The organism is Duganella radicis (assembly GCF_009720825.1).
GTDB lineage: Bacteria > Pseudomonadota > Gammaproteobacteria > Burkholderiales > Burkholderiaceae_D > Rugamonas > Rugamonas radicis.
Genome location: NZ_WNKY01000025.1, coordinates 1 through 57,671, shown reverse-complemented (window position 1 = coordinate 57,671; position 57,671 = coordinate 1). Strand labels below are relative to the sequence as shown.

Annotated in this window: 46 protein-coding genes and 2 tRNA genes (1 of these 48 running past the window's edge); 17 read left to right on the top strand and 31 right to left on the bottom strand. The window is 62.2% G+C overall.

Features of this window, described 5'->3' with window-relative positions:
• The 17 genes from GM676_RS20355 to GM676_RS20275 form a co-directional block, all read right to left on the bottom strand.
• Positions 1–46: the start of a NuoB/complex I 20 kDa subunit family protein gene (locus tag GM676_RS20355; protein WP_008450353.1), read on the bottom strand. The gene continues 431 nt to the left of window position 1, outside the view; only the first 46 of its 477 coding nucleotides appear in the window; the start codon lies at positions 44–46; its stop codon lies beyond the left edge, outside the window.
• Between the two features lie 3 nt (positions 47–49).
• Positions 50–409: an NADH-quinone oxidoreductase subunit A gene (locus tag GM676_RS20350; protein WP_072780614.1), complete on the bottom strand. Its 360-nt coding sequence runs from the start codon at positions 407–409 to the stop codon at positions 50–52.
• A gap of 160 nt (positions 410–569) precedes the next feature.
• Positions 570–654, bottom strand: a tRNA-Leu gene (locus tag GM676_RS20345).
• 173 nt (positions 655–827) lie between these two features.
• Complete coding sequence (gene secG, locus GM676_RS20340; RefSeq protein WP_155465714.1) at positions 828–1,211, bottom strand: preprotein translocase subunit SecG; 384 nt, start codon at positions 1,209–1,211, stop codon at positions 828–830.
• A gap of 62 nt (positions 1,212–1,273) precedes the next feature.
• Positions 1,274–2,020: a triose-phosphate isomerase gene (tpiA, locus tag GM676_RS20335; protein WP_155465713.1), complete on the bottom strand. Its 747-nt coding sequence runs from the start codon at positions 2,018–2,020 to the stop codon at positions 1,274–1,276.
• Between the two features lie 126 nt (positions 2,021–2,146).
• On the bottom strand, positions 2,147–3,127 hold the full coding sequence (locus GM676_RS20330) for an NAD(P)H-quinone oxidoreductase (RefSeq protein WP_155465712.1): 981 nt from the start codon (positions 3,125–3,127) through the stop codon (positions 2,147–2,149).
• 45 nt (positions 3,128–3,172) lie between these two features.
• Positions 3,173–3,781 carry a tetratricopeptide repeat protein gene (locus tag GM676_RS20325; RefSeq protein ID WP_155465711.1) on the bottom strand — a complete coding sequence of 203 codons (609 nt, stop codon included), beginning with the start codon at positions 3,779–3,781 and terminating at the stop codon, positions 3,173–3,175.
• 5 nt (positions 3,782–3,786) lie between these two features.
• Entirely contained in the window at positions 3,787–4,551 is a 765-nt protein-coding gene (locus GM676_RS20320; protein ID WP_155465710.1) for a GIN domain-containing protein, read from the bottom strand.
• Positions 4,552–4,657: 106 nt separating this feature from the next.
• Positions 4,658–7,186, bottom strand: a complete 2,529-nt coding sequence (locus tag GM676_RS20315; protein ID WP_155465709.1) for a family 20 glycosylhydrolase — start codon at positions 7,184–7,186, stop codon at positions 4,658–4,660.
• 8 nt (positions 7,187–7,194) lie between these two features.
• Positions 7,195–8,628 carry an ATP-binding protein gene (locus tag GM676_RS20310; protein ID WP_308936694.1) on the bottom strand — a complete coding sequence of 478 codons (1,434 nt, stop codon included), beginning with the start codon at positions 8,626–8,628 and terminating at the stop codon, positions 7,195–7,197.
• Positions 8,621–9,328, bottom strand: coding sequence for a response regulator (locus tag GM676_RS20305; RefSeq protein ID WP_371866315.1), 708 nt, complete (start codon positions 9,326–9,328; stop codon positions 8,621–8,623). Before GM676_RS20305 ends, GM676_RS20310 begins: the two co-directional genes overlap by 8 nt.
• Complete coding sequence (locus tag GM676_RS20300) at positions 9,300–10,598, bottom strand: ABC transporter substrate-binding protein (protein ID WP_371866314.1); 1,299 nt, start codon at positions 10,596–10,598, stop codon at positions 9,300–9,302. The genes GM676_RS20305 and GM676_RS20300 overlap by 29 nt, the downstream gene beginning before the upstream one ends.
• Before the next feature lie 93 nt (positions 10,599–10,691).
• Positions 10,692–13,313: a TonB-dependent receptor gene (locus GM676_RS20295; RefSeq protein ID WP_155465707.1), complete on the bottom strand. Its 2,622-nt coding sequence runs from the start codon at positions 13,311–13,313 to the stop codon at positions 10,692–10,694.
• Between the two features lie 43 nt (positions 13,314–13,356).
• Positions 13,357–14,496 (bottom strand): ABC transporter ATP-binding protein, encoded by a 1,140-nt coding sequence (locus GM676_RS20290; RefSeq protein WP_155465706.1) that lies wholly within the window; start codon positions 14,494–14,496, stop codon positions 13,357–13,359.
• A 13-nt stretch (positions 14,497–14,509) separates the two neighbouring features.
• Positions 14,510–15,328: a carbohydrate ABC transporter permease gene (locus tag GM676_RS20285; RefSeq protein ID WP_155465705.1), complete on the bottom strand. Its 819-nt coding sequence runs from the start codon at positions 15,326–15,328 to the stop codon at positions 14,510–14,512.
• The gene (locus GM676_RS20280; RefSeq protein WP_155465704.1) at positions 15,325–16,242 is read right to left on the bottom strand and encodes a carbohydrate ABC transporter permease; all 918 of its coding nucleotides are present in this window, start codon (positions 16,240–16,242) and stop codon (positions 15,325–15,327) included. The genes GM676_RS20285 and GM676_RS20280 overlap by 4 nt, the downstream gene beginning before the upstream one ends.
• A gap of 96 nt (positions 16,243–16,338) precedes the next feature.
• Entirely contained in the window at positions 16,339–17,589 is a 1,251-nt protein-coding gene (locus tag GM676_RS20275) for an ABC transporter substrate-binding protein (protein WP_155465703.1), read from the bottom strand.
• A 327-nt stretch (positions 17,590–17,916) separates the two neighbouring features.
• Here GM676_RS20275 and GM676_RS20270 point away from each other — a divergent pair, with 327 nt between their 5' ends.
• Positions 17,917–20,610 carry a TonB-dependent receptor gene (locus GM676_RS20270; RefSeq protein ID WP_155465702.1) on the top strand — a complete coding sequence of 898 codons (2,694 nt, stop codon included), beginning with the start codon at positions 17,917–17,919 and terminating at the stop codon, positions 20,608–20,610.
• On the opposite strand, the gene GM676_RS20265 is transcribed toward GM676_RS20270, so the two are convergent.
• The gene (locus GM676_RS20265; protein WP_155465701.1) at positions 20,607–21,494 is read right to left on the bottom strand and encodes a LysR substrate-binding domain-containing protein; all 888 of its coding nucleotides are present in this window, start codon (positions 21,492–21,494) and stop codon (positions 20,607–20,609) included. The genes GM676_RS20270 and GM676_RS20265 overlap by 4 nt on opposite strands.
• Positions 21,495–21,571: 77 nt before the next feature.
• Between GM676_RS20265 and GM676_RS20260 the strand changes: the two genes are divergently transcribed.
• Both GM676_RS20260 and GM676_RS20255 read left to right on the top strand, forming a co-directional pair.
• The gene (locus GM676_RS20260) at positions 21,572–22,012 is read left to right on the top strand and encodes a CidA/LrgA family protein (protein WP_229262788.1); all 441 of its coding nucleotides are present in this window, start codon (positions 21,572–21,574) and stop codon (positions 22,010–22,012) included.
• Entirely contained in the window at positions 22,009–22,692 is a 684-nt protein-coding gene (locus GM676_RS20255) for an LrgB family protein (protein WP_155465700.1), read from the top strand. The genes GM676_RS20260 and GM676_RS20255 overlap by 4 nt, the downstream gene beginning before the upstream one ends.
• On the opposite strand, the gene axe2C is transcribed toward GM676_RS20255, so the two are convergent.
• Genes axe2C through GM676_RS20225 form a run of 6 tightly spaced genes read right to left on the bottom strand, consistent with a single transcriptional unit; the run spans position 22,679 to position 33,853 of the window.
• Positions 22,679–23,743: a bifunctional acetylxylan esterase/glucomannan deacetylase AxeC2 gene (axe2C, locus tag GM676_RS20250; protein ID WP_155465699.1), complete on the bottom strand. Its 1,065-nt coding sequence runs from the start codon at positions 23,741–23,743 to the stop codon at positions 22,679–22,681. The genes GM676_RS20255 and axe2C overlap by 14 nt on opposite strands.
• 3 nt (positions 23,744–23,746) lie before the next feature.
• Positions 23,747–27,865 (bottom strand): glycosyl hydrolase 2 galactose-binding domain-containing protein, encoded by a 4,119-nt coding sequence (locus GM676_RS20245; protein ID WP_155465698.1) that lies wholly within the window; start codon positions 27,863–27,865, stop codon positions 23,747–23,749.
• A gap of 2 nt (positions 27,866–27,867) precedes the next feature.
• Positions 27,868–29,070 (bottom strand): glycoside hydrolase family 27 protein, encoded by a 1,203-nt coding sequence (locus GM676_RS20240; protein WP_155465697.1) that lies wholly within the window; start codon positions 29,068–29,070, stop codon positions 27,868–27,870.
• Positions 29,067–30,389 carry a glycoside hydrolase 5 family protein gene (locus tag GM676_RS20235; protein ID WP_229262787.1) on the bottom strand — a complete coding sequence of 441 codons (1,323 nt, stop codon included), beginning with the start codon at positions 30,387–30,389 and terminating at the stop codon, positions 29,067–29,069. The genes GM676_RS20240 and GM676_RS20235 overlap by 4 nt, the downstream gene beginning before the upstream one ends.
• A gap of 15 nt (positions 30,390–30,404) precedes the next feature.
• Positions 30,405–32,597, bottom strand: coding sequence for a beta-glucosidase family protein (locus GM676_RS20230; protein WP_155465696.1), 2,193 nt, complete (start codon positions 32,595–32,597; stop codon positions 30,405–30,407).
• Positions 32,594–33,853 (bottom strand): sugar MFS transporter, encoded by a 1,260-nt coding sequence (locus GM676_RS20225; RefSeq protein ID WP_155465695.1) that lies wholly within the window; start codon positions 33,851–33,853, stop codon positions 32,594–32,596. Before GM676_RS20225 ends, GM676_RS20230 begins: the two co-directional genes overlap by 4 nt.
• A gap of 272 nt (positions 33,854–34,125) precedes the next feature.
• Here GM676_RS20225 and GM676_RS20220 point away from each other — a divergent pair, with 272 nt between their 5' ends.
• From GM676_RS20220 to GM676_RS20165, 12 genes are all read left to right on the top strand, one after another.
• Positions 34,126–35,154 carry a LacI family DNA-binding transcriptional regulator gene (locus GM676_RS20220; RefSeq protein ID WP_155465694.1) on the top strand — a complete coding sequence of 343 codons (1,029 nt, stop codon included), beginning with the start codon at positions 34,126–34,128 and terminating at the stop codon, positions 35,152–35,154.
• 2 nt (positions 35,155–35,156) lie between these two features.
• Entirely contained in the window at positions 35,157–36,368 is a 1,212-nt protein-coding gene (locus GM676_RS20215) for an AGE family epimerase/isomerase (protein WP_155465693.1), read from the top strand.
• A gap of 1 nt (position 36,369) precedes the next feature.
• A complete protein-coding gene (locus GM676_RS20210; protein ID WP_155465692.1) occupies positions 36,370–37,278 on the top strand; it encodes a carbohydrate kinase family protein in 909 nt (302 codons plus the stop codon).
• Positions 37,279–37,353: 75 nt separating this feature from the next.
• Positions 37,354–39,447, top strand: a complete 2,094-nt coding sequence (locus GM676_RS20205) for a TonB-dependent siderophore receptor (RefSeq protein WP_155465691.1) — start codon at positions 37,354–37,356, stop codon at positions 39,445–39,447.
• Entirely contained in the window at positions 39,447–40,757 is a 1,311-nt protein-coding gene (locus tag GM676_RS20200) for a histidine-type phosphatase (RefSeq protein WP_155465690.1), read from the top strand. The genes GM676_RS20205 and GM676_RS20200 overlap by 1 nt, the downstream gene beginning before the upstream one ends.
• Positions 40,758–40,892: 135 nt before the next feature.
• The gene (gene fdnG / locus GM676_RS20195; RefSeq protein WP_155465689.1) at positions 40,893–43,964 is read left to right on the top strand and encodes a formate dehydrogenase-N subunit alpha; all 3,072 of its coding nucleotides are present in this window, start codon (positions 40,893–40,895) and stop codon (positions 43,962–43,964) included.
• 18 nt (positions 43,965–43,982) lie between these two features.
• Entirely contained in the window at positions 43,983–44,897 is a 915-nt protein-coding gene (fdxH, locus tag GM676_RS20190) for a formate dehydrogenase subunit beta (protein WP_155465688.1), read from the top strand.
• Entirely contained in the window at positions 44,894–45,547 is a 654-nt protein-coding gene (locus GM676_RS20185; protein ID WP_155465687.1) for a formate dehydrogenase subunit gamma, read from the top strand. Before fdxH ends, GM676_RS20185 begins: the two co-directional genes overlap by 4 nt.
• A 57-nt stretch (positions 45,548–45,604) precedes the next feature.
• Positions 45,605–46,588 (top strand): formate dehydrogenase accessory protein FdhE, encoded by a 984-nt coding sequence (gene fdhE / locus GM676_RS20180; RefSeq protein ID WP_155465686.1) that lies wholly within the window; start codon positions 45,605–45,607, stop codon positions 46,586–46,588.
• On the top strand, positions 46,585–48,246 hold the full coding sequence (selA, locus tag GM676_RS20175; protein WP_229262786.1) for an L-seryl-tRNA(Sec) selenium transferase: 1,662 nt from the start codon (positions 46,585–46,587) through the stop codon (positions 48,244–48,246). The genes fdhE and selA overlap by 4 nt, the downstream gene beginning before the upstream one ends.
• Positions 48,243–50,201, top strand: coding sequence for a selenocysteine-specific translation elongation factor (gene selB, locus GM676_RS20170; protein ID WP_155465685.1), 1,959 nt, complete (start codon positions 48,243–48,245; stop codon positions 50,199–50,201). Before selA ends, selB begins: the two co-directional genes overlap by 4 nt.
• Before the next feature lie 4 nt (positions 50,202–50,205).
• Positions 50,206–50,301: transfer RNA gene (locus tag GM676_RS20165), tRNA-Sec, on the top strand.
• Here the strand turns inward: GM676_RS20165 and GM676_RS20160 are convergent.
• Complete coding sequence (locus tag GM676_RS20160; RefSeq protein WP_155465684.1) at positions 50,286–51,002, bottom strand: alpha/beta hydrolase; 717 nt, start codon at positions 51,000–51,002, stop codon at positions 50,286–50,288. The two genes, GM676_RS20165 and GM676_RS20160, sit on opposite strands and share 16 nt — an antisense overlap.
• Positions 51,003–51,137: 135 nt before the next feature.
• On the opposite strand from GM676_RS20160, the gene GM676_RS32810 reads away from it, so the two are divergent.
• Positions 51,138–52,802 carry a methyl-accepting chemotaxis protein gene (locus GM676_RS32810; RefSeq protein ID WP_155465683.1) on the top strand — a complete coding sequence of 555 codons (1,665 nt, stop codon included), beginning with the start codon at positions 51,138–51,140 and terminating at the stop codon, positions 52,800–52,802.
• A gap of 41 nt (positions 52,803–52,843) precedes the next feature.
• On the opposite strand, the gene bla is transcribed toward GM676_RS32810, so the two are convergent.
• Positions 52,844–53,677 carry a subclass B3 metallo-beta-lactamase gene (bla, locus tag GM676_RS20150; protein WP_170304329.1) on the bottom strand — a complete coding sequence of 278 codons (834 nt, stop codon included), beginning with the start codon at positions 53,675–53,677 and terminating at the stop codon, positions 52,844–52,846.
• A 69-nt stretch (positions 53,678–53,746) separates the two neighbouring features.
• Here bla and GM676_RS20145 point away from each other — a divergent pair, with 69 nt between their 5' ends.
• Complete coding sequence (locus GM676_RS20145) at positions 53,747–55,147, top strand: c-type cytochrome (RefSeq protein WP_155465681.1); 1,401 nt, start codon at positions 53,747–53,749, stop codon at positions 55,145–55,147.
• Here GM676_RS20145 and GM676_RS20140 read toward each other — a convergent pair.
• From GM676_RS20140 to GM676_RS20120, 5 genes are all read right to left on the bottom strand, one after another.
• Positions 55,132–55,533 carry a DUF29 family protein gene (locus GM676_RS20140; protein ID WP_155465680.1) on the bottom strand — a complete coding sequence of 134 codons (402 nt, stop codon included), beginning with the start codon at positions 55,531–55,533 and terminating at the stop codon, positions 55,132–55,134. The two genes, GM676_RS20145 and GM676_RS20140, sit on opposite strands and share 16 nt — an antisense overlap.
• Before the next feature lie 3 nt (positions 55,534–55,536).
• Positions 55,537–55,968, bottom strand: a complete 432-nt coding sequence (locus GM676_RS20135; RefSeq protein ID WP_155465679.1) for a DUF29 domain-containing protein — start codon at positions 55,966–55,968, stop codon at positions 55,537–55,539.
• Positions 55,969–56,135: 167 nt separating this feature from the next.
• Positions 56,136–56,495 carry a hypothetical protein gene (locus GM676_RS20130; RefSeq protein WP_155465678.1) on the bottom strand — a complete coding sequence of 120 codons (360 nt, stop codon included), beginning with the start codon at positions 56,493–56,495 and terminating at the stop codon, positions 56,136–56,138.
• A gap of 42 nt (positions 56,496–56,537) precedes the next feature.
• Positions 56,538–56,972, bottom strand: coding sequence for a hypothetical protein (locus GM676_RS20125; RefSeq protein WP_155465677.1), 435 nt, complete (start codon positions 56,970–56,972; stop codon positions 56,538–56,540).
• Between the two features lie 70 nt (positions 56,973–57,042).
• Entirely contained in the window at positions 57,043–57,501 is a 459-nt protein-coding gene (locus GM676_RS20120; RefSeq protein ID WP_155465676.1) for a DUF7832 domain-containing protein, read from the bottom strand.
• Positions 57,502–57,671 lie beyond the last annotated feature (170 nt).

The following is a 57,671-nucleotide window of genomic DNA, read 5'->3' as shown; positions in this document are numbered from 1 at the left end:
CCGAGGTGGTGATGAAACCTTCGTTTAATACGCCTTCAATAGCCATGGCTTATTCCCAATCAAGGGCACCTTTCTTCCAGATATACCAAAAACCGACCACGAATTCGGCGATGAACACCATCATCGTCACGAAACCCTGCCAGCCCAGTTCGCGCATGGATACGCCCCACGGGAAGAAGAATGCCGTTTCCAGATCGAACAAAATAAAGAGAATTGCGACGAGGTAGTAACGCACGTCGAATTTCATGCGCGCGTCTTCGAAGGCTTCGAAGCCGCATTCATACGGGGACAGTTTTGCCGCGTCAGGCTTTTTCGGGCCCAGGATGTGGCCCAGCACTTGGGGAGCGATGCCTACGCCGAGACCGACGAGGATAAACAGGAGAACGGGGAGATAATTTTCGAGGTTCACGATTGATGAGCTTATGTTGAACGGTCAGTTGAAAGGACACATCGCGGTGTTTTGCGGTGCGCTTAACGTTCGCCCCAATCGTATGACTGCTAAGACCAGGATCGAACGACACATCCTCGTAAAAAAGCCAGCTTGGTACCACCCTTGCTGGCCTATGTTCTGGTGCCGACGACGAGACTCGAACTCGTACAGCTTGCGCCACTACCCCCTCAAGATAGCGTGTCTACCAATTTCACCACGTCGGCATAAGGCCGTTATTTTACTTCGTTTTCACGCGGTTGTTAATCCCGTATTGCGTCAAAACAAGAAGAAACACGATAAATCTTTAACTATTTTTGCCATCGCTAAGATACTGCTAAAACAATGTGCAAACAACTTAATTATTTATCAACAACGACCAATTTACTGCAAGATTATATTACTTTGGGATCGAGTTTGCAGGAGCCGGGGTCGAAGCGGCTGGCGCTGCTGGTGCGGCCGGGGCTGCGGCGGGCGCCGCGGCTGGAGCGGCCGGCGCGGCAGGAATCGCCTTGTCCATCACGCCGCCGCTGACACTATTGGTCTGGTGGGTGGTGATGTACGACAGGGCCAGGGTGGCGCTGAAGAAGATCGCCGCCGCCACGCCGGTCGACTTGGACATGAAGTTCGACGAGCCGGTGGCGCCGAACAGGCTGCCCGAGGCGCCGGAACCGAAGGCCGCGCCCATGTCGGCGCCCTTACCGTGTTGCAGCAATACCAGACCAATAATGGCGATTGCGGAAATCACCTGCACTACGATAACCAGATTGAACAAGCTGCCCATGTTATTCCATTCCAAAATAAAAGTTTTGTATCGTTTTGTTTCTACTGCTTAAAATCAGTGCATTAAACGGCCTGAATAATCCCGAGGAAATCAGTCGCCTTTAATGCAGCCCCGCCAATCAGGCCGCCATCGATATCCGGCTGGACCATCAATTCTTTTGCATTCTCCGGCTTCATACTGCCGCCGTAGAGAATTTGCACACTCTGCGCCGCCGCCGCATCCTTCTTCGCCACGCAGTCGCGCAGGAAGCGGTGCGCGTCTTGCGCGATTTGCGGCGTCGCCGTCTTGCCGGTGCCGATCGCCCACACCGGCTCGTAAGCCAGCACCAGCTTGCCCACCTGCTCCGGCTGGATCGCATCCAGCACCGCTTGCAGCTGGGCGCAGATCACCTCCTCGGTCTGCTCCGCCTCGCGCTGCGCCAGCGTTTCGCCGAAGCACACCACCGGGGTCAGGCCGGCCGCCAGCGCCGCCACCGCCTTTTGCGCCACCAGCTCGCTGCTCTCGCCATGATAAGCGCGGCGCTCGGAGTGGCCGCACAGCACGTAGGTCGAACCGAAGTCCAGCAGCATGGCCGCCGACACTTCACCAGTATAAGCGCCGCAGGCGTGCACCGACACGTCCTGACCGCCCCACGCCACCGGCGTGCCGGCCAGTTCAGCCTGGCACTGCGCCAGGTAAGGTGCAGGCACACACACGGCGCAGTCGGCGCCGAAGTCGTTCAGGCCGGCAACGATGCCGGACAACAGAGCCGTGTTACCGGCGCGGTTGCCGTTCATTTTCCAGTTACCGATGACGAGTTTGCGACGCATAGCTAGCCTAAAAATTAATCAACCCGCCATTTTACCGCGCCAAAAAAGCGCCGGTCAAACAGGCAAAGGAAATCCCCGGCTAGCTAAAACCGTAAATTTACTACGCATTTTACAATGAAATCGCTATCAAATCACCTGTAACATGATTTTTCCGACATGGCTGCCGGACTCCATCAGCGCATGCGCGGCGGCGGCCTGATCCAGCGGGAAAACGGTGTGGATCACCGGCTTGACTTTGCGTTCGGCCATCATCGGCCAGACTTTTTCCTTCAGCTGGCGCGCGATCGCGCCCTTGAATTCGGCCGAACGCGGACGCAGCGTGGAGCCGGTGACGGTCAGGCGGCGGCGCAGCACCTGCCCCATGTCCAGCGTCGATTTGCCGCCGCCCAGGGTGGCGATGATGGCGATGCGGCCATCGTCCGCCAAGCAGGAAAGCTCGCGTGGCAGGTAGTCTCCGGCCACCATGTCCAGAATCACGTCGACGCCGCGGTCGTTGGTAAGCGACTTGACCACGGTGGCAAAATCCTCGGTTTTATAGTTGATGCCACGCTCCGCGCCGAGCGCCACGCAGGCCGCCACTTTGTCGTCCGAGCCGGCGGTGGCGAACACGCGGTGGCCCATGGCCGAGGCCAGCTGTATCGCCGTCACGCCGATCCCGGAGCTGCCGCCTTGCACTAATAATGTCTCGCCGCCAAGCAATTTGGCGCGGTCAAAAACGTTGCTCCAGACTGTGAAGTAATTTTCCGGAATTGTTGCCGCTTCCAGCATGGACCAGCCTTTGGGGACCGGTAAAACCTGCTGCACGGGCGCAACAACATACTCGGCGTAGCCACCTCCCTGCACCAAGGCGCAGACCTGGTCGCCAACATCGAGGGTGGTGTAATCGAGGTCGCCGTCGACGATTTCGCCGGCCACTTCCAGGCCGGGGATGTCGGACGCGCCCGGCGGCGGGGCGTAATTGCCCATGCGCTGGAACACGTCCGGGCGGTTGACGCCGGCGGCGTGCACTTTAATCAACACTTCGCCGGCTTTGACCGCTGGCATCGGGCGTTCGCACGGTTTCAGGACATCGGCCGGGCCGGGGTGGGTGATTTCAATCGCGCGCATGATTCGCCCTCTATAAATAAAGGGCGATTGTACGACTTCCAGCCGTCAGCCGCCGCCCGTGCGGGATTTTTGCGGCAGCGGCGTGTTCGGCCGCCACGAGGAGGACAAGGCCTGCCCCTCCTCGATCTGTTCCTGGGTCATGGTCTTGATCACGGCCGAACGCTGCTCGGCCGCGTTGACCGAGCCGTTGGCCGCCGCCAGATTCCACAGCATGTAGGCGATCACATTATCCTGCGGCATGCCGCCGATGTGATACCGGTACATCAGCCCCAGCACCTGCTGCGCGTCCGGATGGCCCTGTTCGGCCGCCTTGCGGAACCACGACACCGCCTGCTTGTGATCCTGGATCACCGCGTTGCCGGTGTAATACATGGCGCCCACCACGTACTGCGCGTCGGCCTTGCCCTTTTGCGCGGCCTTGCGGTGCCACTCCAGCGCCTGCTTGTAATCCTGCGGCACGCCGCGGCCCATGTAGTACATCAGGCCCAGCAGATGCTCGGCATCGGCATTCCCGGCTTGCGCCAGCGGCCGTATTTCCTTCAAGGCCACCGCGTAGTTCTTGCTGTTGTACGCCGTCGCCCCTTCGGCAAACCCCGCCGTCGCGGCTTGCTGCAAGCCGAACCCGAGGGCTATCGCTAGTATGATTTTTTTCATCGTTATTATTTCCAGCTGACTTTGCCCAGACCGTCGACACTCACATTACGGTTCAAAGGCTTGCCATACACAATGACCGAGCCGAGTCCGCTCAGGTTCAGGGTGGCGTTGGCCTTGGCCGTGACGGTCGCATTGCCCAGCCCGCTCAACTCCACATTCACCGACTCGGCCTGGAACTGCTGCGCATTCAATCCCCCCACGCCGCCCAGATTGGCCTTGAGCAGCTTGCTGCGTCCGCCCAGGGTGATGTAACCGGCGCCGCGCAAGTCCAGATCGGCATGTTCGTTCTCGCTCACCCACAGATTCATGCTGCCCACGCCGCCGAGGTTGGCCTTGACCACCTTGTAGTCGCACACGACTTTCATGCTGCCGGCGCCATCCATGGTCAGCTCCAGTTCCTCGCCGCTGAAGCCATTGATCTCGGTCGAGCCCACGCCTTCCGACACCACCTCGCGCAGGGCCGGCAACACCAGCTCGGCGCGGGCGGCGCCGCGTCCGATCTTGACCCCGCGCCCTTCGGTTTCGAGATGCAAGGTGTCGCCGCTTTGCGACGCGGTCAGTTTCTCCAGGTAGCGCTTTTCGCCGATCAGCCGCAGCGAGGGCACGTCGCCCTGGCGCAGCTTGAGGTCGATCACGCCGTCCAGCTTGACCCGCACCACCCGGGCGTCGATGGGAATCGAGCGGGTTTCGGTGTCATCGGCGGCGTCCGCGCGGCCGAACAGGGCACAGAACGCGGCAAACAGCAGGCCAAACTGGAGAAACTTGGTCATGTGGGAATCCTCGGCTAGTAGTCCAGCCATGATACTCCCGCCCCGCCGCCGCCCTCCCCGGATTGCGACGAACTGCAAAAATCGGGGAGTGGACGGCAAAAACGGCTTAGCGGTTGACGATGCGCGCCACCAGCCCGGCGCGGCCGGTGCGGTCGAAGGCGGCGGCCTGGATCACGCCCTTGGCGGCGATCGGCCCGGTGACCGGCTTGCTGCGCACCGTGGGGGTGGTGCCGTCGGTGGTGTAGCGCAGGGTCAGGCCCGGCAGGACGTGGTTGACCAGCACCTTGCCGCCCTCCACCACCATGCCCGGTGGCGCGATGCGGTAGCGCACGTCGCCGCGCTCAAGGTCGAGGCGCGGCAGCACGCGCTGGCCCAGCGTGTTGACGAAGGCGGACCACGCGGCCCGGTGCGATGCGGCCGACAGGGCCGGGTCGGGCGCCCATGCCCGCTCCGCCACCGCCAGCAGGCGCGGCATCATCAGGTAATCGAGCCGGCTGGCGTCGCGGATGGTTTCCGAGAACAGCGTGGCCTCGATGCCGCGAATGCGGCGGCGGCCGGCGTCGGTCAGCGCCGCGCCCATCGGCTGGAAGTCGAACACCGTCTCCAGCTCGACGTAGGCGCCCCAGTTGACGCCCGGCTCCTCGGGGTTGGGATTGGCCGCCATGTCGAGATACATATTGGTGACCGGCGCCAGCACGATGTCATAGCCGGCGTTGGCCAGGCGGTAGGCAAAGTCCTCGTTGCCCGGCGTGTTGTTCCACACGTAGAGGCTGAATCCACGCTGCGTGAAACGAGGATTCGGCAGCTGCTGCGCGCGTTCCTTGTCCGAGCGGCGCGCGCCCATCTCTTCCCAGCCGGAGGCAAACATGCCGTGCTTGCGCAGAATGCCGTCGACGCGGTTGTAGAAGTAGTCCCACAGGTCGGCGGTGGAGGCCAGTTTTTCCTTCTGCATCAGCGCGCGGCTGAGCGGCGATTTCTCCCATGCGCCATGCGGCAGCTCATCGCCGCCGACATGCATGGTCTTGAGCGAAACGCCGGCTTCCCGATGCATGGCCGCCACCTGCGCCACCACCTGCTCGATGAAGGCGTAGCTCGATTCGAGGCCGGGATTCATCACATGGTCGGTATATTCCTGCGGCGAGCGATACACCGAGCGGTCGTCGAAATCGTTGAGCAGATACTTGTCCGCCCCCTGCTCGCCCGCTGCCTTCATGCGGTGGTAGCGCGCCTCCATGGCTTTGACGGCGGCGCGCGCGTGGCCCGGCATTTCGATTTCCGGAATCACTTCGATGTGGCGCGCGGCGGCGTAACGCAGGATGTCGATGTAGTCGGCGCGGGTGTAATAGCCGCTGCCATGCGGATCATCGACGCGCGGGCCGGAGCCGTAGGTAGGCGGCAGGCGCTGGTCTTCCTTGGTGTAGTGGCCGCGCACCGCGCCGATGCTGGTCAGCTCCGGCAGACCGGCGATTTCAAGGCGCCAGCCTTCGTCGTCGGTGATGTGGAAGTGCAGCTTATTCAGCTTGTAGGCGGACATCAGGTCCAGCGTCTTGAACACCACGTCCTTGGGCTGGAAGTTGCGCGCCACGTCCAGCTGAAAGCCGCGATAGGCGAAGCGTGGCGCATCGGTGACGTCCAGCTCCGGCAGCTCGATCTGCGCGGCGTCCGATGGCAGCGGCAGCAGGTCGTGCAGCGATTGCAGGCCGCGCGCCACGCCGGCCGCCGTGTTGCCTGTGATGTTGATGCCATCGTCACCGCTGATGCTCAGCTCATAGGCTTCCGGCGACGACTGCGCATCCACCGCGCCGATACGCAGGCGCAGCGGCACCGCGGCGTGGCTGGTGTCGCCCTGCGGCATATAGCGGGCGAACAATGCGCGGGCGAAGGCGGTTTCGTATTGCAGGCCCGGGCCGGAGATCACTTGCGGCGGGCGCGCCAGTTGCACCTTGCCGCTGCCGGTCCTCAATTGCAGCGGCGTTGGGAATACCGGCGGCAGCGCGCTGGCTGGCAGCACATCGGCACGGGCGTTGCGGCGGTAGGTGTCCTGCGTGGTCACCAGCGTATCGCGGCCGGCCGGACGCTTGAGCTGCTCCTCACGGGCCGGCAGCTCCTGTTTGAAGTCAGTGATGGCATAAGCCACTTCCGGGGCGGCATCGAACACCAGATACGGCCCGGCCGGCGCGCTCGCCATCTTGATGAGCAGATTCGGATAGTAGTAATCGATATTCAGCGTCTGGCCGGCAGGCAGGCCTTTGAAGCCGGCCGCCGGACGCACACGGAACAAACTGCCGCCCACCACCTTCTCCAGCACCAGATTGCCCGCCAGCGGGCCCGCGGTCACGCCATCCATGCAGTTAAAGTACAGCGCCCAGCCCTGCGCCGGCAGCGACTGGCCGTTCAGCGGCGTCACGCTCAGGCGCGCCCTGGTGCGGCCGCCCTGCGCGCCAAGCTCATTGCGCACGATCTCCCAGCGCAACTTGACCGGTGCGACGGCCGGCGCAGTGCGCATCCCCGTTTTCCCTTCCGTCCTCGCCGCCTGTGCCGTGCCGGCGGGCTGCGCGGCTTCGGCTATCGCATGGCCCGGCGCACCAAACGCCAACGCCAGTGCCGCTACAGATATTCTGCTCGCTGTCTTCATCTTCCCTCTCATGCAGGCAACCGGATAGTGGCGTGCAAGCCGCCTTCCGGATGATTCTCCAATATCAGCTGGCCGCCATGCGCCTCGATCACGCCGCGCGCGATCCCCAGGCCCAGCCCCATGCCAGTATCATTCTGTTCGCGGCCATGCTCCAGCCGCACATACGGATCGAACAAGCTGGCCAGCGCATCCTCCGGCACGCCCGGTCCATGATCCCGCACCGCGATCACCACCGCGCCGCTTTCGGCCCGGGTGCTGATCTCCGCCCGCTTGCCATAGTACAGCGCATTGTCCAGCAGATTGCCGATCGCCCGCTTCAACGCCAGCGGCTTGCCGCGCACCGACAATCCCGATTCCTCAAACCCCACCTCATGCCCCGCCAGCCGCGCACTGCGCACCAACCTGCCCAGCAAGGCATCGAGCCTGATCTCGGCCGGATTCTCGTGAATATCGCTGTCCTTCACGCACTGCAAGGCGCCCTTCACCATCATATCCAATTCATCGAGATCCTCTTCAAACTCATTGCGCAACGCCTCGTCGTCCAGCAACTCCGAACGCAACTTGAGCCGCGTAATCGGCGTCCGCAAATCATGCGAGATCGAGACGAACAAACGCTCACGGTCCTCGATGTAACGCTGGATACGCTCGCGCATCGCGCTGAACGCGCGCGCCGTCTTGATGAACTCCCGGCTGCCCGTCTCCGGCAGCGGCGGCGCGTGCTCGCCCTGCCCGAACGCGCCCGCCGCATCCGACAGCGCCGCCAGCGGACGCGTGATCGAACGCACCACCAGCAGGCAAAGCAGCAGCACCGCCGCCAGCGACAATCCTTGCAACGCCAGCCGGTCCCACGCCCACGGATCGTTCCCGCTCAGGAAATACGGATTCGGCATCAGCGCCGCCATGTACAGCCAGTTGCCCGGCTCAAGCTCGGCCTGGATCACCAATATCGGCGCCGGCTCCGGCTTCACCAGCAGGACGTGCTGCACCCATGCATCCGGCAGGTCGCTCAGATGCACCTCTTCCGACACGGCCAGTTGCTCCGGCCAGGCAAACGCCACGCGGGCAGCCGGCAAATGCGGCAAGTCGCTTTTCAGTGTCGCGCCCAACGTGCCCTTCACGCTGTCCGCCAGCGGATGCGGCGCAATCTCCCGCACCGGCACATACGCGTGATTGAGATTGACGAAGAAGCGGGTGCCTCCCATCTCGCGCATCTGCTGGATCACCAGCACGCGGTAGCTGAGCGGCAGGCTGCGGTAAAAGCGGATCGCGGCCGAAGCGCCGTGCGCCACATACTGTGCCGCCGATTGTGCCTCCACCTGCGCCTTGGCGCGCAGCTGCGCCGCCCAGATGGCGTTGGCCACCAACTGCGTCACCAGCAGCCCCGCCACCATCACCAGCGTGAGACGACCCAGCAGCGACGCGGGCCACAGGCGCTTAAGCATGCGACACGTTGACTTCAGCCGAGAATACATAGCCGGCGCCACGCACCGTCTTGATCAGCGCCGGCTGCTTGCCATCGTCATTCAGACGCAAACGCAGACGGCTGATCTGCACATCCAGCGAGCGATCCAGCGGCCCGGAATCGCGCCCGCGCGTCTCCTCGCACAACACACTGCGGTCCAGGATCACGCCAGGATGCTCGACGAAATACTTCAGCAGCTGGAAGTCCAGCCCCGTCAGCGCCAGCGGCGCACCGGCGCTGTCGACCACCTTGCGCTCCTTCAGGTCCAGCGTGAAGCCCACGAAACGGTAGTATCGCACCGAAGGCGCCTCAACCGCGGTACGCCGCAGAATGGCCTTGATGCGCGCCAGCAGCTCGCGCGGGCTGTACGGCTTGGCGATGTAATCGTCCGCACCCAGCTCAAGGCCGACGATGCGGTCGGTCTCGTCCGAGCTGGCGGTCAGCATGATGATCGGCACATTGGAGCGCTGGCGCACCTGCTTGCACAGCGCGAAGCCGTCGGTATCGGGCAGCATCACATCGAGGATCACCATCGACAGTTGCTCGGCATGCGTGTGCAGCTCCGCCAGAAAGCTCTCGCCATCATGCGACAGCACCACCTCGTACTGGTTCTTCTCAAGATAGGTCTTGAGCAGCACGCGGGTCTTTTGGTCATCGTCTACGATCAGTATCTTGCGCACCGAATGCTCCTTGGCTTCTCAGGTTAAACAACCGGAATAACACACCCAGGCGGCGCTGCGCCTCGGCCGGCGTGGTCCGGTCGTCCAGAAAATAACGATGTATCTCGGCGATGATGGCGTCGCGGCTGGCCTCATCGGTCGCCATGCGGTGCACCAGACTCGGAGCCTGCACCGCCGCGCCCTGCGCGAAAGCCGTCCACGAAGCGCGCGCGCAGCTGTCCATGCGTGCCGGATCGGCATCGCGCCGCACCGGCACCGAGCCTTTCAACTGGTTGTACTCCAGCTGCACCGGCATCGACACCAGCAGCCTGGCCATCTTCTCCTGCGCCGGCATGTAGCGATAGTCGCCAGCGAACATGGTGAAGCTGTCCACGCTGTACAAGTGATACTTGCCGGTGCCTGGCGCCGCGGCGCAGGCAAAGTCTTCATCCAGCACCATGCCCTGGTCGCGCAGTTCCGGCTTGGCCCAGTCGCCCATGATCATCATGGCCGCTTCACGCCGCGCGAACTGGCGCGCCACGTCCGGCCAGGAACGCTCGTCCACCGCGCCACCACTCCAGCCCTTGATGGTGCGCAGGCGTTGCAGCGCGTCGGCGGTGCGCTGGTCGGCCGCCGCCGCCGGATCGCGCTTGACGAACAGCTGCCGATAGAATTCCGGCCCGCTCTCGGCCAGCACCAGATTTTCAAACAGCGTCGCCACCTGCCATGCCTCGCTGCTGAACGCCAGCGGCATGACGCCTGCCGCTTTCAGCTTCTGTGCCGCAGCCTCGAAATCGGCCCAGCTTTGTGGTGGCGCGATGCGCAGTTGCGCGAACAAGGCGCGGTTGTAAAACAAAGTATTGACGCGGTGGATGCCCACCGGCGCCGCCACCACATGCTTGCGGTGCGTGATCAGCGTCTGTATGGTCGGGAACAGCGCGCCGTTCCAGTTGGCGGCGCCGGCGACGTTGTCGATTTCCAGCAGCAGGCCCAGGTCCGCCCATTCCGCGATCGACACGCCGATCATCTGCGCCACCTCCGGCGCATCGCCGGCCAGCACGCGGCTCTTGAGCACCTTGCCGGCGCCGAGGCCCGCGCCGCCGGGAATGGCGGCGTCCCTCCATTCGATGCCTTCATCCGCCGCGCGCGCCGCCAGCGCGTTGGCAGCCTTGCGCTCCGATGGCGACGTCCACCAGTGCAGCACTTGCAGTGGCGCCGCCGCCTGCGCCGATTGCGCGAACAGGCAAGCAGCCAGCAGGCCGCAGATGGAACGTACACGTAGGCGTATCACTCAGCATCCCAGATGGAAATAATGACACGATTGTAATAGAAAAAAGCCCGATGCCAAACAGGCAATCGGGCTTGCGTCAAAACGAAAGCACGATCAGAACTTGGCTTTCACACCGATGCTGTAACGCGCGCCATTTTCATACACGCCGACCGGTAAGCCGTCAGTGGTATTGGTGCGGATAACTTCATTCCCGATGTTCACCGCCGTCAGGTAGAGCGACACTTTCGGCGTGATGTCCCAGCTGGCCGAGGCATCCCATTGGCCGTAGGCGCTGGTCACGTCCTGGCCACCCTCATCCAGCGCGCCGTAGGACTTGGAACGGTAGTTATACGACAAGCGCGCGCTGTAGCCGTGCTTCTCCCAGAAGCCGGTGATGTTGGCCTGGTTGCGCGAGTTGCCGATCACATTCAGCTTGCGGCCGGCCGCGTTGGCGCCGGTTTTCGCATCGGTGAAGGTGTAGTTGACGATGGCGCCGAAGCCGCTGCTGAAGGCTTGCTGCCACTGGATCTCCAGACCATTGACGGTGGCCCCGTTGTTGGCGTTGTACGGGCGGGTGACCGAGCGCGTCACGCCGGCCACGTTCTCGCTCGCGGTCTGGGTATAGATGAAGGTATCCAGCTTTTTGGCGAACACGGTAGCCGACAGCAGCGAGGCATCGGCGTAATACCACTCGGCGCCAATTTCGCCCTGATTGGCGTGGAATGGCTTGAGCAGCGGGTTGCCGGCGGTGGCGGCGTTGGTGGTACCACTTACCTCGGTGCTCGCGCTCAAATCGCTGTAGGTGTTACGCGCCATGACGCGCGCCACGGCGCCGCGTATCAGCAGATCCTTGCTGACGTTATAGACTGCGTTCAGGTTGGGCAGCACGTCGGTGTAGCTGCGCTTGACGTCGCCCAGCACGTAGTTGCCCTTGCCGGTCAGGTCCTGATACGCCTCGGAAGTCTGGTCGGTTTTCACCACCCGCGCGCCAAAATCGCCGCGCCACTGGCCCACCGCGAAGTCCGCGCGCAGATAGGTGGCGTAGATTTTTTCCTTGATCTTGTAATACTCGCCCTTGGCCTCGGCATAAGTCATGGCCTTGTCGTACATCGGGAATCCCTTGGAGTAGGCCAGGCCATCATCCACCCATGCGTATTGCGTCAGCGAACCGGCGGTGGCGGCCTCCTGGCTCAGCATCGGCGACGGGCCTTTCGACAGGTCGGCCAGCGAGTACGAAATCCAGCCAGGGCTGCCAGGACCCGCGGTGCCGATGATGCGGCGGTTCTGCACCGTGGTGTCGCGCAGCTTGGCGCCGACCTTGATCGACTTGAAGAAATCGCCGTTCAGATCCAGCGTCAGGTCACCCTGCGCATAGTTTTCCTTGGTCTCCATGCGACGCACCCAGTCACGCGCGCTTTGCAGTGTCAGTTTGCTGGCGTCCAGCGGGCTGATATCGAGGTACTTCACTTCGTAAGTGTCCGGCGCGATATTGAAGGTGGTGCGGGTATTCCCGACGAACCAGAAGTTGCGGTCATGGCTGCTGCCGCCCGAGCCTTTGGTGGTGCCGGCCTGGCCATGGAACTTCCAATTGTCCGCATCGTAGGTACCTTCAAGGTCCAGCACTTCCGACTTCACGTAGGACTGGCGGAAGATAGGCTCGAACGACACACCGCCGGTCGGGCCGACGGTGCCGCCCACCAGCGCCTTGGTGCCGTCCGAGGTGGTGATGAATTTCGGATTGGTGACCTGGATGTTCCCTTTCGCATCCGCCAGGCCGCCCGCTTCCCACAGGTAGTTCTGGTTGCTGTTGTCCATGTCCATATCGGAGTTCATGTAGTTCAGCGTGAGGTCGGTGTTGGCGTTCGGGCGCGCCTGCAAGGTCAGGTTGCCGGTGGTGCGTTCGCGGTCCTGGCGGAAGATGGCCGAGCCGCCGCCCCACGAGGCGTAGGCGCCCGGCGTCACCGCGCCGTTCTGGTCGACGATGTTGTACTTGGTCGAATCGGTGAAGTTTTCCAGGCCGTCGCGGCGCATGGTGCGTTTCTGCTTGCTGATGGCGATCAGGGCGCCGAAGGTTTTCTGCTCGTTGGTCCAGCTCAGCAGACCGGAAAGCTGCGGGTCGGTTTTCTTCGGCAGCTCGCTGTAAGTGGCTTCCACCGAAGCCTGTGCCACAAAGGGCTTGAGCTGGAATGGCTTGCGAGTCTTGACGTTGACCAGGCCACCGATCGAGCCCTCATCCAGATCGGCGGATGGGCTCTTGTACACGTCGATGCTGCCCACCAACTCGGAGGCCAGGATGTCGTAGTTGAAGCCGCGGCTCTGCGAGTCATTCTTCCACCAGTAACCGGAAGCCACGGCCTGACCGTTCAGCTGCGTGAGGTTGAGGTTCTTGTCGGTGCCGCGCACGAAGATGTCGCGGCCCTCGCCCCAGGTGCGGTCGACCGAAATGCCGGGCACGCGCTGCAAGGAGTCAGCCACGTTCTTGTCCGGGAACTTGCCCACTTCTTCGGCGGTGACGGTGTCGATCACATTGCCCGAATCGCGCTTCTCCGCCAGATTGCGCTTGAGCCGCTCGCGGATGCCGCGCACCTCGACGGAGCTGACCTCTGCAGCCGGCGCGGCATCCTGTGCGTCCGCTGCCACTGGTTCCGCCGCGTGGCTGTACGCGGCAAGGCCGCCGCCGATCGCCAGCGCGACCAGGTGAGGTAGTATTTTTTTCTTCAGTACCGGCTTGTTCATTCAATTCTCCCTGTTTTTTGAAAAGTAAAGAACTCCTGTGATATCAAGCGCTGCGCATCATGCCGCGCGTTGCAGACACCATATTCCCGGGGCGTAGGCGCCGCCGCGCCTCGCCCTTCTCGTCAAACACGTGAAAGGCAGTACTCTCGGCCGAGAAGGTGATGGACTGTCCCGGCGCGACATGGCGTTCGCCATCCCCGCGTATTACCACGTCTTCCCTGCCTTCGCGGCTGACGTAGATGTAATTGGCTTCGCCCAGGTGTTCAACCACACTGACCTCGCCGCTGAAAACCTCCGAACCGCTGCGCGATTCGCTGATGTGCTCCGCCCGCAGGCCGAGCGTGATTTTGTCGCCGATATGCAGGCCGCTGCCATCCACCGCCGCGCGCACGGCTTCGCCGCTGTTCAGCAACGCGACGACGCCGTCGGCGTGCGCCTCCAGCACCTCGCCCGCCAAGAAGTTCATCCGGGGGGAACCGATAAATCCCGCCACGAACAGGTTGCGCGGCTGCTGGTACAAATCGAGCGGCGAGCCAGCCTGCTGGATATGCCCTTCGTGCATGACGACGATCTTGTCGCCGAGCGTCATGGCCTCCACCTGATCGTGCGTGACGTAGACGATGGTGGCGTCCAGTTGCCGGTGCAGCTTGGCGATCTCCAGGCGCGTCTGCACGCGCAGCGCCGCATCAAGGTTGGACAGCGGTTCATCGAACAGGAACAGCTGCGGCTCGCGCACGATGGCGCGACCGATCGCCACGCGCTGCCGCTGGCCGCCCGACAGCTCGCGCGGCAGACGCTCCAGCAGATGATCGATCTTCAGGATCGCCGCCGCTTCACTGATGCGCTGCCTGATGGCCTCCTTGTCCTTGCCCGCCACCTTGAGGCCAAACGCCATGTTCTGGTACACCGTCATGTGCGGATACAGGGCATAACTCTGGAACACCATGGCGATGCTGCGTTCCGCCGGCGGCAGGTGATTGACCGTGCGTTCGCCGATCCGCATGGTGCCGCTGGTGATGCTTTCGAGGCCGCACAGCATGCGCAGCAGCGTCGACTTGCCGCAGCCGGACGGCCCGACCAGCACCACAAATTCCCCATGCGCGATGTCAAGATCGATGCCGGCCAGGACATCGCTTTTGCCGTCGTACGATTTGCGCAGCTCTTTCAGACTTACACTTGCCATTACAGGCCTCTCCTTATTTCACAGCACCGGCCGTGAGGCCGCGTATCAATTGGCGCGAGAACAGCGCGTACAAAATCAGCATCGGAATCACCGCCAGCGATAGCGCCGCCAACACCGAATTCCAGTCCGTGACGTACTGTCCGATAAACTGCTGCACGCCCAGCGTGACGGTCTTGGTGCGGTCCGATGGCGCAAGAATCAGCGGGAACCACAGGTCGTTCCACGCCGGGATCATGGTGAACACCGCCACCGTCGCCATCGCCGGCCGTATCAGCGGCAGGATCACGCGGAAGAAAATCTTCACCTCGCCGACACCGTCGCAGCGCGCCGCATCCTTCAACTCCGCAGGCACCTGCCGCATGAACTCGGACAAAATCATCACCGCCAGCGGCAAGCCCTGCGCCGTGTACACCAGCACCAGCGCCGTCAGCGTGTTGACCAGTTCCAGCTTGACCATCAACTCCAGTATCGACACCGTGCCAAGCCGGATCGGGATCATGATGCCGAACGCAAGGAACAGCGCCAGCACGCGGTTGCCCATGAAGCGGTATTCCGACAGCGCCCACGCGGCCATGGCGCCGAACAGCAGGATGAAGAACAGCGCCAGCACCGTCACGATCAGGCTATTGCCGAAGTAAAGCAGGAAGTTGGTGCTGGCCAGTACCTTCTGGAAGCCGATGAAAGTCAGCGATTCCATGGTGGGCAGCGCCAGCGGATCGTCGAAGATCGCTTCACGTGTCTTGACCGAGTTAATCAGGATCAGCGCAATCGGGAACAGCGCCAGCACGGTGTACGCCATCAGGGCGCCGTGTACCATCAGACGGTTCTTCATAGTGCGAACCTCGTCAGTCGGCGCTGCACACCGACGAAATAAACGCCGACGCCAGCCAGTATCACCAGGAACATCAGGGTGGCGACAGCCGAGCCGAGATAGGCATTGCCAACCTGCGCCTGATAGCCGAAGAAGGTCCGGTAGAACAAGGTGCCAAGGATATCGGTCGAATAATTCGGCCCCGCCAGCGCGCCCTTGATGGAATAGATCAGGTCAAACGCATTGAAGTTGGCCACAAAGGTCAGGATCGTCACGAGGCCCAAGGTTGGATAAATCAGCGGCAGCTTGATCTGCCAGAAGATGCGCATGGCGCTGGCGCCTTCCACGTGCGCCGCCTCCACGATTTCGTCCGGCACCGCCAGCAGCGCCGCGTAGATCAACATCATCGGCATGCCGATGTACTGCCACACCGAGACCATGGAAATCGCCGTCAGCGCACTTCCCTCCTCGCCCAGCCACGGCGCGAACCAATCCGCCAGACCGGCAAAGCCCATCAGCTTCTCGCCCACGCCCCACAGCGGCGACAGGATCAATTGCCAGATAAAACCGATGATCACCACCGACAGCAGTGTCGGCAAGAAGATCAGCGTGCGGTAGGTACGCGCGCCGCGCAGGCCCTTAAGGCTGAACAAAGTCGCCAGCAGCAGGCCGATCGGATTTTGCAGCAGCATGTGCAGGCAAAAGAACCTGGCGTTGTTCACCATCGCATTCCAGAAACCGGCCGACCAGTCGGGGTCCAGCAGCACCGTGCGAAAGTTCTGCAAGCCGGCGAAGGCCGCGTGGCCGCTGTCGTCGGCGACGAAGAAACCCTGTCCCAGCGTCTGCGCCAGCGGCAGCGCGCTGAATACGCCGTAGACCAGCACCGCCGGCGCCAGGAACAGCAGCAACTGCCAGATCTTTACTTCATGCTTCAAAACCACCTCCGGAATTCGGACAAAAAAAACCGGCGCCGCGCCCGGCGCCGGCCAAACTGGATCACACTCAATCAGAGGGAGAGACTTTGTGTGACGCTACTTTTGCTGTGGTTTGTACCACTTGGCAAAACCGTTTTGCAGCCGTGCCGCCGCATCCTTCGGCGCCAGCTTGCCGTTCAAAACCTGTGCATTGATATTCCAAAGTTCGCTCTCCATGCTGGGCTGTCCACGGTTCAGCACCTGGGCGTTGAAGCGGATGGTGGAGGCGCAGCTGTTGCGCCACTCCGCCATCTGCTTGGCCACCGGATCGCGTACCGAAATCAGATGGTTGGACAGCGAGAAGAAACCGGTCACGCGGTTGGTGTAGATGTCCGCAAACTCCTGCGAACCAACCCATGCCAGGAACTTGAACGCGTCTTCCTTGTTGCGCGACTTCCTGTTGACGCCAATGCCGATATCCATGTGGTCCGAAATGAAGCAGGCATCGCCAGCCTTGCGCACCGGCGGCGCAAACGCGCCCAGCTCCAGTCCGGGCGTCTGGCTGAAATACGAGATGTCCCAAGAGCCGGTTGGATAGATGGCGGCCCGGCCCAGCGCAAACTGGTTCTGGCTGTCGCCGTAGGTTTGGGCGCTGGCGCCGCGACCGAGGTAGCTGCCCATGCGCTGCTCGAACTGCAAGGCTTCCACGAACGGCGCATCGGTCAGCCTGGCCTTGCCGTTGATGAGCGCCTTGCGCCCTTCCTCGCCGCGCCAGAAATTAGGACCGATATTGGTATAAACCATTTGGCTCGATTCCCATTGGTCCGCCGTGCCCAGGGCCAGTGGCGTCACACCGGCTTTTTTCAGCGCCTCCAGCAACGCAAAGAATTCGTCCACCGTCTTCGGCGCTTGCAGATTGAGCTTCTTGAAGATCTTCTTGTTGTACAAGAAGCCGTGGATCACCGACGCCACCGGCATGCAGAAGGTGTCCTTGCCGTCGTCGGTTTGCCAGGCCACGGCGGCGGTGGCCGGGAAGTTCTGCATGCCGGCCTTGCCATCCAGCTTTTCGAGATGGCCTTTTTTGTACAGCGACAGCGACACATCGAAAGGACGGCAGGCGATCAAGTCGCCAGCGGTGCCACCGGCCAGCCGCGCGGCCAGGCTGGAGTCGTACTCGGTAGGCGCGGTGGGCGCGAATTTCACCTCGATGCCGGGGTGGTTTTTTTCGAATGCGGGGATCAGCACTTTCTCCCACAAGGTCTTGTCGTCGACGCGCCAGCTTTCGATCGCCAGCGTGCCCGCATGGGCGGTTGTTGCGGAGAGCACGGCGACCAGCAGAGCGTTACGAACCTTGCGACGGAATGGCATTGATGTCCCTTTCATTACAACGATGGGACCATCCTAGCTTGCTTTTTACGTAACAGCATCTGCACGCCACTTTAGGCTAAGTCCTTGAATTCATTAGACATGAACCCTGCTGCGATTACATTTCCTAACGCCGCAAGGCGCGGCCGGCATGTGCGCTGTAACACTACGCAAGGAAGGCTTACAAAACTTAACAAAACGGTTTGGCAGCTGTTGTATATCGACCGAGTTTAGTAAAAACAAAGAAACTTCAGGTCGTTTTCTGGATTCGTTTGACGATGTTTTTTTTGCAGCAAATACTAAAAAAGCAAATAAAACCAAGGAGACGACATGCGACAAACCACACAACAGACTTTGATCAGCCTCGCGGTAGCCAGTGCCTGCGCGTTCATGAGCGTGGCCGCTCAGGCGCAAACCGGCGATGGCGCCAGCGCCGATGCGCAAGCCTCGGCCACCACTGCCGCGGCGGCGCCAACCACCTTGCAAGACCAGATACCGGAAGTGAAAGTGACGGCCACGCGCTACTCCACTTCGCTGCTGAAAACCCCGCTGGCCGTGACGGCGCTGAGCCAGGACCAACTGACGCGCAAGGGCGCCACCAGCCTGCGTGACCTGAGCGGCGAGATGCCCAATGTGGTGATCGAAAACACCGGCCTCGATTCGGCGGTGCAGATCACCATCCGCGGCATCACCTCCACCAACTTCACCGAAACGGGCGACCCGGCAGTCGGCTTCCACGTGGACGGCATGTACTCGCCGCGTCCACAAGGCGCGCAGGCGCTGATGTTCGACCTTGAGCAGGTCGAAGTGCTGCGCGGCCCGCAGGGCACGCTATTCGGTCGTAACTCCACCGGCGGCAGCGTCAACGTGATTCCCGCCAAACCCGATTGGACCGGCAACTACGGCAAGGCCGATCTGGATCTCGGCAATTACAACAAGAAGCAAGTCAATTTCGTGCAGAACGTGGTGGTCAACGACGCGCTGGCACTGCGCGGCACCTTCATGAAAGTGAAACGCGACGGCTACGCACATCAGACGCGCGACGTCAGCGAAGCCAATGCGCCGGCACTGGGCTGGGTCCCGAACGGCAAGCCGGACGTCGACCAGCGCTTCAACCGCTATGTCAGCCCGAGCGAGTATTACACCAATCAGAACGAATGGGCCGGCCGCCTGAGCGCCCTGCTGAAGATCAATCGCGATGTCACCGCCAAGGCCTCGTATGAGGAATTCCAGGACTCCAGCGCCGGCGGCGCCGCCTTCCGCGATTGCGAGGCAGGTGCGGGCACGCGCTACGCCTGCACCGATCAGGGCAAGTGGGACATCAACGTCAACGTGCCGGGCCACATCGACATGAAGATCCGCACCCTGCGCACAGGCGTGAACTGGAATATCAACGATCATACCAACTTCGACTACACCTTCCAGATCGCCGACCAGCGCCGCAATGAGATCACGGACGACGACAAGGGCTTGCAGAACGCCGCGCCGTTCCAGATCAACGGCGCCTATCCGAATACCGCCGACGGCAACTGGGGCACCTGGCCGCTGACGGACTCCTTCCACCGCACGCTGGATTCGCGCTATCTGTCGACCGTGCATGAAGCGCAGCTCAAGCAGCAGCTGGGCAGCGTGAAGTACGTGGCCGGCCTGTTCTGGATGCACGAGCGGAACAACATCGACTACGAAATCACCAACACCATCCAGAAGCCTTACGGTGACGTCGGCAGCGTGCTGTATCACCAGCCGAATCGCCAGGTGGACGCCAAGGCCGCCTTCGCGCAGGCCGACTGGCAGTTCATTCCAACGTGGACCGCCACCGCCGGTGCGCGCTACAGCGTGGACAGCAAGGAAGACAAAGGCGGCGAGGTGTATGGCGCCAACTGGATCGGCAACCCGGCCTACTACAACGGCTGGTATTCGCAAGGGACGCCGGGTACGCCGGGCTTCCACGTCCACGATGGCACCGACCTGGCGCCGGGCATGGGCGGCAGCGTGGCGGCCTATCACCTGTATGGTTCGCCGACTTCCAACGATCACAAACAGACCTGGAACAAGGTGACCTGGCGCCTCGGCCTGCAAAAGCAGATCGACAATAACAAGATGGTGTACGGCTCCATCTCCACCGGTTACAAGGCCGGTGGTTTCGCCGACAAGACCGACAGCTGCAACTACCACAAGTGCGCTGATGGCAAGCCAGGCGTGGTGACCTTCCTGCCTTACGATCCGGAGACCGTCACCAACTATGAGCTGGGCTTCAAGGGCAAGTTCCTGGAGAATCGTCTGAGCCTGTCGGCGACGGCCTTCTTCATGAAGTACAAGGGCATGCAGCTGACCGGCACTTACTTCGTCAATCAGATCATTCCGGACAACGGCCTGCCCTGCCCGGCCGACCAGCCGAAGTGCGACGTGTATGAAACCTGGCGCACCATCAATGTCGGCAAGGTGAATATCCCGGGCCTGGAGCTGGAGTGGGACTACAAGCCATGGCGCGGTGCACGTCTGGGCGGCGGCTTCGCTTACATCAACACCAGCGTGCATGACTTCAATTCGTACAGCGACGACTATCAGTGCGACGTGCGTACCGAACTCGGTCTGCCGGCCTGCCCTGCGGTGTACAACGGTCCTGACAAGACGCTGCTGGGCCGCCGCCTTGCCAACATCGAGGGCAATCACTTGCCGAACACGCCGAAGTACCAGTTCAACATCAACTTCTCGCAGGAGTTTGGACTGGAGAACGGCTACAAGCTGACGCCCTACGTGAAGGTGAACTGGCGCGACAAGGCTTACTTCGACCTGCTGAATTCCGACTTCGCGCATATCGGCCGCTTCCAGAAAGCCTATGCGATGGCCGATGCGTCGGTGCGTCTGGAAGCGCCGGAAGACAAGTGGCACGCGGAGCTGTATGTCCGCAACCTGACGGACGAACACGCGAAGACCAGCACCGATTCGGCCTTCGGCGGCTTTATGCGCGCCTACTATGTGGAACCGCGCATGGTCGGTTTCCGCATCGGCGCCAACTTCTAAGCTTTACTCTTTACCAGCTCCAGCCAGGCGCGCGCGGCGAACGAAAGGTGTCCGCCTCGCCGCCAGGCCAGCATGAGCTTCCAATCCAGGGCCGGTTCTTCCAATCTCGCGATGGTGAACTGGCCCTGTTCCAATGTGTCGCAGAATACTTTGGGCAGTAGCGTGATGCCCACGCCCAGCCGCACCAGCGACGCCACGAAATCCCATTGACCGCTACGGCTGCTGATGCGCGGCTTGAAGCCGGCACGCAGGCAGGCGTCGGCGATGATGTCGTTCAGGGCGAAACCTTCGCCATAGAAGATGAAGGAGCTATTGGCCAATTCACGCAGCTTGACGCGCTTGCGGCCGTGCCATTCGGAGTCCTTGGGCGCGAGCAGGCAGATGGGCGAGCGCACCAGCGGGAAGGAGTCGAAGTCCTGCCAGATGTGCTGATTGGCAGGATGGTCGAGCAAGGTGCCCATCTCCAGTACGCCGCTGCGCAGGTCTGTTTCGATGTTCTGCGAGCCGCCTTCAAACAGTTTGAGTTCGATCTGCGGATGGCGGCGGTGGTAGGCGGCGAGCAATGGTGCCAGCGGCGCGTGCGCCTGCTGGGTAACGCCGATGCGCAGGTCTCCCCGACGCAGCTGTTGCAGGTCCGCCAGCTCCACGCCCATTTCCTCGTGCATGGCCAGTAGCGCGCGACCGCGTTGCAGCACCACCTGCCCGGCATCGGTCAGAGTAAAGCGCTTGCCGGTGCGTTCAAGCAGGGCAAGGTCGAGCTCCTGTTCCAGTTGTTGGATCATTTTGCTGACGGTGGGCTGGGTGACGTACAGCGCTTCGGCGGCGCGGCTGAAGCTCTGATGGTCTACCACGGCGACGAAATAACGCAGTGCGCGGATGTCCATGATGCATTCCATTTTAGAATGATTTTTATAATTTTAATTCATTTTATCTTTACTTCTGCACCGCCTAGAATGGAATCATGAAACGCATGGTCTTTACATTGATGCAGGTGCTCGGGCTGATCGCGGCGTGGTATGCGGCGGATCGGGTATCTGCGTGGCTGGGATTGCCCTTCTCCGGTGGCGTGGTCGGCCTGATCGTCATGGCCGGACTGCTGCAAAGCGGCTTGCTGCGGCCAGCCGCCATCGAGCATGGAGCGGACTGGCTGCTGTCGAATATGCTGTTGTTCTTTATTCCGTTGGTGGTGTCGGTGGTACAGTTCACCGGTTTGCTGGAAGCGGAGGGCATGCGGCTATTCACCGCCATTGGCATCGGTTTTACTTGCGTGCTGCTGGCGACCGCGTTCACCGTGGAATGGGCGTGCCGCTTTGAGCGCGGCCGCACATTGCGCCGCCTGCGCCAGCGGCGGCATGCCCGTGCTCACACCGCCGGCACTTTGGCCACGGAGGCGCGGGCATGAAGCCGCTACTGTTCCTGCTGCTGACCGTGGGCCTGTTTTACGCCAATCACGCGCTACACCGGCGTTATCCGCGCTGGTGGCTAACGCCGGCCATCGCCACGTCAGCGGTACTGATCGCGGTGGTGCAATTGTCGGCCACGCCCTTCCCCGTCTACTTTGGCGACACGCGCTGGCTGTCCTGGCTACTCGGCCCGGCGACGGTGGCGTTTGCGCTGCCGATCTATCAGTATCGCGATCTGGTGAAACGCCACTGGCTGGCGCTGACGCTGGGCAGCATGGCAGGCATCATTGCATCGCTGGGCAGCACATTGCTGCTGGACCGCCTGCTTGGCCTGCACGGCAGCATCGCGCAAAGCCTGCTGGCGCGCTCGGTCTCAACGCCGTTTGCGCTGGAGGCCACGCGGCATCTGGGCGGATCGACACAACTGACTGGCTTGTTCGTGATCATTACCGGCCTGTTTGGCGTGCTGCTCGGCCAAGTGCTGCTGGCTCGCCTGCCGCTGCGCATGCGGATCGCGCGCGGTGCACCTTATGGGGCGGCGGCGCATGGTTTTGGCTTGAACAAAGCGCGTTCGATCGGCGCGCAGGAAGGCGCGGTCGCCAGCCTCACCATGATTTTCAGCGGCGTGCTGATGGTGCTGCTGGCGCCCGCGCTGGGCCATCTGCTTACCAGCGCATGACAGCGCGCACCTGCGGCAGCAGGTCGTTGACGATGTTGACGTTCTGCTCCCGGGTTGGATGGCCGTCAAGAGCGTCGCCAGGGTAGCCAGTGGAGGCGATGGCGTGCACACGCGGATCGCCCACACGCCTCACCGTCTCCACGATGTAGCTGCGCAGCGCGGCTTGCTTCTCATCGCGCAGGATGCCGCCTTCGGTCAACATGATCTGCGCTTGCGGATGATCTTTAAGCAGCATGCGCACCAGCGACACGTAAGCTGACACGTACTGCTCGCGGTCTGGTATGCCGACGGTCATGTCGTTGGTGCCGATGGCGACCAGAATGGCGTCCGGACGGTAGTCGCCCTGGTCCCATGGCACGGCGGTTGGCTGCGTCGGCAGCGCCATGTTGTAGTAGTCGGCCAGATTAAGTTCGTTGGTCTTGCCCTCCCAGGTGCGGATCAGGCCACGGCCGCCGTAGCAGACCAGCTGCACTTGCGCGTTCAATCGCTGAGCCATCAGCATGCCATAGCTGGCGCGCGGGTTGGCCCAGGAGGCGCCGGATTTTTCCCCTGCCACGCGGTCGATCGATGCGCCACAGGTGACCGAGTCACCCAGCAGGAGCAGCTTCCGCGCCGGCAGCGCTGGCGCGGGCTGCCATGTGCCGTCGGTGTCGAAGGCCAGCAGCGCGGCATTCCCCTGCCACGTTTCGGAACGGTTGACGATTTCCACCGTGTGCTTGCCAGCCGCAAGACCATCCGCCAGCACCACCGTTTGCCGCCCGGCCGCCAACCGCACCTTGCGCGCCGCGCCATCCACGATCACATCGAGATAGGTCTGGTCACCGCTGGCTTGCGCCGTCGCGCCGAGGCGCGTGCCTTCAAAGTTGACATAGAAGCTCACGCCGGGATAGCTGAACCGCACGCCGCCATCCACTTCCAACGCCACCCGCCCCATGCGCGTGACGTGCGGGTCCGCCGCGACAATCGTCGCAGCCGCCGCGCTGGCCGGCGGCCAGGCGGTCATGGTGATTAGCAGCGCCATGATGGGCGCAACGGCGAGTCGTAATCGCATGGTTTACTCCATCAGTTTGCGAATATCCGGCAGCATGGCGTCGGACCAGATCTGATAGCCCTTGGCGGTCGGATGCAGGAAGTCAGGCATCACGTCCGGCGACAAGTCGCCGTTCGGCTGCAAGAACGATTTGCCGTAGTCGTGATACATCACTTGCTGGCCATCGCCCAGCGTTGCGATCATGCGGTTCATCTCCAGCACCTGCAAGCGCTGCGGGCTGGTTGGATACTGCCCGTACGGCAGTACCGCATTCAACAAAATACGCGACGAGGGATACAACGTGCGCAACTGCCCCACCACCGCCTTCACGCCTTCAAACGCCTCCGCCGGTGTCGCACCGCAGAAGCCCAGGTTATTCACGCCGATGGTCAGCACCACCAACTTCGGATGCAGCTTCTCCGCGTGTCCGTTCTGCAGGCGCCACAGCACATTGCCTGTATGATCCCCGCCGATGCCGAAGTTGGCCGCGCGCCAGCCGCCGAAAGACTTCCGCCACACCTGCTGGTTCCAGCCCTCGGTGATCGAATCGCCAACGAACAGCAGATCGACATCGCCCTTGTCGGCCACCGCCACATCTTCATTGAACATCTGCCGCCACTTCTCGCGCGACATCCAGTGATAGTCGATCTTGCGCGGCTCCGGCGTCAGGCTGCACGCCGCGCCGTCGCCGGCCAGACCGGACTTGCCATCCACCGCCAGCGACTGCGGCGCCACATTCCAGCCGCGCAGCTCCAGCTTCACATCACCTTCCGTCTTGAAGACCGCCTTCACTTGGCGGCTTTCGCCCGGCGGCAGCGTGACGTAGTTGTCCGAGTAGTAGACCGGCAGCACGCGCGTGCCGTCCGCCTTCAACAAAGTCAGCTTGCCACCCAACGCCGGTGCGCCGTTACGGTTTAGCAGCGTGACTTCCAGCTGACGCTCGCCTTCCTTCTCCGCCTTGCCCCAGCGTGCCGCCACGCTCAGCGGAACTTGCGGCAGCTGGTTCAGTGCCTGACGATCCTGCGGCGTTGCGCTCGGCCAGTAGATATTTTGCGAAACGATCTGATTGCCCGCATCGCGCAAGCTCAAACGTACAATCAGTAGCTTATGCCGCGCCAGCAGCGCATCGAGGCCAATGTCCAGTGGTGCGGACACGCCGCCCGCAGGCGCCGACACAGGCACGTTGGTACCGCCTACCAGTTTGCCCTCCACCGTCCACGCCACCCAGGTCAATGTGGCGCCATTCAAGGCGGCTTGCGGATTGTTGACCACCACCACGCGATGATCCGGCAGATTCATTTGCACGTGCACCGGCTCGGCGGCGCTTTTCACGCCGTAGAAAGCCGCATGTGTATCGTAATCGTGGCTGAGGATCTGCCACATGGTGCTTGGCCAGGCCGGCTGCGTCATCCACAGCATGCGGCCCGAGTTCTGTGTCCACAGGCCGGCGTTCATGCCTTCGAAGATGGCGCGATGGCTCTCGTAGTTCATCAGCTGCGCCTTGCGCTCGAAGTCCGCCAACGACGCTGGCGCACCGTACTCCGTCTCCATCGCCTGATTGAAGGTCTTCACGCCGCCATTACCGTCAGGATGCCAGTCGTGATACGCCACCGTGTCGCCCAGCGGCCACTGATCGGTCGCCGGCACCGCCGCCTTGATCGATTCCAGCGTCGGGAAGGACTGTGTCCCCACTTCCACAGAAAAGCCTTTGGCATGATCGGTGAAGTAACTGGCGGCTGGCTGGTAGTTATATGGGCCGCTGTTTTGCAAGTTCACGCGATTGGAGCTGCCGGTGTACCAGCGCGTGCCATCCAGCTTGTAGATCATGGCTTCCAGCTGCTCGTTCAGCACCGGCTGCGGCACGCCTTCATTGCGGCCGAACCACAGCACCACCGACGGGTGATTGCGGTAGCGCTGCACTACGTCGCGGGCGTTTTCCATGAACAGGTTGACGTCCTGTGGCTCCAGGTTGTAATCCTGCGTCGAGGCCCAGAAGTCATTCAACACCATCAGGCCGTATTCGTCGGCGAGGTCGAAAAAGGCGTCTTCGGTGTTCTGTCCTACCCAGTTGCGGATGATGTTGACGTTGGCCTCGCGATGCAGCCGGAAGTAAGGTTCCAGCCGTTCGCGTTCGACGCGCTTGCGCCAGTCTTCCGTGCCCCAGTTGCCGCCGCGCGCAGCAATGCGCACGCCATTCACTTTGATGACGAGGAAGGGGCTGAGCGTGGTGTCGGACAGCGCCTTGATGGCGGCGGTACCGTCGGCTTCCGCGCGCAGGCCGGTGGCCCAGTTGTTGTCCGCCAGCTTCTTGATCGCCTGATGGCGGCCGTCGGTGATGCGCACGCCCAATTCACGGCCTTTGGTGAAGTCGGCTTCCACGCGGCGCAGATGGCCGCTCTGATCGACCAGAGACAGCTCGTAGGTCACCGCGCGCACGCCGAAGCGGGTATTGCTGGCGTCGGAAAGCTGCTTGCCCTGCACGGCTTCCAGTTTCAGTTCGTGCAGGTCTGGCGCGCCGTAGCCGTTGGGCCACCAGAGTTTGGGCTTATTCAGCGTCAGCTTGTCGAAGCGGACGGTTTGCTGGCCAGGCGCCAGCGTAATTTCCTTCGTGACGACGACAGGTTTCATGCTGCCATCGCAGCGCGTGATGGTGGCGCGCACGATGGTGCGCTGCGCGGTCTTCGACAGGTTGGTGACCGGGACCTCGATATTGATGTCCGCTTCGCTGTTGTCGGCTTTCGGCAGCGCGGTGATGATGTGGGCATCGCCTAATTTCAGGTCGTGCGTGGTGTGCAGGATGACGTCCTGCCACAAGCCGGTGTTGCGGTCACGGACGGAGGGTATCCAGTCCCAGCCCTCGGAGGCGATGAAGGTCGGGCCGTCTTGCGCCAGCGTGCCGCCGTTTTCACCGACGCCGGCGGTCATCGATTCTTCCTGCGGGATGCCAGGATGCGGTGGCGGCGAGACCTTCACGGCGATGACGTTCTGGCCCTTGGTCTTCAGGTAAGGGCTGATGTCGAAGGTACCGCGTACAAAGGCGCCTTTCATGCCGCCCAGTTTGCGGCCATTAATCCACACCTCGGCTTCGTAGTTGACGCCTTTGAAGGTGACGAACAGGTGTTGGCCTGTTTTGAAACCGGCCGGCAGTTCGAATGGACTGCGATACCAGTAGTCCTGTTTATTCAGCTGCTCTGGAATGGCGAGGTTGTTCAGGCCATAGTCCGGGTCCGGGTAGACGCCCCGGTCCACCAGCGTGGTGAGGACGGTGCCGGGTGTGGTGGTGACGTACCAGCTGTCAGCATTAAATCCGGCCGAGGAGATCTGCTCCGGCGTGGCGCGGACTTCGGGAGCCGCTTGCAACTTCCAGGATTTGAGCGTCCAGAGATTGAAGGCGTTCTGTGCGAGCGCGGGGCCGGCGTAGGCTGGCCTGGCGACAGGCGCTTGCAGAGGACTGCCGGATTTCGGCAGCGTCCACGGATCTTGCGGGGCGAGCTGGCCGTACATCTGGCGTACCTGAATCGGCCACGAAGGGCTGCCGGTTTCGAAGTTGATCAGCGCGTCCTTGGGCGGCGTGGCCGCTGCCGCGCGCACCGCGCCAGCATCCAGCGCCGAGCCGATGACGACAAATTCCGCAATGCGCCCCGCATAGCCAGTCAACGCCTTGCTGCGCGGGCCAAGCGAAACTTGCGCCACCGCCCCGCTCCCGGCAGCCGTCGCGCCAAGCGCCACGTCGCGCTGGGTGATGGGGGCGCCGTTGGCGTAGAGGGTCATTTGCTTGCCGTCGTAGCTGGCGGCGAGGTGGGTCCACGCGTTGGGCGCAAGCGTCAGTGGCGAGAGCACTTCCACGCCGTAGCCGCAGAAACCGAACTTGCCATCCACGCTGCACAGGAACCATCCCGTTCCCGCCTGAGCGCCCGACACGCCGGCGATCAGCGTGCGCCCTGCCGCCGGCTCGCTCGATTTGAACCAGCCACTCAAGCTAAACGGCTGTACCGCCACCGTGCCAAAGATCTCTCCTTGTGCCGGCTTCTTGAGCAAACCATCACTAGCCGAAGGGAATTCAGCGTTATAAGGCCCCCACTGCGTTCCTGCCTGCGCCGCCGTGGAGGCCAAAGCCATCAACACCAACAACTTGCGATTCATGTTTATCCTCGCGCCTTCAGGCGCAACAACAGCACACTATGCGGCGCGACTTTCGCTTCCAGCTTGCGGGAAGTGTCGCCGGACTTTCCGCTCCAGACCTCACGCCAGTTGTAGACGGCCTTCTTGAAATCGATCTCGCGCTTGCTGACATCATCACTGACGAAATGCGCCTTCCAGTCGTAATTCAATGACGCTGGCTGTTCACCACGGTTCAGCACCGCCACAGCCCATTCACCATCCGCCATCGGCTTGGCCCAGTACTCCAGCTGTCCAGTCGACAGGAACTTCCAGGCCGGAATCCCCAGCTTGTCCTGATTGATGGCGATGACATCGCGATTGCTCAGGATGCGGCGCGTGGCCTCAGGCATGCTGCGCAAGTCATTCCCCAGAATGAGCGGCGACGCCAGCATGGCCCATAGCGCGAAGTGCGCGCGGTCCTCGTCCTCCGTCATGCCCATGCCGACTTCCAGCATGTCCATGTCGTTCCAGTGCCCCGGCCCGGCATACTTGCGCAAACCGGCTTGCTTGTCGAGGATGCGCATCACGCCATAGCGCGCAAACGAATCGTGATTCAGCTCGCAATCCCAGCACGGATAGATATCGCCGGTGGTGCGCCACGAGTGGCCGATATCCTTGGCCCACTCCCAAGGCTTGTTGTCGCCCCACTCGCACATGCTGAACAACATTGGCCGGCCCGCACTGCGGATGGCGTCACGCATGGTGGTGTAGGCGCCGACCGCGCTCAGGCCCTTGCTGTCGCACCAGTCGTACTTGACGTAATCCACGCCCCAACGGGCATAGGTAATCGCATCCTGATACTCGTGCCCACGGCTGCCCGGATGGCCGCCGCAGGTGGTGGCGCCAACGTCCGAGTAGATGCCCAGCTTGAGACCCTTGCTGTGCACATAGTCCGCCAGCGCCTTCATACCGGACGGGAAGCGTTCCGCATTGGGGTGGATCACGCCATCCTGGTCACGCTTGCCGTGCCAGCAGTCGTCGATGTTGACGTATTCGTAGCCGGCATCCTTGAGCCCCAGCTTCACCATGGCGTCCGCCGTGTCGCGGATCAGCTGTTCGTTGATGTCGCAGGCGAAGGAATTCCAGCTGTTCCAGCCCATCTGCGGCGTGGCGGCCAGGCCCTCGAACTTCTGGGCATGCGCGCCCGCGCTGGCGGCCAGCGCCAGCAGGATCAGTGCGCGCTTCATCGTTTAATCCCGTGCAGACGGTCGGCGTATTCTTTGATCAGCAGCAGCGACGTCACGTCCGAATCAAAGACCGAATACAGGCCCTGCTCTTCCTGCGGCGGGTCGCCGACGAAGTCGTTACCCGGCTTCCACCAGTAGTCCGCATTGGCCGCGCGGCCAGCGCCGCCCCATGCCCAGAAATTGAAGCCGGCAATCGGATCGCCCTTGGCGGCGCGGGTGGAGACAATCTCGAACACTTCACGATAGAAGCGGTCGCGGATCTTGGTGGTGGCCTTGATGCTGAACGACGGGCCGTCGCGGTCCAGGCCAAATTCTTCCAGCACGATAGGCTTGCCCAGTTTCTTCGCCAGTTCGATGTGCGAATTCAGGTAGTCGCGGCTCTTCGAGATGGCGTTATCCCAGGTGCCGCCCGGGTTGTTGGAGTCGAACCAGCTCCAGTTCTTCGGCCACAGGTGATAGGTCAGGTAGTCGATATTTTTCGTGCGGTGTGCGTCCAGATACAGCTGCGCATCCTGCGCCGAACCGGCCAGGCCTTCGCTGCCGCTGCTGACCAGGTGATTCTTGTCCAGGCTATGGATATAGCCCGCCACCTCGTCCACCCACTTGACGTAGACCGCCTTCTCCTCCGGCGTTGCCTTGCTATTGCCCGGGCGCGGCTCGTTCGCCAACTGCCATGACAGGATGTGCGTATCCTCGCTATACGGCTTGCCGGTAATCGTGTTCACACGCTTGACGATGCTGGCGATGACCTTGCGGTACTCAGCCTGCGCGGCGGCGCTGCGGTAGAAACCCGCGGTCTTCTGCATATAGGTCTCGTAGTCCTTGGTCACGTTCGGGTCCAGCGCCGGCGTGCCTTCGAACCAGTTCAGGTACTGCGTCATGCCACCCGACCATTGCCAGAAGTTGTTCAGGTAAAGCACCACGGTCATGTCGCGCTTCGCCACTTCGGCCATCAGGAAATCCAGGCCAGCCAGCAGGTTTTCATCGTACTGGCCTGGCGCGTTGGTGGTGGCCGGGCTGACGGCGCTCTTCATCTCGGTTTTCTCGGATACCGCCAACACACGCAGGTTATTGATACCGATGGCTTTCATGTTGTCCAGCTCTTTCAGCAGGCGTGCGCGTTCACCCACGCCGCTGGCCGCGCCGAGATAACCGCCGTACCAGAAGTTGGCGCCGGCGATGTAGTAGGCCTGTCCCTTGCGGGCAAAGTGCGTGTTCTTGACGGTGACGAAGTCGCTCTTGGCGGCCGGTGCCGCTTCAACGATGCCAACGGCGCCAATCATCATGGCGGCGGCGCAGAATTTGTACAGTTGTTTCAAGTCTCGCTCCTTGGTTTATTTGCCTGCCACGTTCAGCGTACGCTGCGGCAGTTGTACAGTGATGCTGGCGGCTTTGGCGTCTGCCGCGTCATGCGCCAGCAGTACCTTGTAGCCGCCCTTGGCGATACGCCAGGTCTTGCTGCGACTGTCGAACATGCCCAGCAGACGCGGATCGACCGTCACGCTGACTTGCTTGCTCTCGCCCGGCGCCAGTTCCACCTTGTCCCAACCGGCCAGGCGCTTGGGCGCTTCCCACTTGGCGTTCAGCGGCGACACATACAGCTGCGGTACGTCCTTGCCTTTCACCGCACCGGTATTGGTGATCTTGAAGCTGACCGACAGCTTGCCATCTTTCTGATTCGCCGTCAGGCCCGAATACGCGAACTGCGTGTACGACAAGCCGTGACCGAACGGGAACAACGGTTTCAGGCCCTTGAGGTCAAACCACTTGTAGCCGACCGCCGCGCCTTCGTGATAATTAACGGTGAAGCGCACGGCTTCGTTCTTCGGATCGCCATCCAGCTTAGGACGCGGCAACTGGCTCTCGGACGCGGGAAAGGTCGCCGGCAAGTGACCCGATGGATTCACTTCGCCAAACAGCACGCGCGCAATCGCCTCGCCACCGCTGGTGCCTGGATACCACGCTTGCAGAATGCCCGCCGCCTGATCCACCCATGGCATCAGCACCGGGCCGGAAGTCTCCAGCACCACCACGGTTTTAGGATTGGCCTTGGCCACCGCGCCGATCAGCGCATCCTGATTGTCCGGCAGCGCCAGCGACACCGCGTCCAGCGCTTCGCCCACCCACTGCTGGGCGAACACCAGCACCACATCCGCGCCCGCCGCGGCTTGCGCGGCGGCGCCAGGATCACTGCCATCGTTGAACACCACTTGCGCACCCGGCGCGCGCGCCTGTATCGCCTTCATCGGCGAGGATGGGTGATACACCACAGGCCCCGGCCACGAAGTCGGCGCGATGCCCGGCACCGCATTGCCACCGATCGGATACACCAGCGACGAACCGCCGCCGGCCAGCACGCCCACATCCGCATGCGCGCCGATGATGACGATTTTCTTCGCGCCCGCTTTCAGCGGCAACACATTGCCAGCATTTTTCAGCAGGACCATGCCCTCTTCCGCATCGGCGCGGCTGACCAGATTGTGGGCGGTGTAATCGATCGCGCCGCCTTCCGCCACCGGATTGTCGACCACGCCCTTGTCGAACATGGCGCGCAGCACGCGGAACACCATGTTGTCGAAGCGCGCTTGCGATACGTGGCCATTGGTCACAGCCTCCTCCAGCGCGCCGCCGAAGTATTGCGACTTGTCGAACTCCCAGCCCGATTGCTGATCCAGGCCGGCATTGGCCGATTCCACCGTGCTGTGCGTCGCGCCCCAGTCGGTCATGACGTAGCCTTTGTAGCCCCAGTCTTTTTTCAGAACCTGATTCAGCAGGTAGTCGTTCTCGCAGGCGTAGACGCCGTTCAGGCGGTTGTAAGAGCACATGACCGATCCGGGATCGGCTTGCTCCATCAGGAACTGGAAGGCCAGCAGGTCGGACATGCGGTTGCTGGCGTCGTCGAGGCGTGCATCCACCACAAAGCGGCCGGTCTCCTGGTCGTTCACCGCGTAGTGCTTCATGGTGGCGATGATGTTGTTCGACTGGATGCCCTTGACCTGCTGCGCCACCATGGTACCGGCCAGCAGAGGATCTTCACCCGCGTATTCGAAGTTGCGGCCATTGCGCGGCTCGCGCAGCAGGTTGACGCCGCCGGCCAGCATGACGTTGAAGCCGGAAGCACGCGCCTCGGCGCCGATCATGGCGCCACCCTGATAGGCCAGCTCGCGGTTCCAGGTGGCGGTGGTGGCCAGGCCGGATGGCAGCGAGGTGCGCTCGCGCGGGGTCTTGGTGGCCTGCGTCGCCACGCCCAGACCGGCATCGGTTTCAAACAGCGCCGGCAGGCCGAGACGCGGCACGCCCTCGATGTAGCCGGCCGAGAAAGGCAGCGCGGCCGGATGCTTCTTGGTTTTGTTGGCAAAGTCCGAACCGAAGTGGCCCAGCACCCAGCGCAGCTTTTCCTGCTGCGTCATCGCCTGCAAAGCCAGTTCGGCGCGCTTGTCGGCGCTCAGCGATTTGTCCATCCATGGTTCCGCCGCTTGTGCCGACATTGCGGCCAAAGCGAGCGCGATCGCCAGTTTCAACTTCATACAGTCTCCTTGTTGTTATACATGCCAGCATACTTCAAACCGAAATAGAGGATAAAGGTATAGCAGGCCGCAGGCACGAAGAACGACCATTGCAGGCCGATGGTGTCCGCCAGCAGGCCTTGCGCGAACGGCACCAGCGCGCCGCCGACGATGGCCATGCACAGAATGCCAGAGGCCTGGCCGGTCTGCTTGCCCAATTTGTGCAACGCCATGCTGAAAATGGTTGGGAACATGATGGAGTTGAACAGGCCCACAGCGATGATCGACCACATGGCCAGTTGGCCGTGACCGAAGATCGCGGTCAGGATCAGGATGATGGATGCGGCCGAGTTGAAGGCCAATGCCTTGCCCGGGCTGACGTAGCGCATCACGGCGAAGCCGATGAATCGGCCCACCATGGCGCCGCCCCAGTAATAGCTGACGTAGTGTGCGGCCGCGCCGGCCGGCAGGCTGGCCACGTTGGCGTCGCCAAGGAAGTTGATCAGGAAGCTGCCGATGCTGACCTCACCGCCCACGTACAGGAAAATGCCGATGGCACCCAGCAGCAGGTGGCGGTGCGCCAGCACGCTGGTTTCCACGCTGGTGGCGACATCGTCGTCGGCGTGGCTGATCTTCGGCAGGCGCACCAACGCAAACAGCAAGGCCAGCGCCAGCAGTGCACCGGCCAGCGCCAGATACGGACCTTGCACCGCCGCCGCTTCTTCGGCCTTGGTGCGCACCACATTGGTCACGCCTTCCGACAGAATCAGCATGCCGCCCAGTGCCGGTGCGATGGTGGTGCCCAGCGAGTTGAAAGCCTGGGTCAGCGTCAGGCGGCTGGAGGCGGTGGCCGGTGCGCCCAGCACCGTCACATAAGGGTTGGCGGCGACCTGCAAGATGGTGATGCCGCTGGCCAGCACGAAGAACGCCAGCAGGAACAAGGCGTAGCCACTCATCGAGGCCGGGAAGAACAGCGCGCAGCCGGCGGCCGCCAGCACCAGGCCACTGACCGCGCCGCGCTGGTAGCCGATCTTCTTGATCAGCATTCCCGCCGGCAGCGAGACGATGAAGTAGGCGCCGAAGAAGCAAAACTGCACCAGCATGGCCTGCACATAGTTAAGTGTATAAATCGATTTCAGATGCGGAATCAGCACATCGTTTAGCGATGTCAGTAGACCCCACATGAAGAACAGCAGTGTGATGATGACCAGCGGGACGGTGTTGCCGCCTTCCGTATGGCCGTGCGGGCGCAAAGTTGCGGATGCAACGTGTTCCATAGATGTCTCCTCGTATGGATGGTTTTATATTAATGAAAAGATTCTGCATAGTTGTCGCCATACGGTCAAACAACATGCGATTTTTGGTCGCAGTTTAGCCATCTTCACTAAACACGCCAATCCCGGAGAGACGCGGTGTTGCGTGCTACAAGCCACGCTAAAACTATCATGTTTAGTAAATTGCGCTAAACTCAAAGGGGAACTTGACTTGTCGTTTGACCGTCAATAGACGCCTATGCAAGACTGCATTCACACGAGGAGACATAACAAAAATGGGCACGAACGTAACGATCAGGGATATCGCCCGAGTCGCTGGCGTATCGGCGGGGACAATTTCACGCGCGTTGAAGAATGAGCCCGGCCTGACCGAAGCGACACGCCAGATGGTATTGGAGACGGCGCGTGAGCTGGGCTACGACTTTTGCAAGCTGCGGCCGAAGCGCCTGCGGCGCCTGACCTTCCTTCTGCACCGCCAGCACAACACGGCGTCCAGCAGCCCCTTTTACTCGCCGGTGCTGCATGGTGCGGAAGAAGCTTGCCGCAAGCAAGGCATTGTGCTGTCCTTCATGGCGGTGGGTCCGGCCGATGGCCTGATCGACCAGATTCGCATGCATGCGCCGGACGGCATTGTGTGCGCAGGATTCTTTGAGCCGGAAACGCTGAGCGCCTTGCGCTCGACCGGCAAGCAGCTGGTGCTGATCGATATGAAGCTGCGCGGTTACAGCTCGGTCAATCCGGACAATATGATGGGCGGCTACCTGGCGACCAAGCATTTGATCGACACTGGCCGCACGCGCGTCGGCTTCATCTCCGGCCCGTTGGCGCACTACTCGATCCGCGAGCGCGCACGCGGCTACCGGCAGGCGTTGTTCGAGGAAGGCATCCTGGCTGATCCGCGGCTGGATGTCTGCCTGCCGGACGGCGTGGATCTGGAAACCGGCGCATGGGAAGCCATGGAGCAGTTGCTGGATCTGCCGCATCCGCCCGACGCGGTGTTCTGCTACAACGACAGCGCCGCGCTGGTCGCCATGCGCTGCTGCCTGGCACGGGGATTGAAGGTCCCGCACGATATTGCCATCGTCGGTTTCGACGATATTTCGACCGCCGTGCTGGGACACCGCCCCCTGACCACGCTGCGCATCGATAAAAAAGCTTTGGGCGCGTTGGGCGTGGAATTACTGCTCAACGGCCCGCATGAAGTACCGGTGGAGAAAACCTCGCCGGTGGAGTTAATTATCCGCGCCAGCACTGTGCTTGACGGTTGGCGCCCCAAGAACCTGGTAACTTTCAAACGGACCTGAAGATGGCCCCTGATTTCCGATCCCGCACCACCCTGCTGAACCACATTCGCCACACCAAGCATTTTTACGATGTCCGCTGCACCGATCCTAGCGGCGGCCTGTATCACTTCTACAAGGACGATGGCACGGTCTACGATGCGCACACGCGCCATCTGGTCAGCAGCACGCGCTTTGTCTTTAACTATGCGATGGCGTGGCGGCAGTTCGGTGATGCGGAAGATCGGCAGCGCCTGCGCCATGCGCTGGCCTTCCTGCGCGATGCGCACCGCAATCCGGCCACCGGCGGCTATGCGTGGCAGCTGGAATGGAAGAATGGCGAAGGCCGCGTCACCGACGGCACCAATCACTGCTACGGCCTGGCCTTCGTGCTGCTGGCCTACAGCCACGCGCTGATGGCCGGCGAAACCCAGGCCGCGCCATGGATCGCCGAAACCTTTGAATTGATGGAACAACGCTTCTGGGACGCCAGGTATGGCTTGTACGCCGACGAAGCCAGCGCCGACTGGTCGCACCTCGACGGCTATCGCGGCCAGAACGCCAATATGCACGCCTGCGAAGCGCTGATCGCGGCGTTTGAAGCCACCAACGACCGCGCCTACCTGCTGCGCGCCGAAACGCTGGCGCACAACATCGCCGTGCGCCAGGCAGCGCTGGCCGACAACATGGTGTGGGAACACTATCATTCCGACTGGACGGTCGATACGGAATACAACCGCCACGACAAGAGCAATATCTTCCGTCCGTGGGGCTACCAGCCAGGCCACCTGACCGAGTGGGCCAAGCTGCTATTGCTGTTGGAGCGCCATGGCGCGCATCTCGCCAACAATCCGAACTGGCTGCTCCCGCGCGCGGTGGAGCTGTTCGATGCGGCGCTGGCCAAGGCATGGGACCATGAACACGGCGGCATCTACTACGGCTTCGCGCCGGACAGCAGCATTTGCGACAATCTCAAATACTTCTGGGTGCAAGCCGAAAGCCTGGCCACCGCCGCCCTGCTGGCCGACCGCACCGGCGAAGCGCGCTACTGGACCTGGTACGACAAAATCTGGGCTTACAGCTGGGAGCATTTCGTCGATCACGAGCACGGCGCATGGTATCGCATCCTCGGCGCGGACAACAGCAAGCTGACCGACGAGAAAAGCCCGGCCGGCAAGGTGGATTACCACACCATGGGCGCCTGCTATGAAGTGCTGAATGTGCTGAAGAAGGACTGAGATGAGCTTTCCCTTGTTTGTAGCGGCAGGCGAAGCGCTCACCGATATGGTGGTGCAGGACGCGGCACAACAGAACTGGGCCAGCCTGACCGGCGGCTCGACCTGGAATGTGGCGCGTACCATGGCGAAGCTGGATGTGCCGACCGCGTTTGCGGGCGCCATCAGCAAGGACGTTTTCGGCGATGCGCTATGGCGCGCGAGCGAAGCGGCACGGCTCGACCTTCGCTTCCTGCAGCGCTATGAGCGCGCGCCGCTGCTGGCCATCGTGCACCGCACCGATCCGCCGGCCTACTTCTTCATCGGCGACGACAGCGCCGATCTGCATTTCGATGCGGCGCAACTGCCGGAAGGCTGGCGCGCGCACTGCAAATGGGTGCATTTCGGCGGCATCAGTCTGGCGCGCCAGCCGCTGGCGGGCAAGTTGGTGGCGCTGGCCGAACAGCTCAAGCGAGATGGCATCCGCATCAGCTACGATCCTAACTATCGGCTGCTGATGGATGCAAGCTACGACGCCACGCTGCGCCGCATGACCGAGCTGGCGGATGTGGTCAAGGTATCGGAAGAGGACCTTGAAGGCCTGTTCCGTACCAAGGACATCGAAGGCGCTTTCGCCACCCTGCGCAGCTGGAATCCGGATGCGACCTACCTGTACACCAAAGGCGGCGCCGGCGCTTCGCTGCACATCGGCGAGCATTCCTGGTCTCAGGCCGCGCCGCAAATCACCGTGGTGGACACGGTGGGCGCAGGCGACGCCAGTATCGCCGCGCTGGCATGGAGCATGATGCACCGTGCCGACGCCACGCCTTTGCAGCATCTGCAATTCTCGGTGGCGGCCGGCGCGGCGGCCTGCCTGGGCGCCGGTGCCTCACCACCATCGCTGGCGGACATCCACAACCTTACGAACTTGTAATGTTGTTCGTCACGAGGGTGTAACACAGGACCAATACGATGGCGGGCTTTACCAGCCAACCATCGTCAGGTTCTCATGTCTCCGAAAACTCCTTTCGCTCCATCCCGTCTGCAACTCGCACTTGCCGCCGCCGGCCTGTGCGCCCTCCACTTCTCCGCCATGGCGGAAGATGTGGGCGGCGCGCTGTCCACGGTGGAAGTGAAGGCCACCGTCGAGAAGAAAAAGCTCGGCGATAGCGTGAGCAGCGGCGCTTTGGGCCGCAAGTCGGAGCTGGATACGCCCTTCTCCACCAAGGCCGTCTCCAGCGAGGAAATCGAAGACCGTCTGGCGACCAGCATTTCCGAAGTGCTGAAATATGACGCCTCGGTGACGGCCATCTCGCCGCCAATCTCCACCCACCCTGCCACCATCCAGATGCGCGGCCTGCGCCTCGATGACCTGAATGGCTACAAGGTCAATGGCCTGGCCAACATTAATCGCGGCACCGAAATGCCGCTCGAGATGTTTGAGAGCGTGGAAGCGCTGAAAGGCCTGACCGGTTATATGTACGGCTTCGGTTCGCCAGGCGGCATCGTCAACTATGTCAGCAAGCGTCCGACCACCAGCCAGAGTTTCAGCGCGGCGATGGGTTATCAGGAAGGTGGCGCAATCAAGGAACATATCGATACCGGCGGTCGTCTCGGCGAAGAAGGCGGCTTTGGCTATCGTCTGAACCTGCTGCATGAAGACGGCGACCTGAAACAGGAAAGCGGTTCGATCAAGCGCAATGCCGCCGGCCTGAATCTGGAATGGCGCGTCACGCAGGATCTGGCACTGACCTATGACGCGATCTACCAGCGCCGCCGCAGCGTCGGCGGTACGGACGTCGTCATCGCGCCGGCCTACAAGATTCCAAAGCCGATTGACGGCGACAGCAAGCTGAATAGCATCGGCGCCGGCAGCGACGTGGAATACACGCTGGCCACCACCGGTATCGAATACCGCATTGCGCCGCAGTGGGTGGCCAATGCCTCCTACCGTACCTCGGACTCCACCCGCGTGTACAAGAAAGATCAGTACTACATCACCAGCAACGCCGGCGACTACAAGGACCGCGTGACTTCGGAACTGCACGGCTACCACTTCGATCAGGTGCAGGCCACCATCAACGGCAGCTTCGATAGCAACGAGATCGTGTTCGGTGTGATGTCGCAGAATCTGGTGTCGACGTCCTCGGTGGTGACGCCGAAGGCGTATCTGGGCACTGGCAATCTGTATGCACCAACCATCATCAACGTCTGGGGCACCAATTACAGCGGCGGCATCTACCGCGACGAGACCACGCGCCAGGACGCGGTGTTTGCCAGCGACACGCTCAAGCTGGGCAACAACTGGTCTGTGGTGGGCGGCTTGCGCTACACGCAGTTCGTCGACAACGCATTCTCGACCAAAGGCGCCTTGACCGCCCAGTACACGGCCAACAAGACCACGCCGACCGTGGCGCTGATGTACAAGCCGGCCGCCGACACCACGCTGTATGCCAGCTATGTGGAAGCGCTGGAACAAGCGGCCAACGCACCGACGTCCACCGTCAATGCCAACCAGACCTTCGCACCGATCAAGAGCAAGCAGTCGGAATTCGGCGTGAAGACGGAGCGCAGCTGGTGGAACGCCACCGCCTCGCTGTTCCGCATCGAACGCGGTGCGCAGTACACCAATGCCGCCAATGTGTACGTGCTGGATGGCCAGACCAAGTATCAGGGCCTGGAATTCAATACCGTGGTGCAGGCCGCGAAGAATGTGTCGATCGAAGGCGGTATCATGCTGCTGGACGCGACGCTGGAAGATGCGGCGCCGGGTTACAGCGGCAAGCGTGCGGTAGGTGCGCCGCGCCGTCAGGCTTCGGTGCAGGCGACTTGGCGCGAGGTGCTGCCAGGGCTGGCGCTGCACGTGGGCAGCCAGTATCTGGGCGAACTGCCGATGGATGCGGCCAACGTCAACACCCTGCCGGCTTACACGCTGTTTGATGCGGGCTTCAACTATCGCCACCGCTATTTCGGCAAGATGATCAGCGTGCGCGCGAATATCTCCAACATCGCCAACCGCAGATACTGGACTTACTATCAGGAGAACTACCTGAACATCGGCGCGCCGCGCACTGCCAGCGTGAACGTCCGCGTGGACTTCTGATGCTTGGCCTCGCACTGTCCCTGCTGCTGTCCACCAAAGCGCCCTACGCGCCGCAGCAGGACAGCGCGAGTTACGAGGCTGCGCCAGCCGGCTACAAGGCGGTCTACACGCAAATGCTGGCGCGTCATGGTTCGCGGGGCCTCACCAGCGCCAGGACGGCGGAGTGGCTGCACGCGCTGTGGCGGCAGGCCGCCGACGCGGACGCGCTGACGCCGCTCGGCCGCGAACTGGGGCCGGACATTGAGCAGATGATGCGGGCGAACGAGTTGCTCGGCTATGGCAATGAGACGCGGCAAGGCATGCAGGAACACACGCAACTGGCCCAGCGCATGTATGCGCGCTTGCCCGTCCTGTTCCGCGACAGCCCGGTGGCGGGTAAGTCACGCCGCATTGTACTGGTCAGCTCCGGCAAGGACCGCGCGGTCGACAGCGCGGAGTTCTTCCGCGACTCGCTGGTGCAGCAGCAGCCGAGCCTCGCGCCACTGTTCGACACCGGCATCGACCGCCACACGCTCTACTTCCACAAACTGAACGCCGCGCAGGACACGCTGGTCACCGAATCCAGCCTTGCCTACCAGCGCTGGGCCAAGAGCGACGAACTGCGCGCCCAAGAAGGCGTCATTCACGCGCAGCCGCAGTTACAGGCCGCCGCACAAGCCACGCTGGCGCGCCTGTTCACGCCTGCCTTCATCGCCACGCTGGCCGCCAGCCACCGCGACGCCTCCGCACCGCCCTCCGCCACCGAGGCGGCGCTGGCGCTGTACGACCTGTACGCGGCGGCGGCGGACATGCGGTACGAACTCAAGGCCGACTTCGTCAGATACATGCCGGCCACCGAAGCGCATGTTTACGCCGAAGCCGAAGACGCCGTCGCCTTCTACGAAAAAGGACCAGGCATCGCTGAAAACGGCAGCGTCACCTGGCGCATGGCCGCATCTCTGGTCGACGATTTTTTCAAGGAGGCCGACGCCATCGACCATGGCGACCTGTCGCACGCCGCCAAACTGCGCTTCGCCCACGCCGAAATCGTCATCCCCTTTGCCAGCGCGCTGGGCATCCCGGGCATGTCCGAACAACTGTCACGCGCAACGACTTACAGTTACCAGAACAGTCCATGGCGCGGCGCCCAAGTCGCGCCGATGGCCGCCAACATCCAGTGGGAACTGTACCGTAACAGTGCCGGCCGTGTACTGGTACGGATGCTGTACAACGAGCGCGAAACCGACTTCAAACCCGCATGCAGTCGTGCCAAAATCGCTCCCGCCAGCCACTTCTACGACTACCGGCAACTGAAACGTTGTTATAAATAAAACCAACATTATCAAATGCTCTATACCAAAAGGCGTTTCTGGCCGAATAGCAACAATTAATACAAATCTACGCTCGCGAATCGCTAGTTGCAGGTGCTAAACTCGGAAAGTCACCAGACAAAAAGAGAGGACACCATGAACCAGATGTCACGACGCCAGTTCCTTCGGGTGACCGGCGCGACCATCGCGGGTTCGAGCATCGCGCTCCTCGGCTTTGCACCGGCGACGGCCCTGGCCGAAGTCCGGCAATACAAGCTGGCGCGCAGCACCGAAACCCGCAACACCTGCCCCTACTGCTCCGTCGGTTGCGGCCTCCTGATGTACGGTTTGGGCGACGGCGCGAAGAACGCCTCGGCCAGCATCATCCACATCGAAGGCGACGCCGACCACCCGGTCAACCGCGGCACCCTGTGTCCCAAAGGCGCCAGCCTGATTGACTTCATCCACTCGCCGAACCGCCTGCTCGCGCCGCAGTACCGCGCGCCGGGTGCGACCGAATGGTCGCCGATGTCGTGGGATGAAGCGCTCAACCGCATCGCCAAATTGATGAAGGCGGACCGTGACGCCAACTTCATCGAGAAAACCGAAGACGGCAAAACCGTCAACCGCTGGACCACCACTGGCATGCTGTGCGCATCGGCCAGTACCAATGAAGTAGGCTACTTAACCCATAAAGCGATGCGTGCCACCGGCATGCTCCCATTCGACAATCAAGCACGCGTATGACACGGTCCAACGGTGGCAGGTCTTGCCTCGACATTTGGACGTGGTGCGATGACGAATCACTGGGTCGACATCAAGAATGCGGATGTCATCCTGGTCATGGGCGGCAACGCGGCGGAAGCACACCCTTGCGGGTTTAAATGGGTCACTGAAGCCAAGGCGCATCGCGGCGCCAAGCTGATTGTGGTCGATCCGCGCTTTACCCGAACCGCTTCGGTGGCGGACTATTACGTCCCTACCCGTACCGGTGCGGACATCGTTTTCCTGGGCGGTATCATCAACTACCTGCTCACCAACGACAAAATCCAGCACGACTACGTCCGCAATTACACGGACATGCCGTTCATCGTGCGCGAGGATTTCGCCTTTAACGACGGGCTGTATTCCGGCTGGGACGACGAGAAGAACAAGTACACCGACAAGAGCAGCTGGAACTACGAGATCGGCGACGACGGCTTTGCCAAGATCGATCCGACGCTCGAACACCCGCGCTGCGTGTACCAGCTGATGAAGAAGCACTACGCGCGCTACACGGCGGAGATGGTGGAGAAAGCCTGCGGCGTGCCGCCGGAAAAATTCCATCACGTGGCAGAGCTGCTGGCATCGACCGCGGTGCCGGGACGCGCCGCGACCATTCTGTATGCACTGGGCTGGACCCAGCACTCGACCGGCGCGGAAACGCTGCGCACCGGCGCCATGGTGCAGCTCCTGCTCGGGAATATGGGTATCGCCGGCGGCGGCATGAACGCGCTGCGCGGCCACTCCAACATCCAGGGGCTGACCGACCTTGGCCTGCTGACCAATATGCTGCCAGGTTATCTGTCGCTGCCAAGCGAGGCGGAACAGGAGTGGGATGCGTACGTGGCCAAGCGCGCGCTGAAGCCTTTGCGGCCGAATCAGCTCAGCTACTACAGCAACGCCAAGAAATTCCTGGTCTCCTTCATGAAGGCCTGGTGGGGCGACGCCGCGACCGAGGAAAACAACTACGCCTTCGACTATCTGCCCAAGCTGGATAAGCCGTACGACATGATGCAGGCGTTCGAACTGATGATTCAGGGGAAGATGACCGGCTATATCTGCCAGGGCTTCAACATCCTGGCGTCGGCACCGGACAAGCAGAAGACCACGGACGCGCTGTCCAAGCTGAAGTGGCTGGTGATCATGGACCCGTTGCAGACCGAGACATCGGAGTTCTGGAAACCGCACGGCGACTTCCACAAAGTCGACCCGGCGCAAGTTCAGACCGAGGTATTCAGCCTGCCGACCACCTGCTTCGCCGAGGAACGCGGCTCGCTGGTCAGCTCCTCGCGCGTGCTGCAATGGCACTGGCAAGGCGCCGAAGGTCCGGGCCAGTCGCGCAGCGACCTGGAAATCATGGCGGGCCTGTTCCTGCGCATGAAGAAGGCTTACCAGACCGACGGCGGCAAGTTCCCCGATCCGATTCTGAACCTGACCTGGAACTACGCCAACCCGGCCTTCCCTAGCCCGGAAGAACTGGCGATGGAGTACAACGGCAAGGCGCTGAAAGAGATCACCGATCCGAAAGATCCGACCAAAGTTATCCTGAAGAAGAACGAGCAGTTGGCGGGCTTCGCGCAATTGAAGGATGATGGCAGCACAGCTTGCGGCTGCTGGATCTTCGCCGGCTCCTGGACCGCCGCGGGCAACCAGATGGGCCGCCGTGACAACAGCGACCCATCCGGCATCGGCCAGACGCTGAACTGGGCGTGGGCCTGGCCGGCCAATCGCCGCGTGCTGTACAACCGCGCTTCCTGCGACCCGAAAGGCAAACCGTGGGACCCAACGCGCAAGCTGGTGTCGTGGAACGGCACCGCTTGGGGCGGCTACGACGTGCCGGACTTCAAAGTGGATGAACCGCCTGAAAACGGCATGGGTCCATTCATCATGCTGGCCGAAGGCGTGGCGCGCTTCTTCTCGCGCGACTCGATGGCGGAGGGACCGTTCCCCGAGCACTACGAGCCGTTCGAATCGCCGATCGGACATAACCCGCTGCATCCGAACAATCCGAAAGCCTTCAACAACCCGGCAGCGCGGATGTTCCCGAACGACCGCAAGAAGTTGGGCAAGAAGGATCAGTTCCCGCATGCGGCGACCAGTTACCGCCTGACGGAGCACTTCCACTTCTGGACCAAGCACGCGCGACTCAACTCGATTATCCAGCCGGAGCAATTCGTCGAAATCGGCGATGCGCTGGCCAAGGAGATCGGCGTGGTGCATGGCGACCGCGTGAAGGTGACATCGGGACGCGGCTACATCATCGCGAAAGCGGTGGTGACCAAGCGTATCAAGCAGTTGACCATCGATGGCAAACCGATGCACCACGTCGGCCTGCCGATCAACTTTGGCTTCAAGGGGCTCACTAAACCGGGCTACCTGGTTAACACGCTGACGCCAGTTGTCGGCGACGGCAATTCACAGACACCGGAATCGAAGTCATTCCTGGTGAAAGTGGAAAAAGCTTAACGGCCGGAGGAGATAAACATGGCATTACAATCACTTGATATCAAGCGCATGTCGGCGACGACGGTGCAAATGCCGGTGGCTCGCACACCGGTGACTGGCACTGTCGCCAAGCTGATCGACGTTTCCAAGTGCATCGGCTGCAAGGCTTGCCAGACGGCCTGCATGGAGTGGAACGACCTGCGCGACGAGGTGGGTGAAACCACCGGCGTCTACGACAATCCTTTGGACCTGACGCCGCAATCGTGGACCGTCATGCGCTTCTCGGAATACGAGAATCCGAAAGGCGATCTGGAATGGCTGATCCGCAAGGACGGCTGCATGCACTGCGAGGACCCGGGCTGTCTGAAAGCCTGCCCTTCGCCGGGCGCCATCGTGCAGTATACGAACGGCATTGTGGATTTCCATCAGGAGAACTGCATCGGCTGCGGCTACTGCGTGGCCGGCTGCCCGTTCGATGTGCCGCGCATTTCCAAGCAGGACAGCCGCGCCTACAAATGCACTTTGTGCTCGGACCGCGTGGCCGTCGGCCAGGAACCTGCGTGTGTGAAGACCTGCCCGACCGGCGCCATCATGTTCGGCACCAAGGAGGACATGAAGGAGCATGCGGACGAGCGCATCACGGATCTGAAGTCGCGCGGCTTTGAGCAGGCTGGCTTGTACGATCCGGCCGGCGTGGGAGGCACGCACGTCATGTATGTGCTGCACCATGCGGACCAGCCCACGCTGTACCACGGTCTGAAAAAAGACCCGAGCATCAGCGCTACCGTGGGTCTGTGGAAGGGCTTGACCAAGCCCTTGGCGCTGGCCGGCATGGCCATCACGGCGCTGGCGGGCTGGTTCCACTACTCGCGCGTGGGTCCGAATGAGGTATCGAAAGACGAGGAAGCAGAGGCACTGGCGGAAGCCAAACGTATCAGGGAGGAAGCACCATGAGCTCACCCAACCGTGATAAAGACGGCAATCCGCTGATCCAGCGCTACACCAAAAATGAGCGCAGCAATCACTGGATCACGGCGATCTGCTTCATTCTGCTGGCAGTCTCCGGACTGGCCATGTTCCACCCGGCGACGTCGTGGATGGCCGTGTTCCTGGGCGGCGGCCAGTGGACCCGCATCCTGCATCCGTTTATCGGGCTGGTGATGTTCGTGTCGTTTGCGATTCTGGTGCTGCGCTTCTGGCACCACAACCGCATGGACGCGGCGGACAAGCAGTGGCTGCGCCAGATGGACGATGTGCTCAACAACCGTGAGGACAAGCTCCCGAAGATCGGCATGTACAACGCCGGGCAGAAGATCTTGTTCTTCGTGCTGATCGCCTCGATGTGCGGGCTGCTGTTGTCCGGCATTGTGATCTGGCGCGCGTACTTTGCATTCTACTTCCCGATCGAGATCGTGCGGCTGGCGGCTTTGCTGCATGCGTTCAGCGCTTTTGTGCTGATTTGCTCGATCATCGTGCACATTTACGCGGCGTTCTGGATCAAGGGCTCGATAGGCGCCATGGTACGCGGCACGGTCACTTACGGGTGGGCGCGCAAGCACCATCCGCACTGGTTTGAGGAAGTGGTTCGCAAGAGCCGCGACTAGGTTTAGAATGGCTCTTTGCGCCAAGAGCCATCCGTAACCTGTTTATTGGAGTTTTTTTTGGTACAACGCTTGTTAGAACCTGGTGAGATCGAGACGCTTGATCACACCGCCATCCCTCGCCTGCTGCTGCCGGAAGCGCGCAGCCTATTCACTGCGCGCGCGGCGCGCTTGCGGCAGTTGGCAAATAATCAAATCAAGGGCATACCGGTTGGCGAGACGCTGGCCGGTTATCTGAATATGATGGCGGCGCTGGTGGATGCGCAGGCGACGGCGATCCGCTCGCTGCCGGCCGACACCTTTGCCATGCCGGATGCGGCCACCATACAACTGGCCATCGATCACCACATGCCGCCATTGCCGGTCAGCGGTCAGCGCCCGGCTATGTGGCGTCGCGTGTTCGATGCCATTCTCGATCAACTGGACGCGCTGGCCGCCGGCCAGCCGCAATTGGCGGCGGTGCTGGCCGAGTTGCGCGCGCTTGACACCGCGCAGCTGGAAGGCTGCGCCGATGCGGTGCTGGCCGAGCTGACGGAGGGCGTGCATCCGCTGCATGCGCCATTTGTGGCTGCGGCTATACAGGTGATGTGGACTATGCGCGCCAGTCAGCTGGATGGGCGCAGCGTGCAGCCGCTGGTGACCAATACTCTGTGCCCGGTGTGCGGCGCGCATCCGGTGGCCAGTGTGATCCGGATTGGCGGGCAGTCGCAGGGCTACCGCTATTTGCAGTGCAGCTGCTGCTCCAGCGAGTGGCACATGGTGCGGGTGAAGTGCTCGTGCTGCGAGGGCACGGCAAAAGTGGCTTACCAGAGCATCGATCAGGAGCTGGAGGCCGAGAACAAGGCCAACGATCCAAGCAAGGTGGCGCGCGCGGAGACCTGCGACGAATGCCATACCTACCGCAAGATCTTCAACCAGGAGCACGACTTCTACGTCGACCCGCTGGCCGACGATCTCGCCAGCCTGGCCCTCGACCTGCTGGTCGGCGAAGCCGGCTACGCCCGCGCCAGCGGCAACCCTCTGCTGTGGTTCAACGCGGAATGAGCAAGCCACCAGCCCCCAACGCGACCGACCGCACCGCCGCGCCCTTGGGCACCACGGGCGCCGACGCGCGACCGAGCCATGACGCAGCAGGCAGCACGGCCGACGCAGCGGCGGATGCGGGCGCCGCTGCGGTGAGCGCCGGGGCCGTAGCAGCGAGTGCCGGGCCCCCAGTTGCGGGCGCCGGGGCAGCAGTGACGGCGCCCAGGGCCACGCACGGGGCCGAAGGCGCGATCCGCCTGCCGGCCGTCCACCTGATCCTGTCGGACACCGGCTGCGAGGCGCTGATCGCGGAATATGGCCGCATGCAGACGCTGGAAGCCGCCCGCGCGCTGCTGGCCGAATTGCGCGCCATGCTGCTGGCCGCCCGCGACGGCAGCGACACGGCGGCAGCCACGCTGGCTTCCGCAGCGGCGCCCGACACCAGCATCCCATCGTTGCTGGTCATGTTGTCCGCGCGCATGAAGGAACAAAACACCTCCCCGCTGCGTCCCGTCTTCAATCTGAGCGGCACCGTCCTGCACACCAACCTGGGCCGCGCCCTGCTGCCCGACAGCGCGGTGCAAGCCGTGGTGGACGCCATGCGCTGGCCGATGAACCTCGAATGGGACATCGACACCGGCAAACGCGGCGACCGCGATAACCTGATCGAAGAACTGCTGCTGGAACTGACCGGTGCCGAAGCCGCCACCATCGTCAACAACAACGCCGCCGCCGTGCTGCTGATGCTGAACACCGTGGCCCTGAACAAAGAGGTGATCGTCTCGCGCGGCGAACTGGTGGAAATCGGCGGCGCCTTCCGCATCCCGGACGTGATGACCCGCGCCGGCGCGGTGCTGCGCGAAGTCGGCGCCACCAACCGCACGCATCTGAAAGATTACGACGAAGCCGCCGGCCCGCAAACCGCGCTGATGATGAAGGTCCACACCAGCAACTACGCCATCACCGGCTTCACCAAGAGCATAGAGCTGGATGAACTGTCGCCGCTGGCGAAGAAGCACAACATCCCGCTGGCGGTGGACCTGGGCAGCGGCACGCTGGTCGACCTTGAACAATACGGCCTGCCGCACGAAACCACCGTGCGCGAGACCATCGAAGGCGGCGCCGATCTGGTCACCTTCAGCGGCGACAAGCTGTTGGGCGGCCCGCAATGCGGCATCATCGTCGGCCGCAAAGACCTGATCGCGCAGATCAAAAAGAATCCACTCAAGCGCGCCCTGCGCGTCGGCAAACTGACGCTGGCCGCGCTGGAGCCAGTCCTCGCGCTCTACCGCGCACCGGACCTGCTGCCAGAACGCCTGACCACCCTCAAGCTGCTGACCCGCCCCGCCGCCGAAATGCGCGCGCAAGCGCAAGCCATCCTGCCGCTGCTGCAAGCCGCGCTGAGCGCCAATTACGAAGTCACCGGCGAGGCGATGACCAGCCAAATTGGCAGCGGTGCGCTGCCAGTGGACCAGTTGCCCAGCTACGGGCTGGTGGTGCGCCCAGCCGCCACAGGTCGCATCAGCAACGCACTGGGCGTGCTGGAACAACGTCTGCGCGCCTTGCCGCTGCCGGTGATCGGTCGCGTGGCGCAAGACGCCCTGTGGCTGGACCTGCGCTGTCTGCAAGCGCACCAGCAACAACGCTTCATCGAACAACTGCGCCTGCTCACAGCATGATCGTCGGCACCGCAGGACACATCGACCATGGCAAGACGACGCTGACACGCGCCCTCACCGGCGTCGACACCGATCGCCTGAAAGAAGAGAAAGCGCGCGGCATCTCGATCGAACTCGGTTACGCCTACACGCCGCTAGGCGACGACATTCTGGGCGTGATCGACGTGCCGGGCCACGAAAAATTTATCCGCACCATGGCCGCCGGCGTCACCGGCATCGACGCCGCGCTGCTGGTGATCGCGGCCGACGACGGCGTCATGCCGCAAACGCTGGAGCATCTCGCCATCCTGCGCCTGCTGGGCGTGAAGCGCGGTGCGGTAGCATTGACCAAGATAGACCGCGTGGACGCCAGCCGGCTGGAACAGCTGGAACAGGAGATCCACGCCCTGCTCGCGCCCACCGATTTCGCCGGCGCGCAAATCTTCCGCACCAACGCCACGCAAGAAGGCGACATCGGCGTGAAGGCGCTGCTGCGCCATCTTGCCGAGATAGCCGCCACACTGCCGGCCAACGACGAACACCGTCTGTTCCGGCTGGGCGTGGACCGCGTGTTCACGCTGGCGGGGCAAGGCACGATCGTCACCGGCACCGCGCTGGCGGGCAGCGTACGCGTGGGCGACATGCTGCAACTGGCGCCCGGCGGGCAGCAAGTGCGCGTGCGCAGCATCCATGCGCAGAATCGCGCCGCCGACATGGGACGCGCAGGACAGCGGCTGGCGCTCAATGTAAGCGGCGCGGCCAAGGACGATATCGCGCGCGGCACATGGGTGGTGGCGCCGGCGCTGGCCGAATGCTCGCAGCGCGTGGACGTGGCACTGACGCTGACGCCGGACTGCGGGCTCACACTCAAGCCATGGTCGCCGGTACACGTGCATCTGGGCGCTGCGCATCACACGGCCAATGTGGTGATGCTCGATGACGAAGTGCTGGCGCCGGGCCACACCGGCCGCGTGCAACTGGTGCTGGACGCACCGGTGCATGCCGTGCCGGGCGACCGCTTTGTGATCCGCAATGCCCAGGCTACCGCCACTATCGGCGGCGGCGTGGTGCTCGATCCCTTCGGCCCCGCGCGCAAGCGCCGCAGCGCCACCCGCACCGCATGGCTCGACGCGCTGGCCGACTACATCGGCCACGCCGGCCATGGCAGCGGCGCCAGCGATGGCGCCACAGGGCCGCGTATGGCCGGCGGCGGTCACGGCGAGGTAAGCGCCCTGCTGGCGCGCGCGCCGCTCGGTTTGCGCGCATCGGCGCTGGTGCGCCTGTCGCAGCTACCGGCCGCGCGGATCGCCGCGCCGGCTGGCACGGTTGAAGTCCCGCTGCAAGGCGGCGACACGCTGCTGATCGCGCAGGCCGAGGTGCAATCGCTGCAAGCCCGCATCCTCGCCGCGCTGGCCGACTTCCACCAGCGCGCACCTGACGACGCCGGCCCTGAACTCTGGCGACTGAAACGCATCGTCTCGCCCGACATGGAAGACCGCTTGTGGAGCCGGCTGATAGAAACGCTGCTCGGCGAAGGCGCCACCAAACAACGCGGCCGCAGCCTGCACCTGCCAAGCCACAGCGTGGAACTCAGCGCCGAGGAACAAGCGCAAGCCGCGCCCTTGCTGGCCTCCCTGCTGGCAGGCGGCTTCGATCCACCATGGGTGCGCGACCTGATGCGCGAGCACGATATGTCGGAGGCCGAAGTCCGGCGCCTGCTGCTCAAGCTCTCCAAAACGGGAGAGTTGAACCAGGTGGTGAAGGATTTGTTTTATCATCCGCAGCGGCTCGACGAACTGGCGCGCATCGTGGCGACGCTGCCTGCGGCGGATGCCGCCGCGTTCCGCGACGCCACCGGTCTCGGACGCAAGCGCGCCATACAGATATTGGAGTTCTTCGACCGCGTCGGCTATACTCGGCGAGTCGGCAACAGCCACCTGATACGGCCGAACGTCATGTGGTCGTATCAAGCATGAACAAGGAAGGCATACTCATCCGGTGATGGGGCCGGGCTTCAAACCCGGTGGGGGGCGTCAGCCGCTCCCTCGTAAGTTCGACTCCTACTGCCTTCCGCCATTCACCGTCGCTGCGACCATATCGACGGCGGCTTCAAAGCTTGCCGGCGTTTCAGCCAGCAGTGTCCACAGGCGATTGTGTTCGGCGCCGCGCACAATGTGCAGTTGGCGCGATTGAGCCTTGCGCGCCGATTCCACCAGCCGCTCCGGTATCTCCCGCGGAATGACCGCGTCATGCTCGGCGTGGATCACCAGCAGGCGGCCTTCAAAGCGCGCGAGAATGTCCCAGGCGTCGCTATCAGCCCAACTGCGCTCGCGGCGGATGATGGTGGAGAACTCCGGTCCGAACGGCACCTCGTAGGCCAATGGCGTGAACACACCCGGCACGATCAGCACCAGCGCATCGACCCGATGCTGCTCCGTCAGGCGGATGGCGTTGTAAGCGCCCATGCTGGCGCCAAACACCACCAGCGGCTCCGTCAACACGCTTGCGGCGGCCAATACCGCCTGCGCCTGTCGCGTGCGGCTGGCCACGGACGATTCCGCAAACGTGCCGCCCGTCTCGCCATGGCCGATGGCGTCAAAGCATACGCTGCCCAGTCCGCGCCGCTGCAATGCATCGCGCACCATATGGTGGCCACGCCGGGTGCTGGTGCCGGCGCCGTGCAGATACAAAATCCGATTGCTGTCACGCCCCATGTAGTGGTCGGCTTTCAGCACCTTACCGTCAAACGGTACATCAAAATCAATAATGGCAGACATGCCACGCAGCCTACCAAAGCATGTCAGCTTTGTAAATCCACGTTAACCGCGAGGTACTGCCATACGCCATTTTCGTTCTGGTGCTAGAATCAAATGAGAAACATATGTTTCTTTTAAATAATAATCTTGAGCACTATGAAATTATCCGATATGAAGGTCAGCAACCGGCTGGCCGTGGGCTTTGGCGCAACCCTGCTGCTGCTGCTGGGCGTGGCCCTCGCCAGCTGGCTCAGCATCCGCCAGACGGCCGCCGACACCGACGCCCTGCTCGCCCATCACCTCAAGACCGAGCGCCTGGTCAGCGCGTGGAAGGCCATCGTCGAAACCAATGTGCAGCGCGCGCTGGCCGCCGCCCGGACCCATGATGCGGTCTCACAGAAATTCTTTGAGGACGGCATAGCCACCAATTCCAAAATCGCCGAAGCCAACCAGCGCCAGTTGGTGGAAATACTGGAGGACCCGCAAGCCAAGTCGCTGCTGGACGCTGCCTTCAGCCAGCGCAAGGTCTACCAGGACGCCCGCAAACGCGCGTTCGCCGCCAAGGCGGCTGGCGACATGGACAAGGCCAACCAGATCATCGAGCAGGAATTCATTCCGGCCGGTGCGTTGTATGTGAACCATATGGCGGCGCTGGTGGCGCGCCAGCAGGCGGTGATCGATGAGATCGGCGTCAACATTCACAACCGCAGCGTCGGCTCGGCATGGATGATTACCGTGCTGAGCGCGTCTTCGATCGCGCTGGCGCTGCTGCTGGGCTGGCTGATCAGCCGCTCGTTGCTGAAACAGCTCGGCGGCGAACCGGGCTACGCGGCCAGCATCACCGACCGCATCGCCGGCGGCGACCTGACCGTGCCGGTGCAACTGGCCAGCGGCGACCGCTCCAGTCTGCTGTACAGCATCGCCACCATGCGCGACCGCCTGGCCGCCATCGTCAGCGAAGTGCGTGGCAGTACCGAGGCGGTGGCCAACGCCTCCGATGAAATCGCCAGCGGCAACCTCGACCTGTCCTCGCGCACCGAGCAGCAGGCCGGTTCGCTGGAGGAGACGGCATCGTCGATGGAAGAACTGACCGCCACTGTCAAGCAGAATACCGACCTGGCCCGTCAGGCCAACCAGCTGGCGGCCAGCGCTTCCGGCGTGGCCGCGCGCGGCGGCGAGGTGGTCGGCGGCGTGGTCAGCACCATGGAATCGATCAGCGCGTCGTCGCGCCAGATCGTCGACATCATCGGCGTGATCGACGGCATCGCCTTCCAGACCAATATCCTGGCCTTGAACGCGGCGGTGGAAGCAGCCCGTGCCGGCGAACAGGGCCGCGGCTTTGCCGTGGTGGCGCAGGAAGTGCGCACGCTGGCGCAACGCTCGGCCAGCGCGGCCAAGGACATCAAGCACCTGATCAATGCGTCGGTGGAAAAGATCGACAGCGGCAACGCGCTGGTGGACGAAGCCGGTAAGACCATGGAGGACGTGGTGCGCAATATCCGCGACGTCAGCGCAATCATGGAGCAGATCAGTGCAGCCAGCGGTGAGCAGGAAGCCGGCATCGAACAAATCAACCGCGCCATCATCGAGATGGACGGCGTGACGCAGCAGAACGCATCGCTGGTGGAGGAAGCCTCGGCGGCAGCGTCGGCGCTGCAAGGCCAGGCATCCCAGTTGGCGGAGCTGGTCAGCGTGTTCACGGTGGATGGCGCGCAGCCGGCAGGCCGTGCCCATGTGACGCCGATCGCCACCGCACGCGGCCGTGCGACGGCCAGGGCGGCGCCCGCCCTGCCCCGCCTGCGCACCGGCACCGGCGACTGACGCCGGCGGCGGGCCGTGCCAGTTCAGCGCATCCCTTGCACTTACCGGGCGGCTGCCCGCTCCTTGCTGAGGCGGGCCTTCAAATTTTCGCGTGAGGCGGCGGCATAGCGCTTGCAGGCGCCGCCATCGCCAATCAGCGTGCCGCGTGCCGCCTGCTCGCGCAACTCGGCGGAGCCTGGATGCGCGGCGATCAGCACATCGCACGGCAGACGGTTGAACACGGTATAGCTGTAACCGAAGTCCTGCACAACATCATTGTGGTCGCTGAACCGATAGCCCGCGCTGGCGTAGGGATTGAGACTGTCGGCAAACACCATCGAAGCGCAGCGCCCCTGCTGGCACGAAGCCCAGGCCCAACTGACGCCGCTGCTGGTATGGCCCGGCGAGTAGAAAGCCGTCACCGCCAGCGGGCCAACCCGCACCACCTCGCCATCCGCCACCGCCTGCGCCGCGCCAATCTGCGGGAACGGCGACAGATCCGCGAATTGTGGATCATCCTTGCCCGCCATCCCACTTCGCAACGCCGCCACCGATACCGGACTGGAGACCACAATCGCGCCGCTTAGGCGCTGCAACTCCGCAATGCCGCCGGCGTGATCGCCATGCGTATGCGAATTGAGGATCAGCTTGACGTCCTCCACCTTGAAGCCCAGCGTGCGGATATTGGCCGCGATGTACGCCGCCGACTCCGGAAAGCCGCCGTCGATCAGGATATGCCCTTCCGGCGAGGTAATCAGCACCGAGCCCACGCCCTCCAGGCCAACGTAGTAGCTACTCCCATACAACTGGAATGGCGCCACCGGCGCCTCCATGCCGGCGTGGGCGGGGAGCGAAGTGAAGGCAAGAGCGAAGGCAATGCGGCGTAAAAACTTCATGAAGCAATATGGTGGGTTGATCAAGGATGCAGATTGTACAATGATGGCATTACTCATCAGGGGACTTATATGCACAAGATCGCTCTGCAAGCCGCCGCCATCGGCATTGCGTTCGCTTCCTTTGCCGCACAGGCGGCGCCGGCCCAGACGGCCGAACAACTGTACCAAGCCAATTGCGCGGCCTGCCATGGCGTCAAGCTGGAAGGCGCCGTCGGCCCGACGCTGGGCCAGCACGCGTGGATACACGGCGCGCCGACCAAGGCCAATCTCATCAAGGTCATCAGCAAGGGCGTGCCGGAAAAGAATATGCCTGCGTGGTCGCCGGCGCTGAGCACGCAGCAGATCGAACTGCTGGCCGGCTATATCGCCGCCAACGCGGGCAAGAAACTGGCTGCGGCGCCGGCTGCTGCCGCTGCGGCCAAGCCGGCTGCCGGTGATTTGCTGTCTGGATTCAAGCTACCGAAAGGCTTCCGCATCAGCGTGTATGCCGAGGGCGCGACGACCGCGCGCAGCATGGTGGTGTCGGACAGCGGCATCGTCTACGTCGGTTCGCGCAAGGCCGGCAAGGTGTACGCGCTGGTGCCGCGTGCGGACAAGCAGTCGGCCGAGGTGGTCACCATCGCCGAAGGGCTGGAGAATCCGATCGGCGTCACGCTGCTGAACGGCGCGCTGTACGTGGGTGAAATCGGCCGCGTGATCCGCTTCGACAACATCGACAAGCGCTACGCGCAAAAGCCGTCGTATGAAGTGGTGAAGGTCAGCCTGCCGAATGACAAGTGGCATGGCGAGAAAGTCATCAAGGCCAGCCCGGACGGCAAGCTGTACATTCCGGTCGGCGCGCCTTGCAATATCTGCGATACCGACGACACCAAGAGCGCCAAAATCTACCGCATGAACGCCGACGGCAGCCAGCTGGAAGAAGTGGCGCGCGGCGTGCGCAACACAGTCGGCTTCGATTTCCATCCCACCACCAGGCAATTGTGGTTCACCGATAACGGCCGCGACGAGATGGGCGACAACACGCCGTCGTGCGAGCTGAACGTGCTGACCAAATTCGGCCAGCACTTCGGCTTCCCGTACTGCCACGGCGGCGCGGTGCCTGATCCTCAGTTCGGCAAAGGCCGCACTTGTGAAGAGTTCGTCGAGCCGGTCGCCAAGCTGGGGCCACACGTGGCGCCGCTGGGTCTGAGCTTCTATACCGGCAAGCAGTTCCCCGAGGCGTATCGCAACAATATCTTCGTGGCCGAGCATGGCTCGTGGAACCGCTCGACCAAGATCGGCTACACGGTGCGCTTCATTACCCTGTACGGCAACAAGCTGGTGAGTGATACCTCCTTCATCGACGGCTTCCTGCGCGGCGACGAAGTGATCGGCCGCCCGGTCGACGTGGCCCAACTGGCCGACGGCTCGCTGCTCATCTCCGACGACTACGCCGGCCGCATCTTCCGCGTGACTTACGACGGCAAGTAATCCGCCGGGAAAAAGTCCTGATCCAATGCCTGCCCCAGCGTCCAGGGGCAGGTATCAGGCAACTGGAAGCAATTTACCTCACCAACGACTTTGAGCAGCGCATCCAGCCACGCATCTTGAAGGTACTCCTCATCGGCCAGCACCTCACGCAACGCCGGTGCGGCAGCCATCATGCGATCAATCCGCCAACGCTGCAACTCAATCAAGCGCCGCCACAACAGACACTGATTGCCTTCCTGCTGCTGCCATCGCGCCAGATGCGCTAGCAGTTCCGCGCAGCGCCGCAGGAATACTTGCCGCATATTGCCGTACTCGCCTTCCCCCTCTGCCGGCCAAAATACCAATTCCGGCGACCAACGGCCGGGGTCGTAAATACTGATCTTCATAATTCACTCCGGAAGAAAATCCTGCGCCATCAGCTGTTCGAGGGACCAAGGCAGACTCAGAGGGAGATCAGGAATACCTGTCTCGTCAAAGACATTCGTCCTTGCGTCGACAAAGGCCGACTCCAGCCAGTCTGGTTCTTCCAACAGAGGCTTCAGACCGGGATGCCGCCTCAGGTGACGTGCAATCGCTGCACGCTGCTCCGTGATAGTACGGCGCCAGCTACGCCCGCGCCGTGCGGGTTGATGCGCCCATTTCAGCAAATGTGCGATCAGCACGCTGAACCGGCTTTGCAATTCATGTTGTTCGCTCTTGCCCACATCCTCGATCTCCTCGGCGATATTGTCGATATCGAGCCGCGACCATTGGCCTGTGCGTAGCAGGTGGGCCTGCTGCTCCGCCCAAGCAACAACGTCGTCTTCATACAGATTGCTCATGACGTCCTCCTCATAGAGTTGGACCGAGGACGATGGGAAAAAGTTCAGTCCACGGCGGGATGCGTTAGGTGCAGAGCCGGCGCGCAGGATGTGGCGGTGGCGGGGATCAGCTAATGCTGCTTTGGGCGAAAGCTGGCTTGCCGCCGGGTGTCATCGACTATTAAGAGTTAGACTCCGTTCTTGAGCAAATCCCTCAGCGCTTGCACATGAACGGAGCGCGCTATTCCCTCACCACCGGCGGTTGCGCAACTAGCGCACCACTCCGCGCGCGCGAGCGCGAAATCGAGCATCGCTTTGCGAATGACCGGCGACGCAACACTCAAGGATGCAGCTTGCAGCGCGACCGCAGCATAATCGCAATCCCGTGACCACCCCAGACGGTTCGATTCGACCTCCAGTTGGGAGAACAACGGCGGCAGAAGAGACACGTCCAATGCATTAGCGATCTCGTGCACGATCCCGTCCGCGTCGGCAGTCCGTCCGCCGATAGCTTCCACGCTTTTCCGAAATTCGATCAATTCATCCATGGGTAAAGCCTGACGTTAAGTTAAGCGGCGCGCTGGGATAAATCACCTGGAACTCGCCAGAGCGCGAAGTGCTTCAAGTCGTGGCTTTACATCTGTTCCTTCGGAGTTAAGAAAACCGAAGGAACCACTGAAAATGAGCACCAAGCCATTGGAGTCAGGATAGAAAACATATTCGGTTCCCGCCATGAGCCCGAGACTACAGTTACCTGGACCGAATGGTAGGTCACGCACCACTCCCGTTGACGATGGCGTGCCTTTGAAGATTTCGCGTATTTCATATCTGGCCTCGACAACTTCCTCCACTTCGGAAGGCTTGGCTGGGTTCGCGAATTTCGCCAACTTCGTCTCAGTGACCCGAGCACGAAAGACCGCAGTTGCCTTCGCAAAAAGCTCTGCGTCGGTCGGTTGATGAAGCGACGAACAAGCGATCGCCGGCAACGCCGTTAGAGCTGCCGCGATAGAGAGGACGAATTTCATGTGGTCGAACGCGCGACGTAACCTGCGCCGGAGCGCCGCACAGGCGTCAGGTTGACGCATTTATCAAAACTTAGCTCCATATTTTCCACCAAGGCTTTGCTGGAGCCGACCAACGCAAAAATGCAGCGTCAATCAGTGGTTTGAGCTTCAGATAATTCTCATCCGAGTAACTTATATGGAATTCAGACGGGAGCGAACCTTGCAGGGTTGAGCAGTAGTCCTTGAGATAAGTTCCCTTCGCAAAATCGAAGTAATGCAATGCGAAGGCATTGCCTTGGTCAGTCAGCATGTCGCTTATGAGGCGATGATCCCACCAGCCGTAAATGTCATGGATAGACAAATCGCCAGCACGGAATCGAGCGAGTTCATCGGAGCACTCGGAAACGAAGAACTCGCTCATGAGATCCTTTTCGATTAGCCAGCGCAGCATGGGGACGGTGTGATTTGACGCATGCTCTTCAGGCAGCCCCAATTCCTCGATCGTCGCGTAGTGATACTTCGCCTTATCGTAAACGTGTGGGTCGTTCATAAAAACTCTAACGTTCAAAGTAACTGGCTGCCGGAACGCGCAGTGAATCGCCCCGGAAATTTAGGAGGCCGTTTGGTGTGAGTCAGGCGACTTAGCCTGCTCGGAAAGTTGTCGGTAATAGTTTGCCTCAGCTTCGGCCGGCGGTATATAGCCAAGCGGTTCGAGCAGTC

Bases quoted from the DNA above. Each gene is read 5' to 3' on its own strand.
- secG (WP_155465714.1), bottom strand. From the start codon at position 1,211: ATGGGCAGCTTGTTCAATCTGGTTATCGTAGTGCAGGTGATTTCCGCA.
- tpiA (WP_155465713.1), bottom strand. From the start codon at position 2,020: ATGCGTCGCAAACTCGTCATCGGTAACTGGAAAATGAACGGCAACCGC.
- GM676_RS20330 (WP_155465712.1), bottom strand. From the start codon at position 3,127: ATGCGCGCGATTGAAATCACCCACCCCGGCCCGGCCGATGTCCTGAAA.
- GM676_RS20325 (WP_155465711.1), bottom strand. From the start codon at position 3,781: ATGAAAAAAATCATACTAGCGATAGCCCTCGGGTTCGGCTTGCAGCAA.
- GM676_RS20320 (WP_155465710.1), bottom strand. From the start codon at position 4,551: ATGACCAAGTTTCTCCAGTTTGGCCTGCTGTTTGCCGCGTTCTGTGCC.
- GM676_RS20315 (WP_155465709.1), bottom strand. From the start codon at position 7,186: ATGAAGACAGCGAGCAGAATATCTGTAGCGGCACTGGCGTTGGCGTTT.
- GM676_RS20310 (WP_308936694.1), bottom strand. From the start codon at position 8,628: ATGCTTAAGCGCCTGTGGCCCGCGTCGCTGCTGGGTCGTCTCACGCTG.
- GM676_RS20295 (WP_155465707.1), bottom strand. From the start codon at position 13,313: ATGAACAAGCCGGTACTGAAGAAAAAAATACTACCTCACCTGGTCGCG.
- GM676_RS20290 (WP_155465706.1), bottom strand. From the start codon at position 14,496: ATGGCAAGTGTAAGTCTGAAAGAGCTGCGCAAATCGTACGACGGCAAA.
- GM676_RS20285 (WP_155465705.1), bottom strand. From the start codon at position 15,328: ATGAAGAACCGTCTGATGGTACACGGCGCCCTGATGGCGTACACCGTG.
- GM676_RS20275 (WP_155465703.1), bottom strand. From the start codon at position 17,589: ATGCCATTCCGTCGCAAGGTTCGTAACGCTCTGCTGGTCGCCGTGCTC.
- GM676_RS20270 (WP_155465702.1), top strand. From the start codon at position 17,917: ATGCGACAAACCACACAACAGACTTTGATCAGCCTCGCGGTAGCCAGT.
- GM676_RS20265 (WP_155465701.1), bottom strand. From the start codon at position 21,494: ATGGACATCCGCGCACTGCGTTATTTCGTCGCCGTGGTAGACCATCAG.
- GM676_RS20260 (WP_229262788.1), top strand. From the start codon at position 21,572: ATGAAACGCATGGTCTTTACATTGATGCAGGTGCTCGGGCTGATCGCG.
- GM676_RS20255 (WP_155465700.1), top strand. From the start codon at position 22,009: ATGAAGCCGCTACTGTTCCTGCTGCTGACCGTGGGCCTGTTTTACGCC.
- axe2C (WP_155465699.1), bottom strand. From the start codon at position 23,743: ATGCGATTACGACTCGCCGTTGCGCCCATCATGGCGCTGCTAATCACC.
- GM676_RS20245 (WP_155465698.1), bottom strand. From the start codon at position 27,865: ATGAATCGCAAGTTGTTGGTGTTGATGGCTTTGGCCTCCACGGCGGCG.
- GM676_RS20240 (WP_155465697.1), bottom strand. From the start codon at position 29,070: ATGAAGCGCGCACTGATCCTGCTGGCGCTGGCCGCCAGCGCGGGCGCG.
- GM676_RS20230 (WP_155465696.1), bottom strand. From the start codon at position 32,597: ATGAAGTTGAAACTGGCGATCGCGCTCGCTTTGGCCGCAATGTCGGCA.
- GM676_RS20225 (WP_155465695.1), bottom strand. From the start codon at position 33,853: ATGGAACACGTTGCATCCGCAACTTTGCGCCCGCACGGCCATACGGAA.
- GM676_RS20220 (WP_155465694.1), top strand. From the start codon at position 34,126: ATGGGCACGAACGTAACGATCAGGGATATCGCCCGAGTCGCTGGCGTA.
- GM676_RS20215 (WP_155465693.1), top strand. From the start codon at position 35,157: ATGGCCCCTGATTTCCGATCCCGCACCACCCTGCTGAACCACATTCGC.
- GM676_RS20210 (WP_155465692.1), top strand. From the start codon at position 36,370: ATGAGCTTTCCCTTGTTTGTAGCGGCAGGCGAAGCGCTCACCGATATG.
- GM676_RS20205 (WP_155465691.1), top strand. From the start codon at position 37,354: ATGTCTCCGAAAACTCCTTTCGCTCCATCCCGTCTGCAACTCGCACTT.
- GM676_RS20200 (WP_155465690.1), top strand. From the start codon at position 39,447: ATGCTTGGCCTCGCACTGTCCCTGCTGCTGTCCACCAAAGCGCCCTAC.
- fdxH (WP_155465688.1), top strand. From the start codon at position 43,983: ATGGCATTACAATCACTTGATATCAAGCGCATGTCGGCGACGACGGTG.
- GM676_RS20185 (WP_155465687.1), top strand. From the start codon at position 44,894: ATGAGCTCACCCAACCGTGATAAAGACGGCAATCCGCTGATCCAGCGC.
- selA (WP_229262786.1), top strand. From the start codon at position 46,585: ATGAGCAAGCCACCAGCCCCCAACGCGACCGACCGCACCGCCGCGCCC.
- selB (WP_155465685.1), top strand. From the start codon at position 48,243: ATGATCGTCGGCACCGCAGGACACATCGACCATGGCAAGACGACGCTG.
- GM676_RS20160 (WP_155465684.1), bottom strand. From the start codon at position 51,002: ATGTCTGCCATTATTGATTTTGATGTACCGTTTGACGGTAAGGTGCTG.
- GM676_RS32810 (WP_155465683.1), top strand. From the start codon at position 51,138: ATGAAATTATCCGATATGAAGGTCAGCAACCGGCTGGCCGTGGGCTTT.
- bla (WP_170304329.1), bottom strand. From the start codon at position 53,677: ATGAAGTTTTTACGCCGCATTGCCTTCGCTCTTGCCTTCACTTCGCTC.
- GM676_RS20145 (WP_155465681.1), top strand. From the start codon at position 53,747: ATGCACAAGATCGCTCTGCAAGCCGCCGCCATCGGCATTGCGTTCGCT.
- GM676_RS20140 (WP_155465680.1), bottom strand. From the start codon at position 55,533: ATGAAGATCAGTATTTACGACCCCGGCCGTTGGTCGCCGGAATTGGTA.
- GM676_RS20135 (WP_155465679.1), bottom strand. From the start codon at position 55,968: ATGAGCAATCTGTATGAAGACGACGTTGTTGCTTGGGCGGAGCAGCAG.
- GM676_RS20130 (WP_155465678.1), bottom strand. From the start codon at position 56,495: ATGGATGAATTGATCGAATTTCGGAAAAGCGTGGAAGCTATCGGCGGA.
- GM676_RS20125 (WP_155465677.1), bottom strand. From the start codon at position 56,972: ATGAAATTCGTCCTCTCTATCGCGGCAGCTCTAACGGCGTTGCCGGCG.
- GM676_RS20120 (WP_155465676.1), bottom strand. From the start codon at position 57,501: ATGAACGACCCACACGTTTACGATAAGGCGAAGTATCACTACGCGACG.